Raw genomic sequence first — 57,671 nt, 5'->3', positions numbered from 1 at the left:
CTCGGCCACGGTCCCCGTAGACCAAGCCACCGCTGCAATTGCCGTAGATGAGCTACTACGCAGCACCAGCAGCACATGGGCCAACATAGCAGCGGAGGCAAAGACCGAAGCCTTTGCCTCCTACGCTCTACGGCTCAGCGCCCCCGCCTCCGCCGGAGCCGGAGCCTAGAATTCTTAGCCGCGGATCAACCGCAAGACCTCGTCCTTTGCGTCTTGAGCGGCTACTTCGAGAGTTTCGCCATCGCGGCGGCGCACCTCAATGATGCCGTCTTTGAAGGAGCGGCCAAGCACCACGGTGATTGGCATGCCCAGCAGCTCGGCGTCTTTGAACTTCACGCCTGGGGATACCTTTGGGCGATCGTCAAAGAGCACTTCAACGCCCGCGGCGTCGAGTTCGGCCACGATTGCGTCGCCGGCGTCGAGGGCCTCTTGGTCCTTGTTGGCCACTACGACGTGCACCTGGTACGGCGCCACGCTGAGTGGCCAGTTCAGGCCCTTTTCGTCGTGGCGCTGCTCGGCGAGCACTGCCATGAGGCGGGAGACGCCGATGCCGTAGGAACCCATTGTGGGCACGGCACGCTTGCCGTTTTCATCCAAAATTTGCACGTCCATGGCCTCGGTGTATTTGCGGCCGAGTTGGAAGATGTGGCCAACCTCAATGCCACGGGCAAGGGTGAGCACGCCTTGACCCTGCGGTGCGGGGTCGCCTTCTTTGATTTCGGCTGCCTCGATGAAGCCGTCCACCTCGAAGTCGCGCCCGGCCACCAGACCCACCACGTGGCGTTGCTTGGCGTCTGCACCGGTGATCCACGCGGTGCCCTTGGCAACGCGTGGATCCGCGAGCACCTTCACGCCGTTGGCAATGAGGCCGCGGGGTCCCACGTAGCCTTTGACCAGGAAGGAGGAGTTCTTGAAATCCTCGTCGCTAGCCAGCTCCACGCTGGCTGGTTCCAGTGAAGCCTCCAGGCGCTTCATATCTACCTCGCGGTCACCTGGCACCAAGATGCCGGTGAGCTCCGGCTCCTCAGCGCCTGGTTCCTGAACCTTCACCACGATGCATTTCAGGGTGTCAGAAGCCTCCACTTCGCGCCCGTCAATCTGGATGCCCTCATTTCGAGCCCATTCCACCAGGGTGGCGATGGTCTCTGAAGCAGGGGTGTCGTACTCCTTGGCTTCCGGCTGGCCCTCCAAAGGCAGTTCGGTGCCCGGCTGGGTAACCACAGCCTCCACGTTGGCCGCGTAGTCCCCTTCGGTGGCGCGAACAAAGGTGTCCTCACCGTTCTCGCTCACTGCCAAAAACTCTTCGGAAGCCGAGCCGCCCATCGCACCGGAGGTGGCGGCACAGATCACGTACTCCACGCCAAGGCGATCCAGAATCCGCTGGTACGCCTCCCGGTGGCGTAGGTAGGACTCACCCAGCCCCTCATCGGTCATATCAAAGGAGTAGGAGTCCTTCATCACGAACTCGCGGCCGCGCAAGATGCCGGCGCGTGGGCGCTCTTCATCGCGGTACTTGGTTTGAATCTGGTACAGCGTCACCGGGAAGTCCTTGTATGAGGAGTAGAGATCCTTCACCGCATTGGTGAACATTTCCTCATGAGTGGGGCCCAGCAGGTAGTCCGCGCCTTTGCGGTCCTTAAGGCGGAACAGCGCGTCACCGTACTCAGTCCAGCGGTTGGTGGCCTCGTATGGCTCGCGTGGCAGCAGGGCCGGGAACAGCAGTTCCTGGGCGCCGATGCCGTCCATTTCCTCACGGACTACGGCCTCAATTTTGCGCAGGGTCCTCAGGCCCAGTGGTAGCCAGGTGTACACACCGGGGGCGGTGCGTCGGATGTAGCCTGCTCGCACGAGCAGCTTGTGGCTTGGTACTTCTGCGTCTGCGGGGTCCTCGCGCAGTGTGCGCAAAAAGAGGGTGGAAAGGCGAGTAATCATAACTGCGCAGTTTACACACCGTGGGTGCACCGGCTCCACATGGGAGCCGTGGGAAACGGTAAGGTGAACCACCATGTTGATCATCCTGCCCCCGAGTGAAACCAAGGCAGCAGGCGGCAACGGCCCCGCGTTGGATCTTGGCTCCCTCTCCTTCCCCCAGCTCACCGAAACGCGCCGGGAAATCTTAGAGGACCTGCGCGCGTTGGACGTCGGAACGGCGCTCGGTGTGCTTGGAATTTCGGAGTCGCTGCGCGGCGAGGCGGAGGCGAATCTGGAGGTGCTGAGTTCCCCCACCATGCCGGCGCTGCACAGGTTCACGGGGGTGCTTTTCGACGCCCTCAACGCCACTTCCCTCCCGCAGGAGGCATGGGGGCACCTGGCTGTGGGGGATGCGTTGTTCGGGGTGGTGATGGCGCAGGATTTGATCCCCAAGTACCGCCTCTCCGGCGGGACCAAGCTGCCAGACGCCAAGGGAAACACCCCCACCATGAAGGCGCGTTGGGGCACGCAGATCAGCCGGGCACTCGAAGCGGTAGACGGGCTCGTGGTGGACTTGCGTTCGGGCACCTACCAGCAGCTCGGAAAACGAAAAGGTGCGGTGACGGTGCGTGTGGAAACCGAGGCTCCCGACGGCACCCGCAAGGTAGTGAGCCACTTCAACAAGCACTACAAAGGTTTACTCGCACGCGACCTCGCGCTCGCCGGAGGAGCAGGAGCAGCCACACCAGCCACAGCCGAAGATGTGGCGGAAATCGCCCGCGCAGCCGGCCACCGGATTGAGCTCGATGAGGGAAGTTCGCAGCTCACGATGGTGGTGAGCTAGGTGCCCAGTCCGGCTACCTCACCGATTACGTACACGGCCGGCGGGTGGACGTCGTGCTCGCTCATGCTGTGCGCGAGTGTTCCCAGCGTGCAGTGGTAGGAGCGCTGTTGTTCGGTGCTGCCTTCCTGGATAACCACGGCCGGGGTGTTGGGGTCCATGCCGGCATCCATGAGGGCTTGGGTGATGTGCGGGGCGTTTTTCACGCCCATGATGACCGCGAGCGTGCCGCCGGTGTGGGCGAGTGCGCGGAAGTCGTTGAGGGAGCTTGGGTGCCCCGGGGGAACGTGCCCGGAAATCACGGTGAAGCTGTGCACCACCCCACGTTGGGTGATGGGGATGCCAGCCAACGCTGGGACAGAAATTGCGCTTGTCACGCCGGGAATCACCTCGCAGGCAATGCCGCGTTTCGCGAGTGCCTGCAGCTCTTCGAACCCTCGCCCGAATACATAGGGATCGCCGCCTTTGAGCCGTGCCACTTTCTTGCCGGCGAGCGCGTGCTCGATGAGCAGCTCGTTGATTTTCTCCTGAGCCACCTGCTTGCCGTAGGGCAGCTTGGACACGTCAATGAGTTCTTTGTTGCTGGTGTCGCACAGCTTGTCCAGTTCCACGGTGGGTCCGAGGTGGTCGCACAGAATAACCTCCGCCTCTTGCAGGCGGTGCATGCCGCGCACCGTGATGAGGTCCCAGGCGCCGGGGCCACCGCCGATGAGTGCAACGGGGTGCGCGTGGGACTGGAGGTGGTGTTGGTTGCTTGGCTCGTGCGAACTCATAGTTGCATAGCTTAGCCCTGCTGCTCGCGGATAAGCACCTTGGGGCAAGCAGGTAAGGTGGGGCCATGGTTGAGCGCAGGTTTGAGCCCCAGTTTGAGCCCACAACGTTCCAGCGTGACCTCCCCGAGTTGTGCGCCGAGGTCCGGGTAGCACCCTTCCCCAAGCTTGAGGTGGCCGCCTTCAATGAAGATCTCGGGGCACAGCTCGGGATCAGTGCCACCGAGCTCCTGGAGGCCGTGGAAGGTGCCCAGGGCGTCGCGGCGGCATACGCAGGCCACCAGTTTGGCCAGCTTGTCCCTTCCCTAGGCGATGGCCGAGCGCTCACCCTGGGTCAAATCCCGCAAGGTCTCAACGGCCAGCCCGCGGAAGTGGGCCTGAAAGGCAGCGGCCGCACCCCGTTTTCTCGCGGCGGCGACGGCCTGGCAACACTTGGCCCCATGCTGCGCGAGTACCTGGTCTCAGAAGCCATGCACGCCCTTGGTATCCCCACCACCCGTTCCCTTGCGGTACTCACCACCGGCCAGAAGGTGCAGCGCAGGAAGGTGGAGCCCGGCGCGGTGTTGGTGCGGGTGGCGGCATCTCAGGTCCGAGTGGGCACCTTTGAGTTTGTGGCTATGCGCTCGCATGAGGTGCTCCAGCGGCTGCTGGGCCACACGTATTCCCTCCTGAGTGGTGCTCCGGGTGAGGCTCCGCATGATGTTTCCCCAGCCGAGCAGGCAGGTTTTGTGTTTGATCAGGTGGTTCGGCGTCAGGCGGCGTTGGTTGCCCAGTGGATGAAGGTGGGCTTTGTGCATGGGGTGATGAACACGGATAACGTGCAACTGTTCGGTCAGACCATCGATTATGGCCCCTGTGCCTTCCTTGATTCCTACGATCCCGATGCGAAGTTCAGCTCCATCGACACCACGCGGCGCTACCGCTTCTCCGCACAGCCCGAGGTGATGGCTTTCAACCTGGCGCGCTTTGCCGAATGCTTGTTGCCCTTCGCCGGCGAGCAGGTGCTGGTGGAGCAGCTTGGCACGTTCCAGCAGCACTTCGATCAGGCGTACCGACGCGCCACCGCCTCCACGTTCGGCGTCTCCGACGGCGCCCTGGCCCAAGAGTTTTTGGACTTCATGCAGGCCGGCGCGTTGGATTACACGGCCACGGTGCGCGGGCTTGCTGAAGGCATCGTGCCCTCTGGGGTTGAGCAGTGGGAGCAGCGTTGGCGTTGCCTGGAACCGGACTTCGCGGCGATGCGCCGCTCCAACCCGGTGTATATCCCCCGCAACCACGTGGTGGAAGAGGTGCTCAAGGATGCCGAGCGCGGCGACTTTGCCCCCTTTGAGCAGGTGTTTGCCAAAGTGACCAACCCCTTTGAGGCGATCACCGAGGCTGCGGCGTTGGACCCGCTGGCAGTGGGGCCGGGGCCGGATGCCCCAGAGATCATCACCTACTGCGGCACCTAGCGCCCCACTGGCCCTTCACCAGCTGCGTGGCAGGCCTGGACAAAGCGCCGGACCGCCTGCGGCGTGGAGGCCGGGTGGACGTGCAGGTAGCTGGCGTGCACGTTGCCCTGGATGAACCCTTCTTGCTTGTTACTGCCGTCGAAGGCGCGCCAGCCCCAGGCCGGGGCAAAGCCTTCCAACTGTTGCGCTTCAAGTGCGGTGTGGTGGAATTCGTGGCCCAGGATGCGCTCGCCTTGTTGGTAGAGCAGGGAATCGTGCAGTGCCACGGCCTCGCGGTAACCGAGGGTGAGCCTGCGTCCCATGGCTGCGCTGGTGGGGATGACGCCCAGCATTTCGTGGCCGTCGAGCGCCTCGAGCAGCCACAGCAGGCCCGCGCATTCCGCGTGGACCGGCATGCCTTCTGCGATGCGTGCGCGCACCTGTTCCCGCAGTAGGGTGTTGGCGGCCAATTGTGCGCAGTGTTCCTCGGGGAATCCACCGGGGATGATTAGCCCGGAACATTCGGGCAGCGGTTCGCTTAGGGGGTCAAAGTCGATCACCTCGGCGCCCGCCGCGCGCAGCAGTTCCACGTGTTCTGCATAGGTAAAGGAAAATGCCGGACCGCCGGCCATGGCAATGCGCACACTCCCCTGCGGCAGCGCATCGCCCACCTCCGCCTTGGGGTCCCAGGCGGGCACCTGCACATCACTGCGTGCGAGTGCCACCAGCGCATCCAGGTCCACGTGCTGGGAAACCATCTGCGCCATGGAGTCCACGGTGTCGGTTACCCCGCCGAGCTCCCCCGTGGTTACCAACCCAAGGTGGCGGGAGGGCACCTCGGCGTCATCCACCCTGGGGATCGCGCCGAGCACGGGAATCCCGTAAGCCTCCACTGCTTGCGTGCACACCTCGGCGTGCCGAGGTGTGCCCACCTTGTTCAAAATCACGCCGGCCACCTGCACTTGGTCGCTGTGGCTGGCAAAGCCATGCACCACGGCACCCACAGACTGGCTCATGCCTCGAACATCCACCACCAGCACCACCGGCAGCCCCAACAGCGCTGCAATTTCTGCGGTGGAGCCTTGAGCTAAGCCCACCTGGTGCTGGCCTTGGGCGGGGATGCGGCCGTCGAAAAGCCCCATCACACCCTCCACAACCGCAATGTCCGCGCCCTGCGCACCGTGTGCATACATCGGCGCCATGCGTTGCGCGCCGCACATCACGGAGTCCAGGTTGCGGCCCACACCACCGGCGGCGAGGCCGTGGTAACCAGGGTCGATGTAGTCCGGGCCCACCTTAAACGGCGCCACCTTCATGGTGGCGGAAAGCGCCCGGATTAAGCCCGTTGCAATTGTGGTTTTCCCTGACCCGGAGCTGGTTGCTGCGATCACTACACCGGCGGCAGGGGCCGGCGCGCCTACCACTCGATGCCCTTTTGCCCCTTGCGCCCCTGGTCCATTGGGTGCTTGATTTTTGTCATTTCCGTGACCAGATCCGCCACCTCAATGAGTTTGGGGTCTGCGTTTCGGCCGGTAATTACCACATGCTGAGTACCGGGACGGTTGCGCAGGGTGTCCACTACATCATCCACGTCGACCCAGCCCCACTTGATCGGGTAGGTGAATTCGTCGAGCACATAGAAGTCATGGGCCTCATCAGCCAGGCGGCGCTTAATTTCCTCCCAGCCTTCACTGGCATCGCGGGCGTGGTCTTCCTCGGTGCCGGCTTTCTTGGACCAACTCCAGCCCTCGCCCATTTTGTGCCACTCAACGGCGCCGCCCTCGCCGGTCTGTTCGTGCAGCTCACCGAGGCGCTTGAACACGCTTTCCTCCCCCACGCGCCACTTGGCGGACTTCACAAACTGGAATACCCCCACGTTCATGCCCTGGTTCCAAGCGCGCATGGCCATCCCGAACGCGGCGGTGGACTTCCCCTTTCCCTCACCCGTATGCACTGCGGTGATGGGCAGCAGGCGGCGCTGCCTGGTGGTGAGCCCGTCGTTTGGGATGTTTGCCGGATCAACCTTACCTTGAGGCACGCTGCCACTACCTTCCTGTTCTACCGAAGCTCTCGCACAAATACGGTACCAGCGGCCGGCACTAGAGCGCGCGCACCACATCGGCCACCGCGTCCGCGGAAAGCTCCTCCAAACGCACGCACGGCGCCCCGAGCTGCACCGCAAGCTCCCTGGCAAGTCCCAGGCGGACCCTACCTTGGGCTTCGCAGTCAATCACGACGCTGCCAAGGTCTGCTTCTCCCGCAAGTCTCCTCGCGGCCTCGCGCGCCCCTGCCATTCCGGCTCCTGCGGTGGCGCGGCCGTCGGAAAGCAGCACCATGATTCCCCTGCGGCCGGGTTCTTTGCGCGCTTGGCGGGTGAACACCTGATGTGCCATCACTAGCCCCTCGGCAAGCGGGGTGCGCCCGCCGGTGGCTACTTCTTTCAGGCGTTTCACCGCTACGTCCACGGAGCCGGTGGGCGGGAGAATGAGTTCCGGGGCTGCGCCGCGGACGCTGATCACCGCCACTTTGTCGCGGCGCTGGTAGGCATCCTGCAGGAGACTCAGCACCGCTCCGGTGACAGTTGCGAGGCGATCTTTCGCCGCCATGGACCCCGATGAGTCCACCACGAACACGATGAGGTTCGATTCCCGCCCTGCGCGCAGTGCCCCACGCAGATCCTGAGGTGCGAGTTGGAGCATACCCTGGTCAATCGCGGCCCCGCGCTCGGCGGCGGCGAGCACACTACCCACCAGGTGTATGCCGTGGCCCTGGGTGACGGCGCGAACGTTGGCGCCGTGGGAGGAGTAGGCCTTGGAGCGCCTACCTGGTACTCCCTGCTGGCCCATTCCCGCGCGGCGCAGCGGGCGCAGTGCGAAAGGGGGCGCCGAGCTCGGCGCGACCCCCTTGACCATCAGACTGCCCATCAGACTGCCCATCAAACTGCGTCTGGGGTGGCTCCGGTGCTTGGTCTTCCCCGTTGGTTTCCGGTGCCGTCTCTGGATCGGTGTCAGAATCGGGGCCAGAATCGGGGATCTCGCGCTGCGCTTGGTCCAGGGTGTCTTCGAGCTGTTGTTGGTCAAGACCCGGCTCATCAAAGGGATCGCGGCGGCGACGGTGCGGCAGCGCGAGTTCGGCTGCCACCTTGATGTCCTGGTCCTCCACTGCGTCAGCACCGCGCCATGCGGCGTGGGCGATGGCGGTGCGGGCGATCACCAGGTCTGCACGCATGCCGTCCACGTCAAAAGCGGCGCAGATGTGCGCGATGCGCATAAGGCTGGTGTCACTCAGCACAACATTTTCTACCTGGGCTTTTGCCTGGCGGATCTGCTGCGCAATCTGCTCCGTTTGTTCCGCGTAGCTGTGCGCGAAGGCGTTCGGATCTGCTTCAAAGGCGAGTCTCCTGCGGATGATCTCTGCCCGGACCTGCACGTCTTTGCTGCCTGCCACGTCCACGGCCAAGCCGAAGCGGTCCAACAACTGCGGGCGTAGCTCGCCTTCCTCAGGGTTCATGGTGCCCACCAGCACAAAGCTCGCGGGGGTGGTGTGGGAGATGCCGTCGCGTTCCACGGTGACCTGGCCGGTGGCCGCTGCGTCCAGGAGAGCATCCACCAGGTGGTCGGCGAGCAGGTTCACCTCATCAACGTAGAGCACACCGCCGTCTGCCTGGGACAGGAGACCTGGGTTAAAGGTCGCCTTGCCGGTGGTGAGCACCGTTTCCATGTCGATACTGCCCACCACACGGTCCTCGGTTGCACCGATGGGCAGGTTCACTAGAGGTGCGCCGTCCAGGAGCGCTGCGAAGGCACGGACCGTGGTGGTTTTGGCCGTGCCCTTTTCCCCACGAATCACCACGCCCCCGATCCCTGGGGTGATGGCGTTGAGGATCAGCGCCAACTGAAGCTGATCCTGACCAACCACCGCCGGAAATGGGAACGAGGGCTTGGTGCGTGAGGCTCCGGCTGTGGGCGTACTCAACTCGGCTCAACTCCTAGGTGCATTGGATTCCTTTAAGTGGCAACAAGTGCCGAACAATGCACCCTAGGGTACTACTTCTCCAACTCGAGGGTCTTTTGGGTGTACTCCCACATTTCCTCAAACAGCTTCTTGTTGGTTGCCAACTTGATGCCGTAGGAGGGGACCATTTCCTTGATCTTGTCGCCCCACACCACCATGTGGTCGCCGAAGCAACGCTCCAGTAGCTCCACCATTGCCGCTGGTGCAATGGAGGCACCTGGGGATGCACCCAGCAGACCTGCGATGGTGCCGTCTGCAGAGTTGATGAGCGAGGTACCAAAGGCCAACGTGGAGAAGCTTGGGCCGGCCACTGGCTGGATCGCCTGGACGCGCTGACCAGCAACCACAAGCTCCCAGTCCTCATCCTTGGCGTTTGGCATGTACTCGCGCAGGGTCTCCATACGGGCCGCCTGGTCCTTGACCACCTCAGTGATGAGGTACTTGGTCAAGCCCATTTCCTGTACACCCACGCCGACGTAGGACAGGAGGTTGGATGGGCGGATGGACTTAAACAGGTCAAAGTAGGTGCCGGTCTTGAGGAACTTCGGAGTCCACCCAGCGTAAGGGCCGAACAGCAGGCCCTTCTTGCCGTCGATCACGCGGGTATCTAGGTGTGGCACGGACATTGGTGGAGCATCCACAGATGCCTGCCCGTACACCTTTGCCGCGTGGCGCTCAATGATCTCCTCATTGGTGCAGCGCAGCCACATGCCGGAAACCGGGAAGCCACCCCAGCCACGAATTTCTGGGATACCGGATTTCTGCAGCAGTGGGAGCGCCATGCCGCCCGCACCCACGAACACGAACTTTGCGCGCACCACCTGGGTATCTCCGGTGTGTACGTTCTTCACGGTGATCTTCCAACGGGCGCCGTCGCGCTGGAGGTTCTTCACCTCATGGCCATAGCGGATCTCGGTACCCTCGCGCTCAGCAGCCGCCAAGAACTGCTTGGTTTGTGCACCGTAGTTGATGTCCGTACCGGCGTCAGTCCAGGAAGCGGCAACGGGCTCGTGTGGGGAACGCCCTTCCCCCATCAGCGGCAGGAGCTTGGTGAACTCCTCTCGGTCATCGGTGTACTGCATGTTCGGGAACAGCGGGTGGTTCTCCAGGGCCTCAAAGCGCTTCTGGATGTAGGCAACCTGCTGCTCACCGCGGCCAAAGGAAACGTGCGGAACCGGGTTGATCCATTCTCGTGGATTGGGAAGTACGCCTTGGTTCACCTGGTAGGACCAGAACTGGCGCGACATCTGGAACTTCTCATTCACGCCCACGGCCTTGGCAATATCAATCTTGCCGTTGACCTCTGGGGTGTAATTGAGCTCGCAAAGAGCCGAGTGGCCGGTGCCTGCGTTGTTCCATGGGGAGGAAGACTCTTCTGCGGGGGCGTCCAGGCGCTCGAAGACGATCTGCGACCAGTTTGGCTCCAGGGTACGAAGCATCGCTCCCAGGGTGGCGCTCATAATGCCGGCGCCGATGAGGGCAACATCGACCTCATCAATCACGTGCTGCGGTTTCTTGGAATCTGACATGTTCAAACTTCCTTGAATCTTCCGTTTTTTGGTTTTCCCAATGTGCTTTATGAACTGTTTACGTCAATCCGCGGAAGCTGTTCCTGCGGCAGGAGACATGAAAATCCATGGAAAGCATGGTGAAATTCATGCTACGCCGTGCCATCCTGAAAATTGCAACGGCCCACAACAATTTTGTTGATAGGTACGCTTTTCCGAGTTTTGACCCCCATATTGGTGTAAAAACGCGCCCAAGCACCACTTTCACACCAAAACCCCACCGCCGGAAGCTCGGCAGAACCTACACAACACCTACAGAACACAGGCTGCCATGCACCCGATGGGGAGTGACGGGAAAACAAAATTCACAACGGTTCACTTTACGCCGATTTCATTTTCCCAGTACACAGAATTCACCTCCCCTCCCCCAAATACCCAGTATTCCAAGCATTCTCGCGAGCATCCCCACCCCCTACCGCCACCCCCACTTACTGAACTCTCAGGCTGAGATTCCGCACAAGGCTGTGCGCTGGTGCGGTGGACGTCGGACTGCTCCCCTGAAGCCGACTAGCATGTCCTTCATGGACCTCGCTGATCACAACCTCACCTGGAGGCCAGACATCCTGGGTGCAGATTACGCGTGCACCACCTTGGAGCTTCGCACTTCTCCGCAAGACCTTGGACCGCTCACCGAGCCCAGCGCCGCCCGGGCGGTATTGGTTCGCCACCGTCCCGCGGCCCTGGATGCACCTGCAGTGCTGTGGATCCACGGCATGACGGATTACTTCTTCCACACTCACGTTGCCGAGCACCTTCACGCGCTTGGTTACGCCACCTACGGCATTGACCTGCGCCGCTGCGGCCGAGCCCACCGCGAGGGGCAATTGTGGCACTACACCGCGGACGTCGATGTGTACTTTGAGGAGCTCACCCAGGCGCTGGAAATCATCCTCGCCACCCATCCCACCGTGGTACCCATCGGACACTCCACCGGCGGTCTCATTGCTGCCCGCTGGGTGGCGTGGCTGCGCGAACATCGGCCTGAACTCCATGCACACATTCCCTCCTTGGTGCTCAACAGCCCGTGGCTGGACATGCACGGCCCAACCCTCGGCGTGCGTGCCTCCATCCCCGTGGTGCTCTCCGTGGGCAAGCGCAACCCTGGGCGCCTGCTTCCCATTGGCAGGTCAGAGTTTTATGGCCGCTCGCTACACAAAGACCACCAGGGCCAGTGGGAGTATGACCTCACCTTGAAGCCCCTGGGTGGGCATAAGAAGTACTTTGGCTGGCTGCGCAGCGTGATCTTGGCGCAAGAGGGCATTCACCGCGGCGCAGTGGATTGCGAGGTACCGGTACTCACGTTGTGCTCAGACCGCTCCATTGACTCCAAAACCACCAACAGCGCCACCCCGCACACCCACGGTGACGCCGTCTTGGACACCCTGCAAATCCGGTCCCGCAGCCCAATGCTGAGCCACAGCGTCCGCGTAGAGGCAATCCGCAACGCCGGGCACGACGTATTCCTTTCCGATCCCGAGCCGCTACGCCAGGCGTTCGCGCACCTTGACCGCTGGCTAGCAGCTACCGCCCCAGAACCCAACAACCCCCAAAAAGGACTCCCCCAATGAGCGCAGCACCGCATGCAGACAAGCACTTTGACCTCATCATTATCGGCTCGGGCTCCGGCAACTCGATCCCGGGCCCCCACAACCACCACAAGTCCATTGCGATTGTGGAGCCTGGCCGCTTCGGCGGGACCTGCCTGAACGTGGGCTGCATCCCCACAAAGATGTACGTGTACGCCGCTGAGGTTGCGCACATGGTGAAAACTGCCGGTCGCTACGGGGTGCACGCCCAATTCCAGGGTGTGGATTGGCCTTCCATCCGGGAGCGGGTGTTCGACCAGCGCATTGACCTCATCGCCTCCGGCGGCGAGGAGTACCGCCGCGGGCCGAAGACCCCAAACATTGAGGTGTTTGACGCCCCGGCGCGCTTTGTTGCGCAACGCACCATCGCCACCGGCCAGGGCGATCAGGCGATGGTCATCAGTGGGGAACAGATTGTGCTCGCGGCTGGGGCTCGCCCGCACATCCCGGAGGTCATCGCAGACTCTCAGGTGACGTACCACACCAATGAGACCATCATGCGTCTGGATACCCTGCCGAAATCCATGACGGTCCTGGGCGGCGGCTACGTGGCCCTGGAATTCGCGCACGTCTTCGAGGCCTTTGGCACCAAGGTCACGCTGATCAACCGCTCGGATCGCCTCATGCGCACGCTCGACGACGACATCTCCGCGCGCATCACCGAGCTCACCAGCGAAAAGATCACCACACACCTGGGCCGGGTAGTCACCGCCGCCAGCGAGGACGAGCACGGGGTAACGGTCACGCTTGATGACGCCACCACGGTCACATCAGAAGTGCTGCTTGTGGCCACCGGCCGCATCCCAAACGGCGACCAGATGGACCTTGCATTGGGCGGCATTGAGATGCAGGGGCAAGACGTGGTGGTGGACAAGTACGGCCGCACCACTGCCCCAGGCGTGTGGGCGCTCGGCGACATCTCCTCCCCCTACAAGCTCAAGCATGTGGCAAACGCCGAGATGCGCGCAATCCGCCACAACCTTGACGTCACCGACCCCGCGGACCTCCAAGAACTCCCCCACACCTTTGTGCCCGCCGGGGTGTTCACCATCCCTCCGATCGGCTTCGTGGGACTCACCGAGCGCGAGGCACGAGCCCAGGGCTTGGACATCACGGTGAAGATCCAAAACTACGGCGATGTTGCCTACGGCTGGGCAATGGAAGACACCACCGGCTTTGCCAAGATCATCGCGGATCGCAGCACCGGCAAGATTCTGGGCGCACACTACATCGGCCCAGAGGCGCCGTCCTTGGTCCAGCAGATCATCACGGCAATGAATTTTGACATTGGCGCCCAGGAGTTGGCCACCAACCAATATTGGATCCACCCTGCGCTGCCCGAGGTCACGGAAAACGCCCTGTTGGGCCTCGAATTCTAATGCCGCACCACCCCTACCCTTGGCGGGCGGGCACCCTCGGGGTGTCCACCGCCACCTTCATCTGCCTAGCGGTGCTGTGCAACCAGGTGATGCGTAGCGACGCCCCCTACGCCGTCCTCCTCGCCGCGGCAGTGGCGTGCAGCGCCGGCAGTTGCCTGCTGTGGCTGCGCCGTTGGCGCATTTATGACACCCAGCAGCTTCGCGCCCGCGTGGGCCAAGCATCGAGTGCTCTCGGCGGGCTCACAGTGCTTGTGGTGGGGATGATCCTTGCCATCGCCACCCAAAGCTCCGCCCAGGTGGTGCAGGAGACGGCATTGCAGGCGATCACCCAGGCCATGCCTATCGCTGTGGTCTTCAGTTTCTGCGGTGGCCTGCTGTTGCTGCCCAACCGTAGCGCCGCGGCTGTGGTGGGCGTGACCGTGGCCGCCACCCTGGCGGCCACCTGGCTGGCAATCAATCGGCAGCCGAACCTCCTGATGATCGGCGTTGCCGCCACGAGCCTTGCCGGCGCCAGTGTGGCGCTGGTGGCGTCGGTACGCGCTCGGGTGTGGCTCGCCGCGGTCGCCGCGTTCCTGGTGGGGGTGCATGTTGCCGGCTACTTCGTGCTGGCGCTTGGGGTGATTAGCGCCCTGAGTTTGCGGCTGGTGGCGTGGGCGATCCTCATTGCGGCGGTGTGCGCCGCGGTCGCAGGTATTGGGACGGGAGCAACCCACCGCCACAGCTCAAGCGAGGCTAGCAAGCAGAGCGTCTAGGTCCCAGTGCTGCTCAATGGTGTCCGCGATCAAGTCCAGTTGACGCAGGCGCTCGCCGTGGAAGCTGGCATTGGGGCTGGAGCTCGGCTCAAACCCATCAGGGGCGATCTGGCGGAGCCATTGTTTGCGGAAGGCATCGTGCTCAAGTTGCCCGTGACGGTGGGTGCCAAAGAACACCCCGCGCTGGCTGCCTTCATCACCGATCCAGGGCTGCTCTCGGTGATCTACCACCTGCCCGTGGTGTACTTCATAGGCGCCATTGCTGTGGCGGATGAGTGTTTTCTCCTCCTGGAACTCAATGCGAGCATCGAAAATCCCTAGCCCCAGAACTGGCTCCGAACTGGGCGCTTCCACACCTTGCGGGTCCACAATCTCCCGGCACATCATTTGGTAGCCGCCGCAAATGCCCAGCGTGGGCAGTGTCCGGGAGACAATCACCTGATCTAGGCCGCGGGAACGCAGCCAGGCGAGGTCGCTCACCGTTGCCTTGCTGCCGGGAAGCACCACCAGGTCCGCGTTCATCAGGTCGTTGGGATTGTCCGTCCAACGCACATGCACTCCAGGTTCGCAGGCCAACGCCTCAACGTCGGTAGCGTTGGACACCCTGGGCAGGCGCACCGCGGCAACACTCAAGCCCCGCCGAGCAACCGGCGCCATACCCGGTCCCGACGGCCCCACTGTTGCCCCTACGCTGCTTTGCAGCGAGTCTTCAGCATCTACCCACAGGCCCTCGATGAACGGCAGCACCGCGAGCGTTTCCACACCGGTCCGGCGGGCGAGGTCTTCCAGCCCTGGCTGCAAAATGGAGGCATCGCCGCGGAACTTGTTCACCACAAATCCCTTGATCCGCGCTCGGTCCTCGGCGCTGACAATCTGATGCGTGCCGTAGAAATGCGCGAGCACTCCCCCGCGGTCGATGTCACCCACCAAATACACGGGCAGGTCAGCAGCCTGCGCCAACCCAAAATTCGCGACGTCCGTCTCCCGCAGGTTTATTTCCGCAGGCGAGCCCGCACCCTCGCAGATCACAAGGTCAAATTCCCGACGCAAACCGGCCAACGCCTCAGCAGCAACCTCGCGCAAATGCGCTCGGTGCTCAATGTAGTTCCTGGCGCTCACGTTTCCGGTGGCCTTGCCATGTACCACGAGCTGCGAGGTTCTGTCCGAACCGGGCTTAAGCAGAATTGGGTTGAACCTGGTGCTTGGCTCCAGCCCGCAGGCCAGGGCCTGCAGTGCTTGGGCGCGCCCGATTTCCCCACCATCCGGGGTCACCACAGAGTTGTTGGACATGTTTTGCGCCTTGAACGGCGCCACCTTGACCCCGCGGCGCGCGAACGCCCGGCACAAACCTGCCACGACTACGGACTTGCCGGCGTCGGAAGTGCACCCGGCTACAAGAAACGCGTTCATCGCCTGGCCTTTGATGTTAGATGCCCTCGTCCGGGATGGTGAGGATCTCGTTGCCGTCCTCGGTGATCACAATGGTGTGCTCGAACTGCGCAGAGAAGCTGAAGTCGGTGTTTTGCACGGTCCAGCCGTCGTCCCAGATAGTGTAATCCAGGCCGCCGAGGTTGAGCATCGGCTCCACGGTCAGGGTCATGCCGGGTTCCAGGACATCCGTGTAGGTGTTGGAATCGTAGTGCAGCACCACCAGTCCGTTGTGGAAGGTGGTGCCAATGCCATGGCCGGTGAAGTCAGTGACCACGGAGTAGCCGAAGCGCTTGGCGTAGCTTTCGATCACGCGCCCAATCACGTTGATTTCACGCCCCGGCTTGGCGGCGCGAATCCCACGCATCGTAGCTTCCTTGGTGCGCTCCACCAGCAGGCGGTGTTCTTCGGAGACCGCGCCCGCGAGGAAGGTGGCGTTCGTGTCACCGTGGACGCCGTTTTTGTAGGCGGTGACGTCGATGTTCACAATGTCGCCGTCCTGAATCACCGTGGTGTCCGGGATGCCATGGCACACGATTTCGTTGAGGCTGGTGCACACAGACTTTGGGTAACCGCGATACCCAAGGCAGGAAGGGTAGGCGCCGTGGTCGAGCATGTACTCGTGCGCGATCCGGTCCAACTCATCGGTGGTCACACCGGGGGCCACAGCGCGGCCGGCCTCAGCCAGGGCATTCGCGGCGATCTTGCTGGCTTCACGCATCGCCTCGATCGTCTCCGGGGTCTGCACGAACGGCTCCCCCATTGCCTCATGCACCACTTTTTTCCACGCGTATTCCGGCCGAGGAATGCTCTCCGGCACGGTACGAATGGGGGTTGGGGTTCCAGGAACCAAAGGCTTGCGCTTGCTGCTCTTGCTGCTTCCGCTGTGTTCAGGCATGAGCACTATGGTAGCGCTTCAGTTGCCCCCACGGCCAAGGGCGCTAATTAAGCTGGATCAGCGCCTGGGTTGGGGTTGGGGTTGGCCCGCAGTTCGTCCAAGCGTAGGAAGAAGCGGTCCGTGATGGCTACGGCGTGTTCGGAGCCCCCACCGAGCACCACGAGGGTGGCAAAGGCGATGTCATCCTCGCGGTATCCGGTGAACCAGGCGTGCGAGCCCTGGTTGATTTCGGCCTCACCCGTCTTGCCGCGGATCACCCCGGCTGCCTGCATGCCTCCCGCGGTGCCGCCGGGGCCGGTCACTGCCTCCATGAGGGAGCGCAACTGCTCGATGGTGCGTGGGTCCGGGGTCTTGGGGGTGGTGTTCGCCTTGGTCTCGTGGCCGGAAACCAACGTTGGAAGCGGTGTTTTCCCAGCGGCTGCAGTTGCGGAAACCAGCGCCATGCCAAAAGGAGATACCAGCACTTCACCCTGGCCGTAGCCGGCCTCAGTCTTTGCCAGCGGCGTTTCCCCTTCCGGGATCTGGCCGGTGATGGTGTTCAGCCCCGGGACCTCGTAGTCCACGCCGATCCCGAACTCGCTGCCAATCTCCTTGAGCTGTCCCAACTCCAGTTGGGTGGAAATGTCCGCAAACGTGGTGTTGCAGGAACGCGCGAAGGCCTGCTGCAAGGAGGTGTTGCCTAAAGAAAATCCGTTGTCGTTGGTGACCACGCGCCCAAAAATGTTCATCGTGCCGGGGCACGGAACAATGGATGAAGAGTCCAGACCCTGGTCTTGGATACCTGCCGCGGCGGTAATGATCTTGAACGTGGAGCCCGGAGGGTACAGGCCCTGCAGGCCAATATCGCCCTGGGCATCGGCCTTCTTTGTCTGCGCCACCGCCAAGATATCCCCGTTAGAGGGGCGGATGGCCACGAGCACCGCTTCCATCTCTGGGCGGGTGTTCACGGCCTCCTCCGCAGCGCGCTGCACGTTGTAGTCCAAGCTCACGCGCACCGCGGGCGCCACCTGTGCCGCGTGGTATTCCAGGTCATCAATCGCGGCCCCGTCTGGGGTCACGGCTGAAATGCGCCAACCGTTTTGGCCCTCCAGGTCTTCTCCCACCAGGGTGGCGATTCTCGAGGTGATGTCCGGCGCGAAGTCGGGGTTCGGGGTGACCATCGCTGCTTCTTCGTTGAACACCACCTCCGCTACCTGGGCGAACTGCTCCTGCAGCACCTGGGCCGCCTGCTGGTCCACCGTGGCAACCGAGTACCTGCCCTGTGCCTGCTCCAGGTTGTCCGCAAGCTGGGCCGCATCAATCGCGGTGACGCCCTCTCGCTCAGCCCGAGCCGCATTGATTGCCCCCGCGAGCTGCGTGGCAAGCTGCCGGGGATCCCCCATCTTCTCGGTATCCACGAGCACGCGCGTGACTGTGCCGGGGCTCAAGATCTCCGCGCCATCGGAACTCACCACCGACGCTTTGGCCGCCGGCACCGAACGCAATTCCATGTGTTGATTCGCACCCAGTTTGGGGTGCAGGGCGCTGGGCTGCCAACGGATGAGCCACTCCCCGTTGATCCGGTTCAATGTCATCTGCGCCTGGTAGGCAAAGCTGCGTTCACGCGGAAGATCCCAGGAAAGATCGTAGGTTGCCGTAGCAATCGACTCCCTCGTTTCCACCTCACGCAGCTCAGCGCGCAGCCCCTCTGCCTGCAAGGAACCCCATATGGTCTCCAAAAGTGACGCCACACTCGAGGCCTGATCCGTAAGCTCCGCCGCCCCCGAAAAGTCCTGCTCGGCGACTTGCTGCAGGAAGGCCTCCACCACGGGCTCTACCGACGCCGGCTTGGGCGTGCAGGCAACCAAGGCGGAAGCGCCGAATGCGGCCGCCAGGATCACGGCTTGGGAGGCTCTCATGCACCACAGGCTAACACCTAGCTCACAGGGAACTGCGCACACAACGCCGGGCCATGCGCCTATTTGGTGACCTTTACCGTTGGGCCAGCGCCCTCTTTGATCTCGAGGCCCTGCTCCTCAGCCAGGCGCATTGCCTCCTCGATGAGGGTTTCCACGATCTGGGATTCCGGCACGGTCTTGATGACCTCACCTTTCACAAAGATCTGCCCCTTGCCGTTGCCGGAGGCCACACCGAGGTCAGCATCGCGCGCCTCGCCTGGACCATTGACCACACAACCCATCACAGCCACGCGCAACGGCACATCCATGCCCTCCAGCGCGGCGGTAACTTCCTCCGCCAGGGTGTACACATCCACCTGCGCGCGGCCGCAGGATGGGCAGCTCACAATTTCCAGGCCGCGCTCACGCAGATTCAGCGACTGCAAAATCTGGTCACCTACCTTGACTTCCTCTTTGGGGTCTGCGGAGAGTGAGACGCGGATGGTATCGCCGATACCTTCTGCAAGCAGCGCTCCGAAGGCCACGGAGGACTTAATGGTGCCCTGGAAAGCGGGACCAGCCTCGGTAACGCCCAGGTGCAGCGGGTAGTCCGTCTGAGCGGCCAACTGACGGTAAGCCTCCACCATGATCACGGGGTCATTGTGCTTGACAGAAATCTTGATGTCACCAAAGCCGTGCTCCTCAAAGAGGGAAGCCTCCCACATCGCGGACTCCACCAGGGCCTCCGGGGTGGCCTTGCCGTACTTCTCCATGATGCGGCGGTCCAGCGAGCCGGCGTTCACGCCGATGCGGATTGGGATACCGGCATCACCCGCGGCCTTGGCCACCTCTTTCACGCGGCCGTCGAACTCCTTGATATTGCCGGGATTCACGCGCACTGCGGCACAGCCGGCGTCAATCGCGGCAAAGATGTATTTGGGCTGGAAGTGAATGTCCGCGATCACGGGGATGGGCGACTTCTTCGCGATCATCGGCAGCGCTTCCGCGTCCACGGTCTTAGGGCACGCCACGCGCACGATGTCACAGCCAGCGGCGGTGAGTTGCGCGATCTGCTGAAGCGTTGCGTTCACATCGTGGGTCTTGGTGGTGGTCATGGATTGCACAGACACCGGGAAGTCAGATCCCACGCCCACATTGCCCACCATGAGCTGGCGAGTCTTGCGCCGCGGGGCCAAGGTTGGAAGCGGTGCCTCTGGCATTCCCAAACCGATCTGTTGCGTCACTGTAGGAGCACTCCTGTTCAAACTCGCATACATGCGTAAGTAGGTGGCGTAATGCTGAGAGTCTATCACCCAAATAGGCGGATCGGATTGACCACGTCTGCCACGATCACGAGCACACCCACCGCCAGCAACACGCCGGCTACCGCCATGGTGAGCGGGGTGAGTTTGGTGTAATCCGCAGGCCCAGCAGGTCCCAGCCCGCGCAGGCGCCGCAGGGCGTCGCGAAGCTTCTCATAGAGCACCACCGCGATGTGCCCGCCGTCCAGCGGCGGCAATGGGATCAGGTTGAACAGCGCCAGGAACAAGTTGAGGCTTGCCAGCATGAGGAAGAACATCGGCCACATGCTGCGCTCCACGAGCTCACCACCCACGCGGGAGGCGCCGACCACACTCATCGGGCCCTGTTCATCGCGCTCACCGCCGATGATGGACTGCACTACGCCAGGAAGCATCGCTGGGAATTGGACGAGCCCTTGGACCGTTGCCGCGGTCATGTCTTTGGCAAAGTTCAGGGTGCCGCCAACTGCGGTGAGCGCGTTGTATTCCAGGTACACGTCTTGCAGCGGGGCCTGGGTCACACCAATTGCACCAACCTGCACGGGCGCACCGGTGGCGTCGAGGCGCTCCACTTGGGCCACCTCAACGGGGATCTGCATCTGGGTGCCATTGCGCTCCACGGTGAGTTCCACCGTCTGGCCCGGTTTAGTCCACACGTAGTCTCGGAGTTCCACGAAGCTGGCAAGCGGGGTGGCGTCGGCAGCCAGAATCCGGTCCCCCACCTGGATGCCTGCTCGCTGCGCCGGACCTTGCCCCTCACAGGTGCTCAAGGTTTGTGCGTCGATCTGGCGCGCCGGTGTGCAGGCCATTTCCCCGACCACCGCTGTGGTGTCCACGTTGTTATTGGGCAGCCCCCAGGCAATTGCGGAGCCGTACAGCACCACGAGCGCTACCAGCACGTTCATCACCACACCGCCGAGCAGCACCACAATCCGCTGCCAGGCGGGCTTCTTCCACATGGCCACGGGTTCTTCTTCCGGGGTGAGCGGGTCTTGGGCGGTCATGCCCGCAATGTCACAGAACCCGCCCAGCGGGACGGCTTTCAGGCCATACTCAATGCCATTCTTGCGCCAAGAAAACACCGTGGGGCCAAAGCCTACGAAGAACCTGCGCACCTTCATCCCGCAGGCGCGCGCGGCAGAATAGTGGCCCCATTCATGCAGCCCAATGGTCAGCGCGATACCCAACGCAAACAGGGCTACGCCCAACAAATATGAAAGCAAAACGAACCATCCGAACTGGAGCTACAACACAAACTTCTCGAACTACCGGCGCAGCGCGGCAAGCAACGCATCCGCGGTGGCACGCGCACGCTGCTCGTGCTCAAGCACCTCTTCGATGCTGGACACTACACCAGCAAACTGTGAAGCCTGCTCAAGGGTCTGCTCCACCACATCCACGATCCGCGGGAAGTGAATCTGGCGCGCGAGGAATGCCTCCGCTGCCTGCTCATTTGCCGCATTGTAGACCGCAGGGAACGTTCCACCGGCTTGAGCCACCTGCCGCGCCAGGCGCACCGCGGGGAAGGCCACATCGTCCAGGGGCTCAAACTCCCAGGTGGAGGCGGTACTAAAGTCCAGCGCAGGCTGCGCGCCAGGCACGCGGTTTGGCCAATCCAGCGCCAGGGAAATCGGCAGTTTCATGGATGGCGGGGATGCTTGCGCGATGGTGCAGCCGTCGTTGAAGGTCACCATGGAATGCACGATCGACTGCGGATGGACCACCACGTCAATATCCTCAGCCGGGACATCGAACAACAGGCTCGCCTCGATGAGCTCCAGCCCCTTGTTCACGAGCGTCGCCGAGTTCAAGGTGTTCATCTGCCCCATGGACCACGTCGGGTGTGCCGCCGCTTGCTCCGGCGTGACATCCCACATCTTTTGCCGGTCCCAGCCTCGGAACGGCCCGCCGGAGGCCGTGAGAACGAACCGCGCCACCTCGCCGCGCTGCCCGGCCAGCAAACATTGCGCCATCGCCGAGTGCTCGGAATCCACCGGCACAAGCTGCCCCGAGCGCGCCGCCTGAGTGACCAGCCGACCACCTGCAACCAGGGACTCCTTGTTCGCCAGCGCCAGCGTGGCACCAGTCTCCAGTGCTGCCATGGTGGCACCAAGCCCCATAGACCCCACGAGGGCGTTGAGCACAACGTCTGCCTCAACTTCACGCACCAACGCCGCGGCATCGCGCAGCACCGCGCCCCCCAAAGCATTGCCGACGAAGCCCGCCGCCTCAGCACTCGCCACCGCCACGGCCCCGGCGGGCAGGCCCAGGGCTTGGGCTTGCTGCACAATCAGCTCCGGGTTGGCGCCGCCTGCGGCGATGCCAACCACGGTAAACGTTTCCGGATTGTCGGCGATCACCTCCAGTGCCTGGGTGCCAATGCTGCCGGTGCTGCCGAGGAGAAGGATGCGCTTGTTCACCGCTCCATTATGCGCCACGCAACCGGACCATTTGCATTCGCACGCTACCCCCGAGCGTGTACCAACTTTCGTTTGAACATTTGGCCCTTATACCCCTGAAACGCCATTGAGGTTGGCAGATGGTGAATAAAGTCACGCGCTCCAGGCGTGACCTGCTCGCTTCACGCTGCTGATTATGCAAAAATATAGGACGACTCTGAACTTGTTTTGCGCCCTCCCCGTGGCGCACGTCCTGAATGAAGGAGAACATCGTGGCCGGTTCCCACGCAATCGCACCTGAGGTCCACAATGGCGTGTCCACCCTTGACGAGCCCTCGGCTGCATGGGGCTGGCACGACATCGGACAGCACGCCATCCAGATTGCTGGTTGGATTTCCGTTGCGTTCCTGCTTGCCTACAACTTTGGCAACCACCAGGGCCACGTTGAGACCATCTACCTGTTCACCTTCGCAGCGCTGATTGCCCTTGGCCTGCTCGTGCAACTGTTCAAGCCGCAGGGCAAGCAGGTTCGCACCGTGACCGCCCACAACAAGCCAATGGGCCACAAGGAACCAGACTGGACCTACCTGCAGGCAACCGCAACCGGCCCATACGCAGAGCTTTCCGACTCCCAACTGCGCGCCCTGAACATCGAGCCCCAGCGCGTAGCACACCTGCGCAACCTCGAGGCATAACGCTTCAACATACGCTCAAAGCCGCGGCACCTGATGAGAAAATCGGTGCCGCGGCTTTTGCATTTCCTAGTGTGAAGTCCACCCCTTAACACCTCAGCACCGCGAGGTTACTGCTCCTCAGCGGCGAGCTGACCGCAAGCCGCTGCGATCTCCTGGCCCTTGGTATCGCGAACCGTGCAGGGAACGCCCTGGGCGATGACCCGGCGAACAAACTCGTCCTGCTGGGGCTTTGGCGATGCATCCCACTTGGAACCCGGGGTCGGGTTGAGCGGAATGAGGTTCACGTGGACGCGTGAGCCAAGTGCCTTGTGCAGCTTCTTGCCCAACATGTCAGCGCGCCAGCCGTGGTCATTCACATCCCGGATGAGGGCGTACTCGATGCTCACTCGGCGCCCGGAGCGGTCGGCGTAGTACGCGGCGGCATCGAGCACCTCGGCCACGGACCAGCGATTGTTGACGGGCACCAGCGTGTCACGCAACTCATCATCTGGGGTATGGAGGGAAACCGCGAGGGTCACTGAGAGGTCTTCGTCGGCAAGCTTCCTGATCGCCGGCGCCAAACCCACCGTGGACACGGTGACGTTGCGCTGCGAGATACCAAAACCCTCCGGGATCGGCTGGGTGATCTGCCGGACGGCGCTGACCACGCGCTTGTAGTTGGCCAGCGGCTCCCCCATGCCCATGAACACGATGTTGGAAAGCCTGCCGCCTTCCGCGGCCATGGTTGCGGAGGCCTCGCGCACCTGATCCACAATTTCCGCGGTGGAGAGGTTGCGGTCCAATCCGCCCTGGCCGGTGGCGCAGAATGGGCAGGCCATGCCGCAGCCCGCCTGGGAGGAAATACACAGCGTTGCGCGGTTGGGGTAACGCATGAGGACGGATTCCAGCAGGGTGCCGTCGTGTAGGCGCCACAGTGTCTTTTGTGTTTCGCCTTCGTCCGTTTCCACCGTGCGCACCGGGGTCATCAGGGTTGGAAACAGCGCCTGCTTCACACTTTCGCGCGCGTCAGCCGGGAGGTCCGTCATGGTGCTTGGATCGGCTTCCAAACGGCCGTATTAGTGGCGGGCAACTTGGTTCGCACGGAATTTGGGCAGACCCAGCTCAGCGAGGGCTTCGATGCGCGCGTTTTGGTCGAGGTCCGCGAAGTGCGTGGGCGGCATCGCCTTGCGCGGGGAGGAAAAGTTCAGGGTAACGGGAGTAGCCATAATATCTGTATCTTTTCACGTTTTTGCCAAAATAGGCCACAATGGTTGCTATGACAAACAATCAGAACGCTGATTTTGCAGACCAGACCCACCCAGACTTCCAGGCCTCAACCGTTCCGGCAGTCCAGGAGCCCGCCGTTCCCGCTGCTTCAACCGAGCCGAAAGTGAAGTCCAGTTTTGCCGGCGGCACGTGGGTTGCCCTGATTGTGGGCGCACTGCTGCTCATCGCTTTGCTGGTGTTCATTTTGCAGAACCAGCAGCAGGTGGAACTCACCTTGTTTGCGTGGGCCTTTACAGTTCCAGCCGGTGTGGGTTTCTTGCTCGCCGCGATTTTGGGCGCGCTCATCATGGCGATGGTGGGCATTGTGCGCATGTACCAGTTGCGCCGCCAGATTAAGAAGGCGAACAAGCGCTAGAGCGCTAGAGGTTCATCACTAGAGGTTCATCACAGAGCTGAGCAGCAGCCAGGTCACCATCGCGGCGGGCAGCATGCCGTCGAGGCGGTCCATGAGGCCGCCGTGGCCTGGCAGGATGTTGGACATATCCTTGATGCCAAGCTCACGCTTGAATTGGGATTCCACGAGGTCTCCCAATGTTGCGCACACCACGAGGCACAGCCCGAGCAGTGCGCCGATCCACCAGTGGATTCCCAGCAGGAAGGTTACGGCGATCGAGCCGGTAAGCATGCCAAAAAAGACGCTGCCGGCGAAGCCTTCCCAGCTCTTTTTGGGGCTCACAGCGGGTGCCAAAGGGCGCTTGCCAAACATCACCCCGGCAATATAGCCGCCCGTATCTGAGGCAATCACGCACAGCATGAAGGTGATGATGAACATTGCCGGCGAGGCGGATTCCGTTTCCAGCCGGGAGAGCATGGCGGCAAAGCTGCCGAACAGGGGGATCCAAGTGAGTACGAAGATGCTCACCGCGGTGTCTCGAAGGTAGTTCTTCGGCGGGGTATTCCGCCCGTGGTGGAACAGCCTGCCGAACATGGTCACGAGCACCGCAACCACATACGCCGAAACCAGGCCTTTGGTCTGGAAGGGCCAGCTCATCCACAGCATTGCTTGGCCTGCGATGATGAGGAGCCAGCGCTGCACAAGGTAGCCTTTTTCATTGAGCCTGGCGTGTACTTCCCAGGTGGCTACCGCGATTGCGCAGGCGACGATCAGGTACCAGCCGATGGGGAGGGTGAACACGGCGAGCAACACCAGTGCGCCGAGGATCAGGCCTGTGGTGATTGCAGCTTTGAGGTCACGGCCAGCACTATTGCGTGGTTTCGGTAAGTGGTGACTTTTTTGGTGCTGCTCCATGTGAGGGGCTCCTTGTGGACAACGTAATTGCAGGGCACCTGCTTCCAGCTCGCGGGTGCCCTGATACAGCGATGTGTGAGGAAGGTGTGGGTTACACCTCCATCAATTCGCCTTCCTTCTTGGAGACGACCTCATCGACCATCGCAACGTATTTCGCGGTGACCTTGTCCAGTTCCTTTTCGGCTGCCTGCACCTCGTCCTCGCCGGCGTCGCCGTCCTTTTGGATCTTCTTCAGGCCTTCCATGCCCTTGCGGCGCACGTTGCGGATGGCGATCTTGCCTTCCTCGCCCTTCGCCTTGGCAACCTTCACCAGTTCCTTGCGGCGCTCCTCGGTGAGCTGCGGGATGGTGACGCGCAGCACCTGGCCGTCGTTGGTGGGGTTCACACCGAGGTCGGAATTGCGAATGGCGTTTTCAATTTCACCCATCATGGACTGCTCGTAGGGCTTGATGAGCAACATGCGCGCCTCGGGCACGGAAATGGTTGCCATCTGGGTGATGGGGGTTGGCACACCGTAGTAGTCAGCGATCACGCCGTTGAACATGGCGGGGTTGGCTCGTCCGGTACGAATGTTCACCAGTTCCTCGCGGGTGCGTTCCACGGAGGTGTTCATGTGGTCTTCGGACTCGAGCAGGATCTCGTCAATCACAGCAGGCTACTTTCTGATCTCAGTGTTTTCAGGGTGATTTTGGGGTGGTATTAGGGTATCAGGATTGCACAAGGGTTCCGATACGCTCACCGGCAACCGCGCGGGCAATGTTGCCTTCGGTGAGCAGATTGAACACCAGGATTGGCATGGAGTTGTCCATGCAGAGGCTGAACGCGGTGGCGTCTGCAACCTTGAGGCCGCGCTCGATAACCTCCCGCGGGGTGATCTCTGCAAACAGCTCGGCGTCTGGGTTGGTGCGTGGATCATCGGAGTACACACCGTCCACGGCCTTCGCCATGAGCAGCACCTCACAATCAATTTCCAGGGCGCGCTGCGCTGCGGTGGTGTCAGTGGAGAAGTAAGGCATGCCCATGCCGGCACCAAAGATAACAACGCGGCCCTTTTCCAGGTGACGCTTTGCCCGAAGCGGCAGATATGGTTCCGCAACCTGCGCCATGTTGATCGCGGTTTGCACGCGGGAATCAATGCCTTCCTGCTCCAAGAAGTCTTGGAGTGCCAGGCAGTTCATCACCGTGCCGAGCATGCCCATGTAGTCCGAGCGGTTGCGGTCCAGGCCACGCTGTTGAAGCTGGGCGCCGCGGAAGAAGTTACCGCCACCGATCACCACTGCGATCTCAGCTCCCGTGCGCGCCACGGAGGCAATTTGGCGAGCCACGTTTTGCACCACGTCCGGATCAATGCCAACGGATCCACCGCCGAACATTTCACCTCCGAGCTTGAGCATCACTCGTTTGTATGCGGTGCGTGCCATTATGGTGTTCCTTCCTCGGTATGAAGACCGTACATATCCGGTGTGCTGCGGTAACTCCCTGGCACTTCTCTAGCAACTCTCTAGCAATTCTGTACTCATCAAGTGCCTGTGCCGGTTCCGCCTGTACCGCTTTTGTGGCGCGGCACAATCCCTGCCATTCTACCGCACCGCGCTCACACACTTTGCATGTGCCCCGCCGGGTCCGGCTAGAAGGCATACAAAAAGGCGCCCAGGGTGTACATTTCCCTTGGGCGCCTTGTGAGCCAAGCACGGTATTAGTGCTGGCCAACCTCGAAGCGGGAGAAGCCGGTGATGGTGATGCCGGCCTCGTCAGCGAGCTGCTTGACGGTCTTCTTGGAGTCTGCAACGGATGCCTGCTCGAGGAGCACAACGTCCTTGTAGAAGCCCTGGAGACGGCCTTCCACGATCTTGGGGATAGCCTGCTCTGGCTTGCCCTCTTCGCGGGTGATCTGCTCTGCGATCTCGCGCTCCTTGGCAACGATCTCTGCAGGAACGTCCTCGCGGGTCAGGTATGCAGCCTTGAGTGCGGCAACCTGCATAGCGGCAGCGTGTGCTGCAGCCTCAGCGGCTTCACCGGTGCCGGTGTATGCAACGAGCACGCCCACTGCTGGTGGCAGGTCGGCGGAGCGCTGGTGCAGGTACACGGAGAGGTTCTCACCCTCCAGGGTCACTGCGCGGCGCAGCTCGAGCTTCTCACCGATCTTGGCGGAGAGCTCCTGGATTGCCTCAGCGGCTGGCTTGCCGTCAACGTCAGCAGCGGCGAGCTCTTCAGCGGAGTTGGCCTTCACAGCAGCGGCTGCGTCGGCAACCTTCTGTGCGAAGTCCTTGAACTCTGCATTCTTTGCCACGAAGTCGGTCTCGGAGTTGATCTCCACCATGGTGTTGCCGGAAACGGCAATCAGACCCTCGGTTGCGTTGCGCTCTGCGCGCTTGCCCACGTCCTTGGCACCCTTGATGCGCAGTACCTCAACGGCCTTGTCAAAGTCGCCGCCGGTCTCCTCGAGAGCCTTCTTGCAGTCCAGCATGCCGGAGCCGGTGACTTCGCGCAGCTTCTTGACGTCTGCAGCGGTGTAGTTCGCCATGTTGATCCTTAAAATCTAGTGTTGGTTCGTTGCGTGATGCTTCGAGAGCAGTTTAAGCCTGCTCTGCAGGTGCCTCAACCTTTGCGGCAACCTCAGCATTCTCAGCGGCTTCCTCTGCAGGAGCCTCAACCTTGGCTGCTACCTCAGCGGTCTCCTTGTTGGCGTCGCCAGCAGCTTCCTTCGCAGCGGCGAGTGCGCGCTCTTCGCGGGCCTTCTTGCCCTCGATGACTGCGGAGGAGATCACGCGGGTGAGCACGTCGATGGAGCGGATTGCGTCATCGTTGCCTGGAACTGGGAAGTTCACAACGTCTGGGTCGCAGTTGGTGTCCAGGATGGCAACCACTGGGATGTTCAGCTTGTGCGCCTCAGCAACAGCGATGTGCTCCTTGTTGGTGTCCACGATCCACAGAGCGGAAGGAACCTTGCTCATCTCGGAGATGCCACCGAGAACGCGCTCGAGCTTGGTGCGCTCGCGGTTGAGCAGGAGGATTTCCTTCTTGGTGCGGCCTTCGTAGCCGTTCTCTGCTTCCTCCATTGCCTGGAGTTCCTTCAGGCGGTGCAGACGCTTGGAAACGGTCTGGAAGTTGGTGAGCATGCCGCCGAGCCAACGGTGGTTCACGTAAGGCATGCCAACGCGCTGAGCTTCGGTTGCAACTGCTTCCTGAGCCTGCTTCTTGGTGCCAACGTAGAGGATGGAGCCGCCGTGAGCAACGGTCTCCTTAACGAACTCGTATGCCTCATCGATGTAGGTCAGGGTCTGCTGAAGATCGATGATGTAGATGCCGTTGCGGTCGGTCAAGATGAAACGACGCATCTTTGGGTTCCAACGGCGGGTCTGGTGGCCAAAGTGCACACCAGAGTCGAGAAGCTCGCGCATGGTAACAACTGCCATGAGGTGCTCCCTTTCTGTACTTGTAGTTTCGGTTGATGTTCATGCCCAGGTTTTCCCTGTGCCCTAGCTGCCGCATATCTTGGCAAAACACCCGCATAGTGCCACCTTTCAAGCAAGGTGACGCGGGACCATGTCTTGCACCAAGTGCCTTCAAAAACCCAAGCTAGACCGAGGTTTTTGCAAAGGCGATGCGACCGCGCGAAGTCAGCACCTCACATGCAACACACGCATGGAGCCACTGCCAGCGAAAAATGCTATCACAAAGCCGCCCCCGAAACCGAATCCAAAACTCGGTGCGAGCTGGCACGAAGCGGAAAGGGAACCGACGTCACCGCCACCGCAGTCTAAGCAGGTATGAACTCTTCTCTCCCCCGGCGTCCCGCACGCCTGCTCCTTGTGTTGCTATGCATCATCCTCACCCTCCTCACATCAATCCCCGCCGCACGGGCCTACGTTCATCCAATCTCCATCAGCGAGCGGGTGCATGGGGTGTTGAGGGCGTACGACGCCCCCACGCCGAACTGGCTTCCGGGGCACAGGGGCGTGGACTTACTGGCCGCGGTTGGGGCGCCGATTTTTGCCGCAAAGGAGGGCGTGGTCGCGTTTGCTGGTGTTGTGGCTGGCACGCCAGTGGTGTCTATTGATCACCCTGATGGGCTTCGCACCACCTACCAACCGGTGCACGCACGTGTGGCCGCCGGCGAGGAAGTAACGCAAGGCCAGCTCATTGGCACATTGGGGCACTCCACCGATGGCTACCCTGGGCTGCACTGGGGCGTGCGCGACGGCCCCGATTCCTACCGCAATCCATTGGGGTTGCTGAAACCCCCGATCATCCGCCTCAAACCACTGCACACATAACGCTGCCACAGGCCTACGCGCGCGGATGCGCCTGCTTGTATGCCTCCGTGAGCCCAGCGATGCTCACATGCGTGTAGATCTGCGTGGTCTGCAGCGAGGAGTGCCCGAGCAGTTCCTGAACCACACGCAGGTCCGCTCCCCCGTCGAGCATGTGGGTGGCCGCGCTGTGGCGCAGCCCGTGCGGCCCGAGCGTTTCGACGCCGTGCAGGTCCCCTGCTTCCGCAACAATCTTGCGGACTTGCCGCGGTCCGATGCGGCCACCGCGCACCCCGCAGAACACAGGCTCCTCCGGTCCCGCGGCAGCGGGACGCGATTGAAGCAGGGTTTGAAGGGCGCGCGCAGCAGGTTCACCGAAAGGAACAACCCGCTGTTTGTTGCCCTTACCACGCACCCGCACGGTATTGCGCTTGAGGTCCAGGTCCGCGACATTGATGCCACAAAGCTCAGACACTCGGATGCCTGTTGCGTACAAGAGTTCAAGGATTGCCCGATCCCGGACAAAGGTTTCCTCAGTGCGTGAGGCTGGGGAATCAATCACCTCAGCCATCTGGCTTTGTGCCACCACCTTAGGGAGCGGCCTTCCCACCTTGGGTGCCGCCAGGCGCGCGGCCGGGTTGACCTCCAAGTAGCCCTGCGCCACCAACCAGGCGCCGAACCCTTTTGCCGCAGCGATCCTGCGGGCCATCGTGGTGCGCGCCGCCCCGGCGCGCACTTGCTCGCCCAGCCATGCGCGAAGATTGCCCAGCTCGAATTCGCCGAGGGTGGGATACTCCTGGGCAAAGAGCTGGAGATCCGATGAGTAGGAGCGAATGGTTGCCTCGGAGCGGCCAAGCACGAGCCTCAGGTGCTCGGCATAGTCTGCGATGAGTTCCTCCGTGCGCGCCAAAGGCGAGCCACACACTGTGCGGCCCGCCTTTGCGTCTAACTCACCCATAGTGCACACCCTAGTATGTGTGGAGTACCTGTGGTGAAGCGCGGCTCCAGCCCGAACCGCTTTATCCACCGAAAGCCACTCTACTAAGGCTTGCCTCACCTACTTTAGGTGGCTGGGTGGCAATGGCGCAATGCCAGCGCGCAATCTGTCAGCTCCGGCTCCTGAGCCAATTACTTCGGTCCCGCCGCACCAGGCCCTCCCGCTCGAGGTCAAGCAGGATTTTCACACACAGTCCCACTGGTAACCCGGCTTCTTTTGCGATCGCATCCGTGGGCATTGGGGCGTAATCCACAGAGTCAAACACCCGCAATTCCCGGTAGTTGAGCTTTTGGGTAGCGGTGGGCGCGAGGTCCAGCTCCAATTGCGCGGCTTCAGAGCCAACACGTTCACCCTGTTGCCCCACTCCCATGTGTCCAATCAGCTCATCTACGTGCCCAGCATTGCTCACGAGGTGCGCCTCCCCGGCCCGGATTCTTTCGTGGACCCCCAGCGAGTTGGGGACGTCGATAGGCCCCGGCACCCCCATTGCCTGCCGCCCCAGCGCCGCCGCCCAGCTCAGCGTGTTTAGCGCTCCGGATCGATACGGCGCCTCGGTGACCACCACCCCTTGGCTCAGCGCTGCGACCAAACGATTCCTTGCTAAGAAGCGGTGCCTGTGCGGCGTTGCTCCCGGAGGATACTCGGAGATCACCGCGCCTTGTTCCACCACCTTCCTAAACAACCCAGCATTTGCAGCCGGATAGGCGGCGTCCACGCCTCGGGCGAGCAGCACCGCGGTGATACCTTGAGCATCCAGCGCCGCTTGGTGTGCGTGGGTGTCCACCCCCAGCGCGCCGCCGGAAATGATCGCATACCCCTGCTGAGCCAAGCCAGTGGCGAGGGTGCGGGTAGCCCGAGCCCCGTAGCTACTCACCGCACGGGTCCCCACGATGGCTACGGCTTTTGCCGCGATCACATCCAGTTGCATCCCCCGCACCCACAAGCAGTGGGGCTCCACCGCCTCGGCCTCGTAACGGGAGACGTGCTGAAAGTCGTTGAGCTCGGCGTATGCGAATCCTTGGGCAAATTGAAACGTGGGCCACTCTGGGGATTCCACCGTGACGAGTCTTCCGCCGAGCTTCTCCATGAGCGCAAGGTCTTCCTTAGCTCGGTTGTCCTGGTAGCGGCTTCGGGTGAGGTGCAGGATCTCCCCGAGCCAGGGCTCGCGGTGCTGGATACCGTGGGCGATCTTTTCCACGTCCTCGCCCTGCTGCAACAACGCCTGCAAGTGCCTGCTCGGCCCTTCAAACACCCGGGCAAGGTACGCCCAGGCCAACATCCGGGAATCCTTTGTTGAGGGAGTGTCAGACATGTTCACGCAGCTCCAATGCCCTCGCTACCTCATCGAGCCCCGGGCGCTTAGCAGACTCCAGATCGGCGATTGTCCACGCCACCTTCAACGCACGATCCACGCCACGTTGGGTCACAATGTCTTCCTCAAGGTAGCTTTGCAGCAGTGCCATCCCCGCCTCATCAGCCGGGAACTGTCTGCGCAGCACATGGGGGTCCATGTGCGCATTGGGCACGCCGAATCGTCGGAGCATCCGCCCCCTTGCCGCAGCAACCCTACTGGCGATCTGCGCGCTGGACACCGGGGTTCGCTCCCGCACCTGCTGTCCCTTGGAATACGTGCGTACAAACAAATCCAAACGATCACGCAATGGACCAGAGACATTGCGCAAATACCGTGCCCGGTGCACAGCACTACACCGGCAATCTTGGGGCTCCTCCGCACCACATCTACACGGATTCGCCGCCAAAATCAGTTGGAAGCGAGCCGGGAAACGCAACTCTGTGTGGTTGCGCACCATCCGGACCTGCCCCTCCTCCAGCGGCACCCGCAAGCTATCCAAGACGCTCGCGGCCATCTCACTGACCTCGTCCAAGAACAGCACACCGTGGTGCGCCAAACTCACCGCGCCGGGCAGCGGCCTTCCGGAGCCGCCGCCAAGCAGGCCGGCAATGCTTACCCCGTGGTGCGGGGCTACGATCGGCACTCCAGCCACTGGCGGCTGCCCAAGCACGGACCGGATTGCCTGCACCTCCAGCCTTTGAGCGTTATCCAGCTCCGTCATGATGCTGGGCATCCGCATGGCGATCATGGATTTACCACTTCCAGGCGGACCGACGATGAACATGTTGTGGCCACCTGCGGCTGCCACCTCGGCTGCCCACTTGGCTTCGGGCTGGCCCACAACGTCCGCCATGTCCGCCATATCGGATTCGTTGGCCGCCTCCGGGTGGGCGTCGGAACGCTCCCCCACACCAGATTCCTGCGCCGTTTTCAGCAGCGGGATACCCTGCAGCCACTGCCACACATGATCCGCCTGCTGCGCTAGGTACACCTCAACACCCTCTACTTGCAGGGCCTCGCTGAGGTTTGCGTGCGGCACCACGGCCTGGGTGATGCCATGTTCCCGCGCCATGAGTAGGGCAGGCAGCACGCCCGGCACGCCCAGTACCTCACCTTTCAGGCTCACTTCACCCATGATGAGGACGTCGCCGCGTTGGCGGGGCTGGCCTGCGGTGAGGATTGCCATCATCATTGGGAGGTCAAAGTGGGAGCCGTGCTTGCGCAAGCTGGCGGGCGAAAGCCCCACCACGACCTTGGTTTTCGGCCATTGCAAGCCCAAGTTGCTGGCGGCTGTTTTCATTCGGTCTCGGGCTTCGGCGATGGAGGCGTCGGCGAGGCCCACGATGTATGTTCCGGGAAGCCCCTGCCCCACGTTTGCCTCAACCTGGACGAGCTGCGCCTCAACTCCTACGAGTGCCGCGCTGAAAGTGGTTGCCATCGCCATCATTCAACCCCCTGGTAGTAATCCACTTTGAGGTCCTGATGCCGGCCCATTTGGATGATCAAGGCGTCAAAGCGAATTGATTGGCAGGGGTTTTCCTTCAGCCACAGTGCCGCGGCTTTGCGCAGCCGGTGCATCTTGGCGCGGGTGATCGATTCCACGGACCCAAATGCTGTGGTTGAGCGTGTTTTGACCTCCACGAAGACCGTGTTGCCCTGAGGGTCGGAGGTGATGATGTCAATCTCGCCCACCGGGTAGCGCACATTCCGGGCCAGGAGCGTGTGCCCGCGCGCCGCGAGCCAGCGTGCAGCGATGTTCTCCCCCTTTTTCCCCAATACGTCCCGCTGGTGCTGATCGAGTTGGGCCTTTCCTTGTTGCATTGTTTCCCCCTTGAGTGTTGACAAAAGTTGAGGTGAAAACCTCTCAACACTATTGGTCTGTTTTCACCCCCCTTTTGGTTCCCTCACACCCCCAACCCCCTTGCCACACCTGCTTGCCGCGCCGGAGCTTTTCCCCCTCGCTGGTGTTTTCTTTGCAACCGGCAACATCATCAAGCTCCACGGCTATCTTGCTTGGCTTCATTTTTATCCCACCCCAGCCCACTCAACCGCTACTGCTCAGGCACAATGAAGTCTGGCTTGTCCAGCTCTTCGATGTTCACATCCTTGTAGGTAATCACGCGCACATAGCGCACAAAGCGCGCTGAGCGGTACATGTCCCATACCCATGCGTCCGACATGCGGACTTCGTAGTACACCTCCGGACCCTGGGTGTGCGGGATCACCTCTACGGCGTTGGCCAGGTAAAAGCGACGCTCGGTCTCCACAACGTAGGAAAATTGGCTGACGACGTCGCGGTATTCGCGGTAGAGGCTCAGCTCAACTTCGGCCTCGTAGTTGTCGAGTTCTTCAGCGCTCATATTGTTCCCTTGTGTCTAGCGTGTGTGTCTAGCGTGCACCCTCGAGTTCGAGTGCGCGGGCGATGTTGGCATAACTATAACGATGTTCATCCGTTGCCCCGTTCAGGCGCACCGCATCCATGTGTGCCTTTGTGCCATATCCCTTGTGAAGCGCGAACCCGTACTCCGGATATTGTGCATCCAGTGAGCTCATGAGGGTATCACGGGCATGTTTAGCCAACACGCTCGCAGCGGCGATGCAGCGGGCAGTTGCGTCCCCACCGATCACGGGTAGGTACGGCATGGGCATACCAGGGACTTTCAGTGCGTCGGTGAGCACATACCGTGGTTGCACATCCAACCTGGCCACGGCGCGGCGCATCCCCTCCACGTTCGCGTGTTGCACACCAAAGCGATCGATCTCCCGCGCAGGCACATGCACCAGTGACCACGCCAGGCTGTGCCGCTGAATCAGTGGAAATAATTTGGCCCGGGTGGCCTCCGTGAGCTGCTTGGAATCAGTAAGCCCCTCCAGTGCAGGAATGATCCGCTCCGGCAAGATGCAGGCTGCAATGGTCATGGGCCCCGCGCAGGCGCCTCGCCCGGCTTCGTCCACACCTGCCACCGGCCCCAAGCCGTGCTTGTGCAGCGCAACTTCCATTGTGCGCAACTGGCGGAGGCGGCGCACGGCTAGCTAATCGTCCCGATCCGGGTCAGCGGGAAGAGGATGAACGACGCTTTCCCCTTGATGTTTTCCACCGGGATGGTTCCCTGGAACTCGTCGCCGATGTGGAAGCGGGAGTCCGCGGAATTCGTGCGGTTATCCCCCATCACGAACACATTGCCCTCTGGCACGGTAATCGGTCCAAAATAGTCACCGCCGCACTCTGGCACCGCAGGGGTGTATTCGGGCGGGTTGAGGGTGTAGGAACTGTCAATCACGGTGCCGTCGACAGTGATCCCCTCATCCCCCGGCAAGCATTGAATTGTTTGCCCGCCCGTGGCAACGATGCGCTTGACCAAGTCATTCTCATCGGGTGCGACCACGCCCACAAAGCTCCCCACGTTTTGGATGCCTCGGATCACCGGGTTCTGGCTGCGCTGGGAAACAAAGGCAGTGTTCCAAGATTCGGTGCCTTTGAACACCACAACGTCGCCCTGCGCGGGCTCATCAAAGTAGTAGCTGACCTTCTCCACAAAGATGCGGTCGCCGGCGCATCCCGTACAGCCGTGCAGCGTGGGCTCCATGGACTGCGAGGGAATCATGTAGACCCTGCCGATGAACGTCTGCATCGCGATGATCAACGCCATCGTGCAGAGGATCACAAGCGGGATCTCGAAGTACCACGGCAGTGGCTTCTTTTCTTTGGCGGTGCGGCGCACACGCCCGTGTTCTTGGTCGCTCACGAGCATCGAGCTTACTGCACCGCGCGTACCGACGCCCCCAAGGCAGGCCGCAGCCCACTCATTGCTTGGGGGTGCGGGTGTCTGCGGCAACCCCGTAACGCCATGTGAGGTAGCCGCCATCAAGGTTGGCTGCATCAATGCCATAGCCACGCAGCAGGCTCGCCGCAATGTGGCCGCGCAAACCCACCTGGCAGTGCACCACAACGTCCTTCCCTTTCCGCTCCTGCCAGCGTTGGCGCAGGTCATCGAGGGAATAGTTCACTGCCCCGGGGATCGAACCGGCGGCATGCTCACCTGGGGTGCGCACGTCCACCAAGATTGCACCCTCTGAGATGGTGCGATCGAGTTCATGCCACTGAATCGTGCGTTCGCCGTGTACGGCGTTGTCGTTGATAAAGCCCACCATATTGATTGGGTCTTTCGCGGAGCCGAACTGTGGGGCGTAGGCAAGTTCCAGATCGGCAAGTTCGCTAGCCTTCATACCTGCGCGCATGGCCACCGCGAGGACGTCGATACGCTTGTCCACGCCATCCTTGCCAATCACCTGCGCACCAAGCAGGGTGTCCGTGTCCACGTCCACGATTACCTTGATGTGAAGCTGGCTCGCACCCGGGTAGTAGCCGGCGTGGTTGGCGGGATGCAGGTGGATCACGCGCAGGTTCTTGCCAGCCGCCCGTGCGCGGCGTTCATTCCAGCCAACACTCGCGGCCGCCATCCCAAACAGTCCGATGATCGCGGTGCCCAGCACAGGGCGCGAGGCCACGGACTTGCCAGCGATCTCATCCGCGACGAGGCGCCCATGGCGGTTGGCGGTCTGTGCAAGCGGCACAAGGACATCTTCCCCACTGATCGCATCGCGTTTCGCGGCGGCGTCCCCGAGGGCATAAATGGTGGGGTCGCTGGTGCGTTGCTGCTCATCCACCAAAATCGCGCCTTCGGGGCTGAGTTCAAGGCCAGCGTTGCGTGCCAGCTCGGAGTTGGGGATCACGCCGGCTGCGGAAATTACCAGGTCCGCGGCAAGGCGGGTGCCGTCGGAAAGCAGTACCTCATCCGGGGTGATCTCCTGAGCCCTGGCACCCACGAGCACCTTTACGCCATGCTTTTCGATGTGTTGGGTGAGCACCTCGGCCATTTCGGGGTCGAGGCCACCCATGATGTGCGGCGCGGCCTGGACTACCGTTGTGCGAACGCCGAGGTGGGTGAAGTTTTCTGCGAGTTCGAGGCCGATGAAGCCCCCGCCCAGAATCACGGCGCTTTTTGCGCTCGCGGCAGCTTTGGTGATGGCGTCCATGTCTTCCACCAAGCGCAGGGAGAGCGCGCGCTCTTCACCTGGAATGTTGAGCGCCCTAGGGGTAGCGCCTGGGGAAAGGACGAGCTCATCGTATGCAATGGTTTCGCCGGTCTCGGTTGTGACTGTGCGGGCGGCGCGGTCGATGCTCACTACCCGGCCCCGGGTGCCTACGCGCACGTCGATGTTGAAGCGCGCTTTGAGGCTTTCCGGGGTTTGCAGCAGCAGGGCGCTACGCTCCTCAATCACCCCGCCCACATGGTAGGGCAGCCCGCAGTTGGCAAAGGATACATAGTCCGAGGCTTCCAGAACGATGATCTCGCGGTTTTCACAATTCCTGCGCAGCCTGGTGGCGGTAGACATGCCCCCTGCCACGCCGCCCACAATGACGGTGGTTGCCATGTGCTGCACTATCCAAACAGGGAGCCCAGCAGCCCCCGACGTTTTGTAGTGGGCTCTGTGGCCTCTTCTGCGCCGCATGTGCACCATTGCCCAGGCGCAACACTTGCCTTCACTTGTTCAACGTGCTGGCCGCAGCCAGCCCAGGTTGTTTTCCCACAGCTCTTGCAGGGGACGGGACGGCACATCTTGCCACTTCCTTTCTGTTTCACTTCCTGGAAGTCTATACCCCCTGGGGTATGTCCGCAAGGGGTGCGTACCTGTTTCCCACTGCGCTGCACTTGCATACATTCTTGAAGGCACCCTAAACCCTTAAGGTGACGGAGCCGCAGGCAAGGCCGGACTCTGCGGAAAGTGTGCGAAAAGTGGGCATAATGAGGAAAAGCCCCCAACCAAGTGGGCATTTCCACTGGTTGGGGGCATTGTGCACAGAAGCACTAGCGCGTAATCGCGAGTATTAGCGCTTTTCCTTGATCTTGGCTGCCTTGCCGCGAAGTTCGCGCAGGTAGTACAGCTTTGCACGGCGAACTGCACCGCGGGTAACCACATCGATGTGGTCAATGTTTGGGGAGTGCACTGGGAAGGTGCGCTCCACACCGATGCCGAAGGAAACCTTGCGGACGGTGAAGGTCTCGCGGATGCCGGAGCCCTGGCGACGAATCACGACGCCCTTGAACACCTGCACACGGGACTTCTGGCCTTCGATCACCTTGACGTGCACGTCAAGGGTGTCGCCTGGGCGGAAGTCAGGGATATCGTTGCGCAGGGACGCTGCATCAACCTTGTCAAGAATGTTCATTGAAACAATCCTTTTTCTTTTTGAGGAAAGAGGACCCTAGCGGCACTTCCCCATTGGGGCGCTCGGCCGGTTCATATCCACTACAAATTCAAGCGCAGCCAGCCCCAACAAGAAAGTTGAGGCAGACAACCTGAACATTATTGCATAAGCCCCACGCCAGCGCCAACATCAACACGAACAGGTACAAGCGCCCGAACCCCTAGCGCCCGAACCCCTAGCGCCCGAACCCGGCGTTGCGCAGGGCGTCGGCCATCGATCCGCCAGCAGCAGAGCCACCAGAACCGCCGGCACCGCCCCGCGCGCGGCCACGTTCCGCACCCGGTCGCTTGCCTCTATCGCGGGCACTCCCCTTCTCCTTCGGCTCGTCTTCAAGCCGCATGCTGAGGCTAATCCGCTTCCTCGGCACGTCCACTTCGAGGACCTTGACTTTCACCACTTGCCCGGATCGAACCACTTCATGAGGGTTTGCAACGTAGCGGTTTGCCAGGGCGCTGACGTGCACCAATCCGTCTTGGTGCACGCCCACATCCACGAAGGCTCCGAAGGCCGCAACGTTGGTCACGGTGCCTTCCAGGATCATGCCTTCCTTGAGGTCAGAGATCTTTTCCACGCCCTCCTTGAAGGTGGCGGTTTTGAATTCAGGGCGTGGGTCTCTGCCGGGTTTGTCCAGCTCGCTCAGGATGTCGGTGACGGTGGGGATGCCAAAGGTGTCGTCGGCAAAGTCAGCAGCCTTCAACCCTGAAATCACACGCGTATTCCCAATGAGTTCATCCACACCGAGCCCGGTGGCCTGGGAAATGCGGTGCACCACCGGGTAGGCCTCGGGGTGGACTGCGGAAGCATCCAGGGGGTCATTGCCGCCGCGGATCCTTAAGAAGCCGGCACATTGCTGGAAAGCTTTGGGGCCCAGCCGAGGGACCTTCTTCAAGCCGGCGCGGGAGGAAAATGCTCCGTGTTCATCGCGGTAGCGCACAATGTTTTCCGCGATGGTGGTGTTCACGCCGGCCACGCGGGCAAGAAGTGCCACGCTGGCAGTGTTGAGGTCCACGCCCACCGCGTTCACGGCGTCTTCCACAACGGCGTCGAGGGTGCGAGCAAGGTTCGTCTGATTGACGTCGTGTTGGTACTGCCCCACGCCGATCGCCTTCGGGTCGATCTTCACCAGTTCGGCCAGTGGGTCCTGGAGGCGGCGGGCAATGGAAACCGCCCCACGCAGGGAAACATCCATCTCGGGGAATTCAGCCGCCGCGATTTCGGAGGCCGAGTACACGGAGGCACCAGACTCAGAAACCACCACCGCTTGAGGCGCTTTCCCGCCGGCCTGCTTGATGAGGGCCGCCACCTCACCGGCAAGCTTTTCCGTTTCCCTAGAAGCGGTACCATTGCCAACCGCCAGCAATTCCACCCCGTGTGTGGCACAGGCACCGGCGAGCGACTGCACAGCCTCCGCCCACCGGTTCTGAGGCTGGTGCGGATACACGATGAGCGTATCCAGCACCTTGCCCGTTGAGTCCACCACCGCGCACTTCACGCCGTTGCGGTACCCCGGGTCCAGCCCCAATGTGGCGCGTTGCCCGGCAGGTGCGGCGAGCAAAACGTCCCGCAAGTTGTTGGCAAACACCTCATACGCGGTTGCTTCCGCCTGCTCTTTGAGGCGCATGCGCACGTCCAGGCTGGCGGACACCACGAGTTTCGTGCGCCACGCCCACCCAATCGCCTTGGCAATCCACGGCTGGGAGGTATCCAGGTTGTGTTGGGTGGCAATCATTGTCTCATACAGCGCCTGGTCTCCCTCATCAAAGGTGAGCTGCAGCACGCCCTCATGCTCACCGCGCAGCAGCGCGAGCACCCGGTGGCTGGGCAGCGTGTGGAATGCCTCGCTAAACGCAAAGTAATCCCGGAACTTCGCCCCCTCTTCCTCTTTGCCAGCAACCACTTCAGAGCGCAGGGTGCCGTGAGCAAACATGTGCTCGCGAACATTTCCGACGAGTTCCGCATCCGTTGCTAAGCGGTCCACAAAAATAGCCCGTGCTCCTTCGAGCGCCGCTTTCGTATCCGGGTAATCCTTGCTGGTGAAGCTGGCCGCAATATCATTGGGATCCTGGCTGGGCTGGGCGAGGATGGCGTCGAGAAGCTTCTCCAAACCTGCTTCCCTGGCTGCGTCCGCTTTGGTTTTGCGGCGCACCTTGTACGGGAGGTAGAGGTCTTCGAGGCGGGCTTTGGTGTCACATTCTTCAATGAGCGCGCGCAGTTGCTCAGTGAGTTTTCCCTGCTCTTCGATGGCGGCGAGGATCGTCTGCTTTCGCTGCTCGAGTTCGCTGAGGTAGGCGTGGCGCTCGGTGATGAGGCGCAGTTGGGAGTCATCGAGCCCGCCGGTTGCTTCCTTGCGGTAGCGGGCGATGAACGGCACGGTGTTGCCTTCTTTGAGAAGTTCCAGTGCGGCATGCACCTTGTGGGGTGCTACCTGGAGTTCTTCTGCGATTGTTGCTGCAATGTTGGCACTCATTCCGGCCATTTTAGCCGCGGGCGGGCCGCTAGCGCGAAGACCCGTACCAGTACGCCCCTTGCGGCAGCGCCTCCACAATCACACCAGTGCCCAAAGCAGCATCAGCTCCGTCTAACTCAATGCGATACAGTGATTCCGCGATCGGCGGGCGCCCCTCACGCTGCTGAAATTCGTTGACCAGCATGTTGTCCGGCTCACAGGCCATAGCCATTTGAGTGAACTTCGCCTGGGGCAGCAGCTCCTGGGCGCGCTGCGCATCCTTCTGTGTGAGCAGTGCGAATACCTCCACGCTCGTTGCCGTCATTGCTGTTCCTCCTCATATTGCTCAAGAAAAGCCCGATCCGCCTTGCTGAGTTCCACCTGCTCCAAAAGCTCAGGGCGCCGTTGCAGGGTGCGCAGCAAGGACTGCTGCCTGCGCCACTGCTCCACCAGGGCGTGGTTGCCGCTGAACAGCACCTCGGGTACTTCCAGCCCGCGCCAAACCCGCGGCTTGGTGTAGCTCGGGCCTTCCAGCAATCCATCGGAGAAGCTGTCCTCAAGGTGGCTGCGGCTGTTGCCCAGCACACCGGGGATGAGGCGAACCACGGCCTCGGCGATCACGAGTACCGCCACCTCCCCACCGATGAGCACATAATCGCCAATGGAGACTTCGCGCACCCGGTAGCGTTTGGCGGCGTCCTCCACCACGCGCTGGTCAATGCCTTCGTAGCGCCCGCAGGCGAACACGATGTGGTCCTCGTTACTCCACGCTTGCGCGTCCGCCTGGGTAAAGGGCTTGCCCGCCGGCGTGGGCACAATCAACAGGGGCAGCGAGCTGTCCTCACCAACTTCCGCGGCCATGTACCCCTGTTGTGTGATGCCCTGGAGCTCGTCGTGACGCGGCTTGTGCACGTGTGGCACCGCGGAGTGAAGCTGCGCACCCGACGCTTCACCGCTGGCTACGGCGTCGAGTGCCTGCCCCCAGACCTCCGGCTTCATCACCATGCCGGGGCCGCCGCCGAAGGGTGAGTCGTCTACGGACTTGTGGATATCACTCGCCCAATCGCGCAGGTCATGCACGCCTACCTGGAGGATGCCCTTTTCAATGGCCTTGCCCAACAGCGCGTGGCGAAGCGGGTCGAGGTACTCCGGGAAGATGGTGATGACGTCGAGTTGCACCTTCCTCACAGCTCCAGCAACCCCTCTGGCGGGGTGATCTCCACGACGCCTCGCGCCAAGTCCACCTCCGGGACGATCGCGTGGACGAAGGGCACCAGCGCCTCCTTGCCGCTGGTGAGCCTCACCTCCAAAATCTCCCCGGCTGGACCGTGCATCACGCCGGTGACCTCCCCGATCTCCTCGCCCTGTTTGAGGACCTTCAGCCCTTCAAGTTCGTGATCGTAGAAGCCTTCCTCATCCTCGGGCGTTTCCAGGGGCTCCGCCATGAACTTGGTGCCGCGCAGCGAATCCGCCTGCGTGCGATCCGGGATCTCCTCAAATTTGATCAGCAGACGCCCCTGGTGAACCCGCGCAGTTTGGATGGTAAGCCGGTGCTCCTTTTTCCCCTGCACGCCCTTGAGCACCTCACCCAGCGCGAAGCGGATCTCCGGCTCATCAGTAGTGACCTCCACGGCAACTTCACCTTTAATACCGTGCGACTTCACCACACGCCCGATCATCAATTCCATAGGCACCACTCTAGCAACCGCCGCTAGCATGGATTCATGGACACCAACTCACCGGACACTTTCGGCGCCCCGCAGCGCAGCGCCGGCACGTTCACGCTTTTCGACGCCGCCAGCGCCGCTCCCGAGCCACGCCCGGAGCGCCCCGCACCATCCGCAGCCCGCTACCTGGAGGGTGACGGAGCAAACCTTATCCTGTTCACCTTCGCCCCAGGCCAACGCCTGCTTGAGCACAAAGCCGCGCACCCCATCACCCTGCAGTGCATCGAGGGCGAACTGCTCCTGCAGTGCCAGGGCGAAACCCACTTGTTGCGCCCCGGAATGGTGGCGCACCTCACCGAGCTCCTCCCCCATGCCGTGACCTGCGAGGAATCCTCTTCCGGCGCAAAGCTCCTGCTCACCATGCTCACCGGGGAGCGGCACCAGTAGGTGCTGGGCACAAAAAATCCCGCAGGATAGACCTGCGGGAAGAATTGTTGATTGGGAGATTTACTCCTCAGAAGCAGCCTCTTCGGTTGCCTCAGCCTCAGCCTCAGCAGCAGGCTCCTCAGCAGCAGCCTCAGCGGCCTCAGCCTTCGCTGCAGCCTCAGCCTCAGCAGCGGCCTTGACCTCTGCCTCTTCCTTGGCCTTGCGGCGCTTCTCGGTGATTGCCTCGGCGGTTGGGCCTTCGTTGGCCTCAGCAAGTGCCTGGTTGAACAGCTCGAGCTTGGAGGTCTTTTCCTCGGCAACCTTCAGGGTGCCCTCTGCGCCCTCGAGGCCCTTGAACTTCTGCCAGTCGCCGGTGACCTTGAGCAGTGCGAGCACAGGCTCGGTTGGCTGTGCGCCAACGCCCAGCCAGTACTGTGCGCGCTCGGAATCGATGCGGATGAGGGAAGGCTCCTGCTTTGGCTGGTAGATGCCGATGTTCTCGATTACCTTGCCGTCACGGCGGGTGCGTGCGTCTGCAATCACCACGCGGTACTGAGGGTTACGGATCTTACCCATGCGCTGCAGTTTGATCTTGACTGCCATGTGAAACTCTTTTCTATGTGGTCACTGGGAAGTGCATACCGTAAGCAACACGCCAAAATGGTCCAGCAATGTTGGTGACCTTACGAGGTTCATCCCATTTGTTTGTCCTGCATGTGACGTTGTTGCCGGCCGACCGTAGACGGACTCAGCGTAATGCAGGAATGAACAGTGGTGCCTGGAACTCCAGACAGCCTCAATAACTTTACAGGAGACAGCCGCGGGAACCAACTTCCCGCGAACTCTTATCCCTTTTTCCCTTGGCCGAAGTCCAAGTTATTGAGGTCAATGTTCTCAAAGCCCTTCGGCAGGCCCTGCCCGCCAAGTTGCCCGCCAAGCTGTTTCTGCAGCTCAGCCAAATCTCCCATGCCGCCCATACCCGGCATCTGCGGCATGCCCGGCATTCCCGGCATCTGCGGTGCTTGAGGCCTGTTCTTGGCTGGCTTGCGCTTGCCGTTCTTGCCCTTGCGGCCCTTGGGCTTCTTTTTGGTCGCGCTGCGCCCCATCGGCCCCATGCCGAATTGGCTGGTCATCTGCCCCATCATCTTCTTGGCTTCAAAGAAGCGATCTACCAACTGGTTGACGTCGGCAACGCTCACTCCGGAACCGTTTGCGATTCGCTTGCGCCTGGAAGCGTTGAGGATTTTGGGGTTTTCGCGCTCGGCGGGGGTCATGCCGCGGATGATGGCTTGGATGCGGTCGAGTTGCTTCTCGTCCACCATGTCCGCCATCTGCTGCATCTGCTTGCCGCCGGGCAGCATTTTCAGGATGTTGCCGATTGGGCCCATCTTGCGAACCATGAGCATTTGGTTGAGGAAGTCGTCCAGGGTGAGTTCACCTGAGTGGAGCTTCGCCGCGGTTTGCAGTGCCTGTTCTTGGTCGAGTGTCTTTTCGGCCTGCTCGATGAGGGTGAGGACGTCGCCCATGCCCAAAATACGGCTTGCCATGCGCTCGGGGTGGAAAACGTCAAAGTCTTCCAACTTCTCGCCCGTGGAAGCGAACATGATGGGCTTGCCGGTGACTTCGCGGATGGAAAGGGCCGCACCACCGCGTGCGTCGCCGTCGAGCTTGGTGAGCACCACGCCGGTGAAGTCCACGCCGTCGCGGAATGCCTCCGCGGTGTTCACGGCGTCCTGGCCGATCATCGCGTCGATCACGAAGAGCACTTCGTCTGGGTTCACGGCGTCGCGGATGTTGCGGGCTTGAGCCATCAGCTCTTCGTCGATACCCAAGCGGCCGGCGGTGTCCACGATCACCACGTCATGCTGCGTGCGCCGCGCCTCTTCAATACCAGCCTGCGCCACTGCCACTGGATCACCGTGGGAGGTGCCCATCTCGTGATCATTGGAGTCAAGAGAGGTGCCTGGATCAGGGGCGAAGGTGGGCACACCTGCGCGCTCACCGACGATCTGAAGCTGCTGCACGGCGCCCGGGCGCTGCAGGTCACAGGCCACCAGCATTGGGGTGTGCCCCTGCTCGGCCAAGTGCTTGGCGAGCTTACCGGCGAGCGTGGTCTTACCGGCACCCTGGAGGCCGGCGAGCATGATGACCGTCGGAGGGGTCTTGGCAAGGTTGATGCGACGGGTTTCGCCGCCGAGGATGCCCGTGAGCTCCTCATTCACAATCTTGATGACCTGCTCAGCAGGGTTGAGCGCCTTGGAAACGTCCGCTCCCAGCGCGCGCTCCTTCACCCTGGAGATGAATCCGCGCACAACGGGAAGGGAGACGTCTGCCTCCAGCAGCGCCAGGCGAATTTCGCGTGATACGGCGTTGATGTCCGCTTCCGTGACTTTCCCTTTGCCTCGCAGGCCCCCGAGGGCACTGTTCAGGCGATCAGACAAAGACTCAAACACGCGTTCACGCTCCTAAAAATTTCCCTGTGGTTACCCGTTGCTGGCGCGGGTCAAACATTTCCATGCTATCCGATCAGCGCTGTTTCGGCGAAAGCGCTCGCGCCACCGCGCGCTCCACTTCCGCACGTTGGAAGCCCTCTTCAAGTTCGCAGACCATAATCATCGTGGCACCCGGCGTACTTGAGCGCAGCCAGCGCAGCGGCGGCAAGGCCTTCAGCAACGTGCCAAAGGCCCCCATTCGGTCTTGGGTACGCACCTCCAAAATGGGGCCGTTCCAGAACGTGGCAAACAACCCCGGCGCGCCCGCTGGAACCGTCGTGTGCACCTTGGAGGCCAGAATCTGCAGGAAGCGCTGCTCGTCAAAGCCTTTGCCCAGCAGGTTGTAGACCTCAAGGCGGGCGCGCACGCTGCCGGAGAAATCCATCTCCACCTTCTCGATGTTCCATTCCATCGCGGCGATCACGGCAAGCAGGCAGTCAAAGTCGGCAAGGTTGCTGCCATGGAAGGTGATCTCGGCGGAGGTGTTCGACGCGGCCAAGAGCCGCACCCCTAAAGGCATGCTCGCGGGGAGCTGGGGTGGCTGTGGCGGGGCTTGATGGAGCTTGCTGCCGGCACCTGCACAGAGTGTGGCGGTGCCGTATTGCAGGTTTCGCGACCACACTCCGGGGCCTGTGCCTTGGGCGTCTGCGCGCACGAGCACTTCGAGGAGGTCGAGTGTCAGTGGGTCGTAGTTGAGGGCGTCCAGCAACACTTCGGCTACGGCTTCGCTTTGGTAATCCGTGGTGCTCACCAGTTGCGGGATGAGGGTGTGCTGGGCAACCAGTGTGCGGACCACGGCGGTATCTTGCACGGAGAGGTTGAGTTTCTCTGCCATGCCTGCAACCATCTCTGCCCCCACTTCTTCGTGGGGTCGGTCTCGGCCTTTGCCGATGTCATGAAATAGTGCCGCGAGCATCAGCAAATCTGGGCGGGCCACATGCACGCTGTCCTGGGCGCACAGGTTGAGCACCACCAGACTGTGCTGGTCGATTGTGTGGATGTGGATTGGTTCGCGCGGCATCCTTCCGCGGATGTGCTCCCACTCAGGCACGAGCGGCGCCCACAGGCCGTGTTCGTCGAGCTGGCTAATCACCTCTGGGGAACTCAGCAGCGCAAAGAAATCATTGGCCACCACTTCCGGCCACGGTGCACTCAGGGGCGGCAGTTGGCTCAGACGCGCCCAGGTTGGCGCGGAGATAGGCAGGCCCGTGCGTGCGCTTGCTGCGGCCACGCGCAGCAGCAACCCTGGGTCCTCCAAATTGGGGTTGCGCGCCAGCTCAAGCTGGCCTTGGGATTCCACCACATCCACATCCACTGGACGGCGCACCTTTGCGCGTAAAAACGTCCGCTTGGGCAGCACCCCGCGTGCGGTTTCCAAAGCCTGGTTGAGGGCTTGGTCTACAGTGCGTGCCGCCTGCGCAAGCGCCCGCGATAGCTCGTAGCGATCCTTGAACCCGAGGTCTATCGCCACATCGACAGCGAACTCGGGGTCGAGGACGTCGCGCGCGCGTCCCGCGTGGAGGTGGAGCTGCCTGCGCACGTCGAGAAGCAGCTTTCTCTGTTCGCTGAGATCCGGTTGATCCGCGAGGTTTCCCAAGGCCAGCGCCCTGATGAGTTCGATGTCGCGCAGTCCCCCGCGCCCATGTTTGAGGTCGGGGTGGGTCATGGCCACCATGGATCCGCTGCGACGCCAGCGGGCGATCGCGAGGTCTACCACCTGGTCAAAGTTGGCGGCGAGTTGCCTGCGCCACGCTTTGAGCACTTCTTCGCGGGTGGTGCGCGCAAGTTCCTCGTTGCCTGCGATGAAGCGCATGTCCAGCAGTGCGAGTGCGGCGGTGGAGTCTTGGCGCATGATTTCCACGCATTCCAAGGGGGTGCGCACCGCGTAATCCAGGCGGAGTTTGGCGTCCCACACGGGGTACCAGATGTTGGGGTCGATCTCGGTGCCGGGTTCGTGGAGGAGGATGAGGTCTACGTCGGAGTGTTCGGTCATCTCGCCGCGGGCGAGCGATCCGGTGGCAACGAGGCTGGTTCCAATAGGCAAAGCGAGCGCCTGCAACACTGCAAGCGCCCGCGTTTGTGGGTCGGTGGTCACTAGATTGCGGCCTCGCCACGCTCACCCGTGCGGACTCGGACGAGCTCCTCGACGGGGGTAACCCATACCTTGCCGTCGCCGATTTTGCCGGTTTGCGCGGCACGGACTACGGCGTCTACTACGTCGTTCACGGCGGCGTCGGAGACCACTACTTCAACTTTGACCTTGGGGACGAAGTCCACGGCGTACTCAGCGCCACGGTAGACCTCGGTGTGGCCTTTTTGCTGACCAAAGCCCTGGATTTCGGAGACGGTCATGCCATGCACCCCGGCCTGCTCCAGTGCATCCTTCACGTCGGTCAAGGTAAACGGCTTCACAATGGCGGTTACCAGTTTCATGTTCTCATCCCTTCCTGTTGGCTTGTTGGCCCTATTTTCAAAATCTTATAGCGCTGATGCGGCATCGTCATACGCGGACTCACCGTGCTCTGCGGCGTCGATGCCGCCGAACTCGGCCTCGTCATCCACGCGCCAGCCCATGGTGGCCTTCAAGATTGCCGCCAGCACCCAGGAGACGAGGCCCGCGAACAGCATTGCCACAACCGCGATCACGATCTGGACGATGAACAACTTGAAGCCATCCGCACCGCCACCGGTAAGCGCGCCGGCATCCGTGGCCAGCAGGCCCACGCCGACGGTGCCCCACAAACCAGCAACCAGGTGCACGCCCACAACGTCCAGGGAGTCATCAAATCCGAAGCGGTATTTCAGGCCCACACCGAATGCTGCGAGCGCACCGCCGATGGCTCCGAGGATGAGGGAGGTGACTGGGGTGAGCGCACCCGCCGCTGGGGTGATTGCCACGAGTCCGGCGACGATGCCGGAGGCCGCACCGAGGGAGGTTGCGTGGCCGTCGCGGATCTTTTCCACTACCAACCAGCCGAGCATTGCTGCCGCGGTGGCCGCGGTGGTGTTCAACCATGCCAGGCCTGCCAGGCCATCTGCGGCGAAAGCGGAACCACCGTTGAAGCCAAACCAGCCGAACCACAACAGCGCTGCACCGAGCATCACGAATGGCAGGTTGTGCGGGCGCTGTGGAACTTTCATGAAATTGCGGCGCTTACCCACGAGCAGTGCTAGCACCAGGGCGGTGGTACCTGCGGAGATGTGCACCACGGTGCCGCCTGCGAAGTCGATTGGGCTGACCGCCGCCTCGCCGTCCACCAGGCCAAACATCATGCCGGCGAGCGAGATCTCACTGTGGGAGAGCAGGCCGCCGCCCCAAACCATGTGTGCCAGTGGGAAGTACACGAAGGTTACCCAAAGGCCGGAGAACACCAGCCAGGTGCTGAACTTCACGCGCTCTGCCAATGCACCGGAGATCAGCGCAGTGGAGATGACAGCGAAGGTGAGCTGGAATCCAATGTCAATGATGTTGGCGTACCCTGCCGCGCCTTCAATGTACGCGCCGGAGGAATCCACGATGGAGTCCTTCAGCCCGAAGAACTCGAATGGGTTTGCAAACAGGCCTGCCACGGTTTGCGAGCCGTAGGACATCGACCATCCCCACAGAACGTAAATGACTGAAACCACGCCCAATGCGCCGAAGCTCATCATCATCATGTTCAGCACGGACTTCTGCCGTGACATGCCGCCGTAGAAAAATGCCAGCGCCGGCGTCATGAGCAGCACCAACGACGCAGACATCAGCATCCACGCCGCGTTGCCCGAGGACATCAACATCGCTTCATCAGTCATCGCGATCCTCCTAGAGTTCGTTTCCACAAGATCTGTACGCGGATAACTATAGGCCTATAGGAAAGAGTTTCTATAGTTCACTAGATTTGCCATTACCCCCATGAAAGAAAACACCTGTAGAGCTATAGAAAATGGGGGCAGAAAAATACCCCCGCGCACACACGCGGGGGCACCGTCAACGGCGCGAGGCGCTAGCCAAGCAGCGCATCCACAAAGCCTTCCACCTCAAACGGGGCCAGGTCATCTGCACCCTCGCCCAGACCCACGAGCTTCACGGGCACACCGAGCTCCTCTTGGACACGGAACACGATGCCCCCCTTGGCTGTGCCGTCGAGCTTCGTGAGTACCACGCCCGTAATGTCCACAACATCAGCGAAGGTCTTTGCCTGGAGCATGCCGTTTTGGCCAGTGGTGGCGTCGAGCACCAGCAGCACCTCATCCACCTTGGCCTTCTTCTCCACTACTCGCTTCACCTTGCCGAGCTGGTCCATTAGGTTGGTGGAATTGTGCAGGCGGCCCGCGGTGTCCACCAGGACCACGTCGGCACCCCGCTCAACACCTTGCGCCACGGCATCGAAAGCGACGGAGGCGGGATCGGCCCCCTCAGCGCCACGCACGGTGTGCGCGCCTACCCTGCGGCCCCAGGTTTCCAGTTGGTCGGCGGCAGCGGCACGGAAGGTGTCTGCCGCACCGAGCACCACCGAATGCCCCAAAGAGACGAGCACTCGTGCCAACTTGCCGGTGGTGGTGGTCTTACCGGTGCCGTTCACACCCACAACCAGCACCACCGCGGGCTTGCCCTCGTTCGGCATGGCCTTCACTGCACGATCCAGCTCGGGGTGGCAAGCCTGCACGAGCACCTCACGCAGCATCTGGCGGGCTTGCTCTTCACTTGCAACACCTCGCTCGGCGATCGTCTCTCGAAGCTGCGTGACCACCTTGTCCGTGATCTGCACACCGAGGTCGGCCTGCAGCAACATCGCCTCGATGTCCTCCCAAGCTTCCTCATCGAGGTCACCCGCGCTGAGGATTCCCAGCACGGACTTACCGAACACATTCTGTGAGCGCGAAAGACGCCCACGCAGCTTCCCAATCCGCCCCGTCGCAGGCGCGATCTCCTCAACGACTGGTTCTGGCTCTGGTGCGGTTTCAGGTTCCGACGCCACCACGTCTGCCACCTCTGCCTCGGGTTCAGGCTCCACCACTTGTGGCGGGATGACCACTGGTGGCGCAACAACCGGCGGCACCTCCGCGGCCTTTGGCTCCCCAGCAGGCTTGATCTCCTCAGTTACGGGAACAGCCTCTGGGGCTTCGGCTTTTTGGAACTGGAATCCGCCTTGCGCTTGGTAATTTCCAGACTTTTCAGCTTGGGTGAGCTCTTTGGTGGGTTCTGTTTTTTCAAAGCTCACCGTGTTCTTCTTGCGCCGGTTCAGGCCCCAGAAAAGGAGGACAATGAGGATGCCTACAACGACGAGCAGTGCGATGAGCAGCACGAGTGTGGAATTCATGCACATAATCATGCCAAATTCCCTGGCACCTTGCCCCTTTTACCTCCTCATCGCTATGCGATGCCGGGTTTCTTCAATGCCAACACGATGGCCTCGCTGGCTACGAGGTCGCTGGTCACAAGGTCGGGCACGAGGTCCGCAAGCCGCGCCCAGCCGGGGGTTGCCGCCTCCAAAGTCTTGTTGGAGGAAATCAGCCCGTGGGCGTGCAGGCGCGCCACGAGTGCGAAGATTAACGAGACCACAGGAGCCAGGGCCCAGAGGTTTTCCTTCGCGTCGGTGTCCACACCGTCGAGCTTGTCAAAGCGGACCCTTGCCAGCGCGTAGAGCACCCGGTCGGTGGAACGCAGTGTGCGCAGCATGGTCACCGCAGCAGCGATGAGGGCGTTTTCCTGGAACAACTCCACCAGATCTTCGCGCTTGGTGAACGCCTCAAAAACCGCGAGCAAGCGCGAGCCATCATCCATGAGCGCACCCGGCACGATGTTGCTTTGCGCAAAGAACATCTCCAACAAGGCTTCCTGCTGGGCGGAGTCCATCGCCGCAATGGCCACCGTGGAGGAGTCAATGCAGGCGGTGTCCAAGGTGTCGTCGCGGCCCGTGCGCAACGTCTTGAGTAGGTTTGCGCCGGCCACTTGTTCCAGGTGCTCCAACAAAGGCTGGCGTTGCTTACGCAGGTCAGCATCAAGTTGTTCGGGGTCTGCCACCAATTCGTCGAGCTGCCCCAGCAGCGCCAGGGCCGCAACCCATCCGCTGCCGTGCACCGCGCTGCTGCCAAAGCTCGCGCGGACCAACCCCGATTCCACTACCCTGCCGGGCTGTCGCGTGGAGGGAACGAGGGAATCCGCAAGCCCTGCAAGCGCCTGCGCCGGGGCGTTCAGGAAGACCTTGCGCACCGCCTTGACGGCGTCGGCATGCAATGTGCCCGCGCCGATCATGTCCCACAGCAGGGGCATTGCCGCGCCATTGTCAGGCACCTGCTCGCTTTCCCCGGCAAGGAAGGCGGCTAGGCCCGCGAGTGCTGGGTCACTGCCGGCAAAATACCCCGGCTGCTCGAGCGTGACGGCATTCGCCGCCGGTGCCACTGGGGTGACCTGTGTGGCAAAAGGATCCGCCAAGAACGGCTGCACGATGAGCGGCCCGGCATCGCGAAGATCTTCGGGCAACGCCACCTGTCCTTCTGCCGCCGCGAGCGCCCGAGCAGGTTCCCACGGCGCTGTGGCCGGCCACACCCACAAGCTGTACTGCCCCGGCAGACGAATGGCACCGTCCACCAAGCTCAACGTGGGCTCGGGCCCTACCTGCAGGTCAGCGAGCGCAACGGACACTCTCTTGTGAGAGCTGGGATCCGTCCACTGGATGTCCAGGCGGCCAGTGGGCAGGTTCCCGCTTTGACCCACCAGTTTGGCAATCGGCGTGTGATAGGTGGCCATCTGATCCGCCTGTACCTGGTCAGCCTGCTGAAGCCGGGCGCTCGCAAGCGGTGAGCCATGCTGGTTGCAGATCGTGATGAGGGCGTCCTTGAGCTCCCCATAGCCACGCACCCGCAGCGTACCTTCCAGATCAATGTCCCTGGGGCGTAGCGCGAGCCTGCTGGCGCGCCACATCCTTGGTTCGTGCAGCGCTGGCAGCTCGAACACCAGCCGTGGCGGGGTGAACCGAAGTGGCAGTTGGTCGCCTTCGTGCGTGGACACCACAAAGTTGGTGGCAGCTTCCTGCGGACCCACCTTGGCCTCAGTCGCTTCGAAAGGCTTGTCCCCGCTCGCCACCTCCAGGCTGACCTCGCTCAACCCACCCGAAGTGGGGATGCGGAAGGCCTTGTTGGCGCCCTGGATCACCACCTGGGTGCGCATGCCCTCCACAATCGCGTACTCATGCCGGAAGGACTCGCCACGCGGCCCGCGGAGACGGACATGGTATTCGCCCACCCACGGAGCGTCGTAAAGCGTGGGGTCAAACACCTGAAACGCGCCACCTGTGGCGGGAATCTCCAGTTGTTCGGCGGGGACCACTTCCTCGCCCTCGGCGCCGAGCCCACCGTAGGCGGAGATGGTCAGTTGCCACGTCTCCGCTGCCCCGGATGGCGTGGGCGGGAACTCCGCCACCAGCGATTCCGTATGCACTCGCAAACCCGCGAGCGTGCGCACAAAAGGCACCGGCTGCCCAGGATGATGGAAAGTCACACGAGCGCGGGTATCCACGCTGCGCATCCCCACGGCGCCGGCGTGCTCCGCACCCACGCTTTCCGACGCAGCCAAGGCCGCAGCCTCCCGCAAATCCACGCGCCGCAGGGTCCAGCCGGGGAATCCCTCCAGGTCTCCGAGCTCTTCGATGGGTAGTGCGATGCCGCGGACGGGGTCGTGAAGCTGCGTGTCTGCCGGGCAGAGCGCCACCACGCTTGGGTAATGCAGCGAAGCCTTGTCCGTGATGTTCATTCCCCGCTCAGTGAACAGCAACAGGGGGGCCTGGTGATCAATCACAGGCACGGTCCAAGTGATTTGGTGGGTCACGTCTTGGACGATGAGCTCACGCACCGGGGACTCGATGTTGAGGTCCAGCGCCTCGGCAAAACCGGACTCACTGCCCCAGGCAACACCCGTGCGATACACCTTGGTGCTGCCCTCCACATTGACTCGCCAGCTCACCTCGCCGGCAGCCCCGGCCACCTCCTGCTCGGGCAACCGCAGGTACAGCTTGCGCTTCTGCAGATCCAACAGCACGCGGGGACGCAGTTCGCGAGCCGCCACGCCCACGGCGCTCAGACGGTCTGGGGTGTGTGCCGGGCGTTCACGCAACTCCGCGGCAACTGCCTCCACGATGGATCCGCGGAACTGCTCACGGTGGCGGTCGAACCAGCTCTTGGGGTGCGCCAAGCTCAGATCACGAACACCCGTGACCTGTCCCAACACGTTTTGCGCGGCCTCCGGCAACGCGCGCTGGAGTTCCGCGAACATGCTCGGCAGGGTGCTGCGCTGCTCATCCAGATACTCCAGAAGTGGTGCTACCTCGGCGTTGATGAGCCCCGCGTGCAGGCACAGGAGCGTGACCAAATCCAGGCCCTCTTGGCCCGCAAAACCAACCCCTACGGTGCCGAGCAACTCCACCACCAGCTCGGCGTTGAGGCCCTCAGCCAACGCTTCCTGGTGTTCCATTTGCAGACCGGCGGCGTACTCCGCGGCGAAGTTGCGCGGGTCCACCACATCGGCCGCGCGGCTCACCAGGGTAATCAGGGTGAGCGCCGGGCTGATCGTGGCGATGTTTGCAAAGCTCGCCCCCGCTGTGATCTGCCTGTCCAGGAAGATGCCGAAGAAGCGCTCGATCCGCTCAAGTTCATCGCTGCGCAACCCGAGCTCATGGACAAGCTCCAATCCCTTGAGTTGCTGCGCAAGGGTGAGCTCATGTTGAGAAGCCCATCCCAGGAGGGAGTCACTTGGGTCAGCGATGTGGTGCACGTGCACTTCCTTAGTTCGGCTTGGGGGTCATTCGTTGGCTGATCACTCTGGTCACGCCGTCGCCACGCATTGTCACACCATAGAGCACATTGGCTACGTCCATAGTGGGCTTCTGGTGGGTGATCACAATGAGCTGGGAATCTTCGCGCAACTGTTCAAACAGGGCGATGAGGCGGCGCAGGTTGACGTCGTCCAAAGCCGCCTCAACCTCATCCATCACATAAAACGGCGAGGGCCGCGCGCGGAAGATCGCCACCAGCATAGCCAAAGCTGTCAAAGACTTCTCACCGCCGGAGAGCAGGGAAAGCCTCTTTACCTTCTTCCCAGGTGGGCGCGCCTCCACCTCAATGCCCGTGGTGAGCATGGAGTCCGGTTCGGTGAGCACCAGCTTGCCTTCACCGCCGGGAAACAGCGTGTCAAACACCTTCGGGAACTCAGCCGCCACATCGTGCCAGGCGTCCGTAAACAATTGCAGGATCTTAGCGTCTACGTCGGTAATCACATCGGTAAGGTCCCGGCGCGCCTGCTCCACGTCCGCCAGTTGGGTACTCAAGAACTCGTAGCGTTGTTCCAGGGCCTTGAACTCCTCCAGAGCCAGTGGATTGACCTTGCCCAGGGCGTTGAGGTCCTTTTCCGCTTGGCGCAGGCGGGCGCGCTCGAGCTCCACGTCGAAAAGACCCTGCGGGGCGTAATCGCGCAGTACCTCTTGCGCCGGCACGCCAAGTTGCTCGGTGATTTTGGCGTGGACTTCCTCCCGCCTGGTCTGCACCTCGCCCAGCCGCAGTTGGCGGGCATGCGCGGTGTCCTTGCTTGAGCCAAGGTGCGCCTGGAGAGTCTTTGCTCGGTCCTTGGCCGTGGAAAGCTGGCTGGTGACCTGCTGTTTCCGGGCGCTGGTCTCCTGCTTAGCGGCTGTTGCCCGCTCGAGCGCGCTGGCAACCCTGCGTCCCACCGCTTCGGACTGCTCGGCAACCACCTGTGCCAGGCGCGCCTGCTTCATCCGGTGCTCCATCGCCGCCAGGTGGCGTGCTTTCGCTTGGCGTTCGGATTGTGCCTGCCTCCGCAGCCCCTCAGCGCGGCCTTTTGCCTGTTCAGCTTTGTCCTGTGCGCTGCGCAGCGCGAGTTTTGCCTCCATCTCCATAGCGCTTGCCTGCCGGAGGGCCGCCGCGGCTTCGTCGCGCGCCAGGGTGGATGGCTCTTGTGCGCTCGGTTGTTCCTCAACTCGCGCGAGCCGATCTGCGGTGTCCTCCAGCAACTCTTGTGCAGCGGCCAGGCGTGTGCGCGCTTGTTCGAGCCGCTCGGCCGACTTACGCTGGCCTGCCTGGCCGTGCTGCGCCTGCTGCTCCAAACGGCGCAGTTCCCGCTCAAGGCCCCCGATCGCCTGCGTATGTTCCCTATGCGTGGCTGTGGTCTGGGCAACGGCCACGCGAGCCTCCGCCGCCGCCTGTTTTGCTCCCTCGAGCGTGCCCGAAATCTCCAGCAACTGCGCGCGCACCTCCTCCAGCTCGGTGCTCGCCTGGGCGACCAAGCTGGCAACCTCTACGCCGGAAGCAACGGTGGAACCAAAGCTCACCCAGCCTTGCCCCACCAGCACACCCTGTTTGGTCACCGCGCGCAGCCTGGGGTCCGCCTCAACCAACGCCCGAGCCTGCTGCGTGTCCTCTGCGCACACAACGTCCACAAGCACGCGGTTCACGGCCGCTTGAATCTGCGGCGCTACTTCCACGACGTCCAATAGCCAGCGCACATCCTCCTGCACCATGCGCCAGGGCTCCCCCGCCGTAGGCGCCACCACAGCGGTGCGGCTGACGTTTTCCGCAAGCTCATCGACGACGCCGGCGTCCAGCTCCCCGACGAGTGCATTCGCGAGCTCACCGAGTGCTGCGGCGAGGGCGGATTCATAGCCCGGCTCAACGGTGATGAGCTGAGCTAGGGGCGAAAGCTCAAGTTCTGGTTGGTTGCCCAAGTCCGCTTTCGGCGCTTGCACCTCCAGTGTCTCAATACGCGATTCCAGCCTGGAGACCTGCTGCTGTAACCCAACGTGGCTCGCACGAAGCTGCTCCAAGCGGGCCTCTGCGGCCTCTGCCTCCGACTGCGCCTGTTCCGCCGCCTCCTTCAGCGGTGCCGCTGCGTGCTGCGCCTGCCTCAGCTCGGTTGTTGCGCGTTCCAGTTGCTGCTTCGCCCTCTGGTACGCCTCTTCCGATTCAGCCCAAGCCGCCTGAAGGTGGGCAATTTCCTGTTCTGCCTGCACCACGGCGTTACTGTGGGTTTCCCGGGCGGCGAGCAGGCGCACCACGCCCTCCCGGCGGTCCGCGATGGCACGAACCGCCTTGAGGTGTTCCTCATCAGCCAGTTGGGCCTGTTCACGGCACTGCTCAACCTGCTCACTCACCGCCTCCAGGCGGGCCTGGAGCACTTCTACATGTTCGTGAAGTTCTTCTAGGTGCTCCTGTGCCGCCTCGGCTTTGGCATCGAGCTCGTCAGGATCCGCCCCGCTGTAGGGCACCGCGGTGGAGTTGCGGGCCCGGTCATGGGCAATGCGGGTGGTCGCCGCCACGCGCTCGGCCAATGCGGAGAGCTCAAACCACAGGGACTGCGCTGCCTCGGCCTCAGCGGTGCACTGTTCGAGCTCTTCCTCCAGGGTGACCTGTACTTCCAGAGCCTCCTCCGTAGCGCCGGTGAGTTCCTCAAGTTTTTCCAGCTCGGTGCGCAGGGCGGCGTTGGCCTGGGCCAACTGCTGTTCCAAGTCATCGAGTTCAAATCCCGCCACCTTCAGGCGGGCGTCACGCAGCGTTGCCTGCACCGTGGCGGCTCGCTTTGCTGCTTCTGCTTGGCGGGCCAACGGCTTGAGTTGGCGGCGCAGCTCCTCCGTGAGGTCCGTAAGCCTATCCAGGTTGGCCTGCATCCCCACCAGCTTGCGCTGTGCCTTTTCCTTCCGCCTGCGGTGCTTCAGCACACCCGCGGCTTCCTCAATGAAGGCGCGGCGGTCTTCCGGGCGGGACTCCAAAATTTGTGCGAGGCGCCCCTGCCCCACGATCACATGCATTTCCCGGCCAATACCGGAATCCGAGAGCAATTCTTGGATATCCATGAGGCGAGCGCGTGAGCCATTGATCTCGTACTCGCTGGCACCGTCGCGGAACATCCGCCTGGTTACCGAGACTTCGCGGTACTCGATCGGCAAGGCGCCATCGGAATTATCAATGGTAAGCGTGACCTCCGCGCGGCCGAGCGGCTTGCGCTCGCCGGCGCCAGCAAAAATCACGTCCTCCATTTTGCCGCCGCGCAGCGTCTTTGCCCCCTGCTCGCCCATCACCCAGGCGAGCGCGTCCACCACGTTTGACTTGCCGGAGCCGTTGGGCCCCACCACAGCGCAGATGCCGGGCTCAAACTTCAGGGTGGTTGCAGACGCAAAGGACTTAAACCCCTTGAGCGTCAGCGACTTCAAATACACGAGGAACCATTCTAGCGCTCCACAAACCCTTGCACACCGCGCGCCGCGCCCCACTGCACCGCCAGGAAATCTACGTGCCCTGGGCGTCGGTACGCCCTGGATTCCTCCCCCAATTCAGCCTCCGGGGCGAGCCGCCGGGCAAGCTCTTCGCAGGCCTGCCGCGGGCCCTCCGCGGTGACGCACACGCGGCCGTCGGGCATG

Annotated in this window: 51 protein-coding genes and 1 pseudogene (2 of these 52 cut by a window edge); 10 read left to right on the top strand and 42 right to left on the bottom strand. The window is 62.2% G+C overall.

Annotated features, from left to right (window positions below):
• Positions 1-169: the final stretch of a hypothetical protein gene (locus NQ018_RS01270; protein ID WP_257057696.1), read on the top strand. 677 nt of this gene lie to the left of the window's left edge; 169 of the gene's 846 nt are visible here — the last part of the coding sequence; its start codon lies off the left edge, out of view; it ends in the stop codon at positions 167-169.
• A 5-nt stretch (positions 170-174) separates the two neighbouring features.
• Here NQ018_RS01270 and NQ018_RS01265 read toward each other — a convergent pair whose 3' ends face one another.
• Positions 175-1,932 (bottom strand): proline--tRNA ligase, encoded by a 1,758-nt coding sequence (locus tag NQ018_RS01265; protein ID WP_257057695.1) that lies wholly within the window; start codon positions 1,930-1,932, stop codon positions 175-177.
• 73 nt (positions 1,933-2,005) lie between these two features.
• Here NQ018_RS01265 and yaaA point away from each other — a divergent pair, with 73 nt between their 5' ends.
• Positions 2,006-2,755, top strand: coding sequence for a peroxide stress protein YaaA (gene yaaA, locus NQ018_RS01260; protein ID WP_257057694.1), 750 nt, complete (start codon positions 2,006-2,008; stop codon positions 2,753-2,755).
• On the opposite strand, the gene cobA is transcribed toward yaaA, so the two are convergent.
• Entirely contained in the window at positions 2,752-3,525 is a 774-nt protein-coding gene (gene cobA, locus NQ018_RS01255) for a uroporphyrinogen-III C-methyltransferase (RefSeq protein WP_257057693.1), read from the bottom strand. The two genes, yaaA and cobA, sit on opposite strands and share 4 nt — an antisense overlap.
• A gap of 65 nt (positions 3,526-3,590) precedes the next feature.
• Here cobA and NQ018_RS01250 point away from each other — a divergent pair, with 65 nt between their 5' ends.
• Positions 3,591-4,973, top strand: a complete 1,383-nt coding sequence (locus NQ018_RS01250) for a protein adenylyltransferase SelO family protein (protein ID WP_257057692.1) — start codon at positions 3,591-3,593, stop codon at positions 4,971-4,973.
• Here NQ018_RS01250 and NQ018_RS01245 read toward each other — a convergent pair.
• The 5 genes from NQ018_RS01245 to mqo form a co-directional block, all read right to left on the bottom strand.
• Positions 4,970-6,376, bottom strand: a complete 1,407-nt coding sequence (locus tag NQ018_RS01245) for a cobyrinic acid a,c-diamide synthase CobB (protein ID WP_257057690.1) — start codon at positions 6,374-6,376, stop codon at positions 4,970-4,972. The two genes, NQ018_RS01250 and NQ018_RS01245, sit on opposite strands and share 4 nt — an antisense overlap.
• A complete protein-coding gene (gene cobO, locus NQ018_RS01240; protein WP_257057689.1) occupies positions 6,370-6,990 on the bottom strand; it encodes a cob(I)yrinic acid a,c-diamide adenosyltransferase in 621 nt (206 codons plus the stop codon). The genes NQ018_RS01245 and cobO overlap by 7 nt, the downstream gene beginning before the upstream one ends.
• 61 nt (positions 6,991-7,051) lie before the next feature.
• A complete protein-coding gene (locus NQ018_RS01235; protein ID WP_257057687.1) occupies positions 7,052-7,798 on the bottom strand; it encodes a vWA domain-containing protein in 747 nt (248 codons plus the stop codon).
• On the bottom strand, positions 7,773-8,927 hold the full coding sequence (locus NQ018_RS01230) for a magnesium chelatase ATPase subunit I (protein ID WP_257057685.1): 1,155 nt from the start codon (positions 8,925-8,927) through the stop codon (positions 7,773-7,775). The genes NQ018_RS01235 and NQ018_RS01230 overlap by 26 nt, the downstream gene beginning before the upstream one ends.
• A 71-nt stretch (positions 8,928-8,998) precedes the next feature.
• On the bottom strand, positions 8,999-10,495 hold the full coding sequence (gene mqo / locus NQ018_RS01225; RefSeq protein ID WP_257057684.1) for a malate dehydrogenase (quinone): 1,497 nt from the start codon (positions 10,493-10,495) through the stop codon (positions 8,999-9,001).
• A 560-nt stretch (positions 10,496-11,055) separates the two neighbouring features.
• On the opposite strand from mqo, the gene NQ018_RS01220 reads away from it, so the two are divergent.
• From NQ018_RS01220 to NQ018_RS01210, 3 genes are read left to right on the top strand one after another with little or no spacing between them, the layout of a single operon-like run.
• Entirely contained in the window at positions 11,056-12,102 is a 1,047-nt protein-coding gene (locus tag NQ018_RS01220; RefSeq protein ID WP_257057683.1) for an alpha/beta hydrolase, read from the top strand.
• Positions 12,099-13,499, top strand: a complete 1,401-nt coding sequence (gene mtr, locus NQ018_RS01215; RefSeq protein ID WP_257057682.1) for a mycothione reductase — start codon at positions 12,099-12,101, stop codon at positions 13,497-13,499. The genes NQ018_RS01220 and mtr overlap by 4 nt, the downstream gene beginning before the upstream one ends.
• Positions 13,499-14,251: a hypothetical protein gene (locus tag NQ018_RS01210; protein WP_257057681.1), complete on the top strand. Its 753-nt coding sequence runs from the start codon at positions 13,499-13,501 to the stop codon at positions 14,249-14,251. Before mtr ends, NQ018_RS01210 begins: the two co-directional genes overlap by 1 nt.
• Here NQ018_RS01210 and NQ018_RS01205 read toward each other — a convergent pair.
• Genes NQ018_RS01205 through dxr form a run of 6 tightly spaced genes read right to left on the bottom strand, consistent with a single transcriptional unit; the run spans position 14,222 to position 22,175 of the window.
• Positions 14,222-15,661 (bottom strand): cobyric acid synthase, encoded by a 1,440-nt coding sequence (locus NQ018_RS01205; RefSeq protein ID WP_257057680.1) that lies wholly within the window; start codon positions 15,659-15,661, stop codon positions 14,222-14,224. The genes NQ018_RS01210 and NQ018_RS01205 overlap by 30 nt on opposite strands.
• A 16-nt stretch (positions 15,662-15,677) precedes the next feature.
• On the bottom strand, positions 15,678-16,577 hold the full coding sequence (map, locus tag NQ018_RS01200; RefSeq protein ID WP_257057679.1) for a type I methionyl aminopeptidase: 900 nt from the start codon (positions 16,575-16,577) through the stop codon (positions 15,678-15,680).
• A 47-nt stretch (positions 16,578-16,624) separates the two neighbouring features.
• Complete coding sequence (locus NQ018_RS01195) at positions 16,625-18,475, bottom strand: penicillin-binding transpeptidase domain-containing protein (RefSeq protein WP_257057678.1); 1,851 nt, start codon at positions 18,473-18,475, stop codon at positions 16,625-16,627.
• 59 nt (positions 18,476-18,534) lie between these two features.
• Positions 18,535-19,731 carry a flavodoxin-dependent (E)-4-hydroxy-3-methylbut-2-enyl-diphosphate synthase gene (ispG, locus tag NQ018_RS01190; protein WP_257037264.1) on the bottom strand — a complete coding sequence of 399 codons (1,197 nt, stop codon included), beginning with the start codon at positions 19,729-19,731 and terminating at the stop codon, positions 18,535-18,537.
• Between the two features lie 32 nt (positions 19,732-19,763).
• Complete coding sequence (locus NQ018_RS01185) at positions 19,764-20,978, bottom strand: M50 family metallopeptidase (RefSeq protein WP_257057677.1); 1,215 nt, start codon at positions 20,976-20,978, stop codon at positions 19,764-19,766.
• A gap of 42 nt (positions 20,979-21,020) precedes the next feature.
• Complete coding sequence (dxr, locus tag NQ018_RS01180) at positions 21,021-22,175, bottom strand: 1-deoxy-D-xylulose-5-phosphate reductoisomerase (RefSeq protein ID WP_257037356.1); 1,155 nt, start codon at positions 22,173-22,175, stop codon at positions 21,021-21,023.
• A gap of 248 nt (positions 22,176-22,423) precedes the next feature.
• Here dxr and NQ018_RS01175 point away from each other — a divergent pair, with 248 nt between their 5' ends.
• Positions 22,424-22,849, top strand: a complete 426-nt coding sequence (locus tag NQ018_RS01175) for a DUF2631 domain-containing protein (protein ID WP_257057903.1) — start codon at positions 22,424-22,426, stop codon at positions 22,847-22,849.
• A gap of 107 nt (positions 22,850-22,956) precedes the next feature.
• Here NQ018_RS01175 and rlmN read toward each other — a convergent pair.
• A pseudogene (gene rlmN / locus NQ018_RS01170) lies at positions 22,957-24,054 on the bottom strand (dual-specificity RNA methyltransferase RlmN).
• 50 nt (positions 24,055-24,104) lie between these two features.
• On the opposite strand from rlmN, the gene NQ018_RS01165 reads away from it, so the two are divergent.
• Positions 24,105-24,470 carry a LapA family protein gene (locus NQ018_RS01165; protein WP_373566868.1) on the top strand — a complete coding sequence of 122 codons (366 nt, stop codon included), beginning with the start codon at positions 24,105-24,107 and terminating at the stop codon, positions 24,468-24,470.
• Between the two features lie 18 nt (positions 24,471-24,488).
• On the opposite strand, the gene NQ018_RS01160 is transcribed toward NQ018_RS01165, so the two are convergent.
• The 5 genes from NQ018_RS01160 to rpsB all read right to left on the bottom strand — a co-directional run bounded on the left by NQ018_RS01160 (position 24,489) and on the right by rpsB (position 28,780).
• Positions 24,489-25,364, bottom strand: coding sequence for a phosphatidate cytidylyltransferase (locus NQ018_RS01160; RefSeq protein WP_257057673.1), 876 nt, complete (start codon positions 25,362-25,364; stop codon positions 24,489-24,491).
• 91 nt (positions 25,365-25,455) lie between these two features.
• Positions 25,456-26,013: a ribosome recycling factor gene (frr, locus tag NQ018_RS01155; RefSeq protein WP_257037271.1), complete on the bottom strand. Its 558-nt coding sequence runs from the start codon at positions 26,011-26,013 to the stop codon at positions 25,456-25,458.
• Positions 26,014-26,071: 58 nt separating this feature from the next.
• Positions 26,072-26,785 carry a UMP kinase gene (gene pyrH, locus NQ018_RS01150; protein ID WP_257037272.1) on the bottom strand — a complete coding sequence of 238 codons (714 nt, stop codon included), beginning with the start codon at positions 26,783-26,785 and terminating at the stop codon, positions 26,072-26,074.
• A 275-nt stretch (positions 26,786-27,060) separates the two neighbouring features.
• Positions 27,061-27,888 carry a translation elongation factor Ts gene (gene tsf / locus NQ018_RS01145; RefSeq protein ID WP_257037273.1) on the bottom strand — a complete coding sequence of 276 codons (828 nt, stop codon included), beginning with the start codon at positions 27,886-27,888 and terminating at the stop codon, positions 27,061-27,063.
• A gap of 52 nt (positions 27,889-27,940) precedes the next feature.
• Entirely contained in the window at positions 27,941-28,780 is an 840-nt protein-coding gene (gene rpsB / locus NQ018_RS01140) for a 30S ribosomal protein S2 (RefSeq protein WP_257037274.1), read from the bottom strand.
• A 354-nt stretch (positions 28,781-29,134) separates the two neighbouring features.
• Here rpsB and NQ018_RS01135 point away from each other — a divergent pair, with 354 nt between their 5' ends.
• Positions 29,135-29,641, top strand: a complete 507-nt coding sequence (locus NQ018_RS01135) for a M23 family metallopeptidase (RefSeq protein WP_257057671.1) — start codon at positions 29,135-29,137, stop codon at positions 29,639-29,641.
• A 13-nt stretch (positions 29,642-29,654) separates the two neighbouring features.
• Here NQ018_RS01135 and NQ018_RS01130 read toward each other — a convergent pair whose 3' ends face one another.
• The 14 genes from NQ018_RS01130 to rimM all read right to left on the bottom strand — a co-directional run bounded on the left by NQ018_RS01130 (position 29,655) and on the right by rimM (position 42,373).
• Positions 29,655-30,575: a tyrosine recombinase XerC gene (locus NQ018_RS01130; protein WP_257057669.1), complete on the bottom strand. Its 921-nt coding sequence runs from the start codon at positions 30,573-30,575 to the stop codon at positions 29,655-29,657.
• A gap of 148 nt (positions 30,576-30,723) precedes the next feature.
• Positions 30,724-31,926 (bottom strand): DNA-processing protein DprA, encoded by a 1,203-nt coding sequence (gene dprA / locus NQ018_RS01125; RefSeq protein WP_257057666.1) that lies wholly within the window; start codon positions 31,924-31,926, stop codon positions 30,724-30,726.
• A complete protein-coding gene (locus NQ018_RS01120; protein ID WP_257057901.1) occupies positions 31,919-33,412 on the bottom strand; it encodes a YifB family Mg chelatase-like AAA ATPase in 1,494 nt (497 codons plus the stop codon). Before NQ018_RS01120 ends, dprA begins: the two co-directional genes overlap by 8 nt.
• Positions 33,412-33,789, bottom strand: coding sequence for a YraN family protein (locus NQ018_RS01115; RefSeq protein ID WP_257037279.1), 378 nt, complete (start codon positions 33,787-33,789; stop codon positions 33,412-33,414). Before NQ018_RS01115 ends, NQ018_RS01120 begins: the two co-directional genes overlap by 1 nt.
• Before the next feature lie 230 nt (positions 33,790-34,019).
• The gene (locus NQ018_RS01110) at positions 34,020-34,328 is read right to left on the bottom strand and encodes a DUF2469 domain-containing protein (RefSeq protein WP_257037280.1); all 309 of its coding nucleotides are present in this window, start codon (positions 34,326-34,328) and stop codon (positions 34,020-34,022) included.
• A gap of 28 nt (positions 34,329-34,356) precedes the next feature.
• Entirely contained in the window at positions 34,357-34,995 is a 639-nt protein-coding gene (locus NQ018_RS01105) for a ribonuclease HII (RefSeq protein ID WP_257057664.1), read from the bottom strand.
• Between the two features lie 2 nt (positions 34,996-34,997).
• Positions 34,998-35,720, bottom strand: a complete 723-nt coding sequence (gene lepB, locus NQ018_RS01100; protein WP_373566867.1) for a signal peptidase I — start codon at positions 35,718-35,720, stop codon at positions 34,998-35,000.
• Positions 35,721-35,772: 52 nt separating this feature from the next.
• Positions 35,773-37,404, bottom strand: a complete 1,632-nt coding sequence (locus NQ018_RS01095; RefSeq protein ID WP_257057660.1) for an FAD-dependent oxidoreductase — start codon at positions 37,402-37,404, stop codon at positions 35,773-35,775.
• 8 nt (positions 37,405-37,412) lie between these two features.
• Positions 37,413-37,589 carry a DUF8730 family Cys-rich protein gene (locus NQ018_RS11740; protein WP_507134256.1) on the bottom strand — a complete coding sequence of 59 codons (177 nt, stop codon included), beginning with the start codon at positions 37,587-37,589 and terminating at the stop codon, positions 37,413-37,415.
• A 269-nt stretch (positions 37,590-37,858) separates the two neighbouring features.
• Positions 37,859-38,200, bottom strand: a complete 342-nt coding sequence (gene rplS, locus NQ018_RS01090; protein ID WP_257037285.1) for a 50S ribosomal protein L19 — start codon at positions 38,198-38,200, stop codon at positions 37,859-37,861.
• 214 nt (positions 38,201-38,414) lie between these two features.
• Positions 38,415-40,706 carry a Tex family protein gene (locus NQ018_RS01085; RefSeq protein ID WP_257057658.1) on the bottom strand — a complete coding sequence of 764 codons (2,292 nt, stop codon included), beginning with the start codon at positions 40,704-40,706 and terminating at the stop codon, positions 38,415-38,417.
• A 28-nt stretch (positions 40,707-40,734) separates the two neighbouring features.
• On the bottom strand, positions 40,735-41,010 hold the full coding sequence (locus NQ018_RS01080; RefSeq protein WP_257057656.1) for a hypothetical protein: 276 nt from the start codon (positions 41,008-41,010) through the stop codon (positions 40,735-40,737).
• Positions 41,007-41,864, bottom strand: coding sequence for a tRNA (guanosine(37)-N1)-methyltransferase TrmD (trmD, locus tag NQ018_RS01075; RefSeq protein ID WP_257057898.1), 858 nt, complete (start codon positions 41,862-41,864; stop codon positions 41,007-41,009). Before trmD ends, NQ018_RS01080 begins: the two co-directional genes overlap by 4 nt.
• A gap of 5 nt (positions 41,865-41,869) precedes the next feature.
• Entirely contained in the window at positions 41,870-42,373 is a 504-nt protein-coding gene (gene rimM / locus NQ018_RS01070) for a ribosome maturation factor RimM (protein WP_257057654.1), read from the bottom strand.
• 36 nt (positions 42,374-42,409) lie between these two features.
• Here rimM and NQ018_RS01065 point away from each other — a divergent pair, with 36 nt between their 5' ends.
• Positions 42,410-42,799, top strand: coding sequence for a cupin domain-containing protein (locus NQ018_RS01065; protein WP_257037289.1), 390 nt, complete (start codon positions 42,410-42,412; stop codon positions 42,797-42,799).
• A gap of 60 nt (positions 42,800-42,859) precedes the next feature.
• On the opposite strand, the gene rpsP is transcribed toward NQ018_RS01065, so the two are convergent.
• The 9 genes from rpsP to NQ018_RS01020 all read right to left on the bottom strand — a co-directional run.
• Entirely contained in the window at positions 42,860-43,381 is a 522-nt protein-coding gene (gene rpsP, locus NQ018_RS01060; RefSeq protein WP_257057652.1) for a 30S ribosomal protein S16, read from the bottom strand.
• A 242-nt stretch (positions 43,382-43,623) separates the two neighbouring features.
• Entirely contained in the window at positions 43,624-45,231 is a 1,608-nt protein-coding gene (gene ffh, locus NQ018_RS01055; protein ID WP_257037291.1) for a signal recognition particle protein, read from the bottom strand.
• Positions 45,232-45,304: 73 nt separating this feature from the next.
• Positions 45,305-47,365 carry a [protein-PII] uridylyltransferase gene (locus NQ018_RS01050; RefSeq protein ID WP_257057650.1) on the bottom strand — a complete coding sequence of 687 codons (2,061 nt, stop codon included), beginning with the start codon at positions 47,363-47,365 and terminating at the stop codon, positions 45,305-45,307.
• Positions 47,365-47,703, bottom strand: coding sequence for a P-II family nitrogen regulator (locus NQ018_RS01045; RefSeq protein WP_257037293.1), 339 nt, complete (start codon positions 47,701-47,703; stop codon positions 47,365-47,367). Before NQ018_RS01045 ends, NQ018_RS01050 begins: the two co-directional genes overlap by 1 nt.
• A gap of 45 nt (positions 47,704-47,748) precedes the next feature.
• The gene (locus NQ018_RS01040; RefSeq protein ID WP_257057648.1) at positions 47,749-49,062 is read right to left on the bottom strand and encodes an ammonium transporter; all 1,314 of its coding nucleotides are present in this window, start codon (positions 49,060-49,062) and stop codon (positions 47,749-47,751) included.
• A gap of 191 nt (positions 49,063-49,253) precedes the next feature.
• The gene (gene ftsY, locus NQ018_RS01035) at positions 49,254-50,570 is read right to left on the bottom strand and encodes a signal recognition particle-docking protein FtsY (protein ID WP_257057646.1); all 1,317 of its coding nucleotides are present in this window, start codon (positions 50,568-50,570) and stop codon (positions 49,254-49,256) included.
• A 53-nt stretch (positions 50,571-50,623) separates the two neighbouring features.
• The gene (locus NQ018_RS01030) at positions 50,624-54,019 is read right to left on the bottom strand and encodes a hypothetical protein (RefSeq protein WP_257057645.1); all 3,396 of its coding nucleotides are present in this window, start codon (positions 54,017-54,019) and stop codon (positions 50,624-50,626) included.
• Between the two features lie 10 nt (positions 54,020-54,029).
• Positions 54,030-57,470 (bottom strand): chromosome segregation protein SMC, encoded by a 3,441-nt coding sequence (gene smc / locus NQ018_RS01025; protein ID WP_257057641.1) that lies wholly within the window; start codon positions 57,468-57,470, stop codon positions 54,030-54,032.
• Positions 57,471-57,481: 11 nt separating this feature from the next.
• Positions 57,482-57,671, bottom strand: the 3' portion of a protein-coding gene (locus NQ018_RS01020; RefSeq protein WP_257057639.1) for an acylphosphatase. The gene runs 122 nt beyond the window's last position; only the last 190 of its 312 coding nucleotides appear in the window; its start codon lies beyond the right edge, outside the window — the gene reads right to left on this strand; the stop codon is at positions 57,482-57,484.

This window comes from Corynebacterium kozikiae (genome assembly GCF_024580965.1).
Lineage (GTDB): Bacteria > Actinomycetota > Actinomycetes > Mycobacteriales > Mycobacteriaceae > Corynebacterium > Corynebacterium kozikiae.
This window is presented reverse-complemented; position numbering and strand designations above follow the sequence as displayed.

Excerpts from the sequence above, each read along its gene's own strand:
- NQ018_RS01265 (WP_257057695.1), bottom strand. The coding sequence starts at position 1,932 with ATGATTACTCGCCTTTCCACCCTCTTTTTGCGCACACTGCGCGAGGAC.
- yaaA (WP_257057694.1), top strand. The coding sequence starts at position 2,006 with ATGTTGATCATCCTGCCCCCGAGTGAAACCAAGGCAGCAGGCGGCAAC.
- cobA (WP_257057693.1), bottom strand. The coding sequence starts at position 3,525 with ATGAGTTCGCACGAGCCAAGCAACCAACACCACCTCCAGTCCCACGCG.
- NQ018_RS01250 (WP_257057692.1), top strand. The coding sequence starts at position 3,591 with ATGGTTGAGCGCAGGTTTGAGCCCCAGTTTGAGCCCACAACGTTCCAG.
- NQ018_RS01235 (WP_257057687.1), bottom strand. The coding sequence starts at position 7,798 with ATGGGCCAGCAGGGAGTACCAGGTAGGCGCTCCAAGGCCTACTCCTCC.
- mqo (WP_257057684.1), bottom strand. The coding sequence starts at position 10,495 with ATGTCAGATTCCAAGAAACCGCAGCACGTGATTGATGAGGTCGATGTT.
- NQ018_RS01220 (WP_257057683.1), top strand. The coding sequence starts at position 11,056 with ATGGACCTCGCTGATCACAACCTCACCTGGAGGCCAGACATCCTGGGT.
- mtr (WP_257057682.1), top strand. The coding sequence starts at position 12,099 with ATGAGCGCAGCACCGCATGCAGACAAGCACTTTGACCTCATCATTATC.
- NQ018_RS01210 (WP_257057681.1), top strand. The coding sequence starts at position 13,499 with ATGCCGCACCACCCCTACCCTTGGCGGGCGGGCACCCTCGGGGTGTCC.
- NQ018_RS01205 (WP_257057680.1), bottom strand. The coding sequence starts at position 15,661 with ATGAACGCGTTTCTTGTAGCCGGGTGCACTTCCGACGCCGGCAAGTCC.
- map (WP_257057679.1), bottom strand. The coding sequence starts at position 16,577 with ATGCCTGAACACAGCGGAAGCAGCAAGAGCAGCAAGCGCAAGCCTTTG.
- NQ018_RS01195 (WP_257057678.1), bottom strand. The coding sequence starts at position 18,475 with ATGAGAGCCTCCCAAGCCGTGATCCTGGCGGCCGCATTCGGCGCTTCC.
- ispG (WP_257037264.1), bottom strand. The coding sequence starts at position 19,731 with ATGTATGCGAGTTTGAACAGGAGTGCTCCTACAGTGACGCAACAGATC.
- NQ018_RS01165 (WP_373566868.1), top strand. The coding sequence starts at position 24,105 with ATGACAAACAATCAGAACGCTGATTTTGCAGACCAGACCCACCCAGAC.
- NQ018_RS01160 (WP_257057673.1), bottom strand. The coding sequence starts at position 25,364 with ATGGAGCAGCACCAAAAAAGTCACCACTTACCGAAACCACGCAATAGT.
- pyrH (WP_257037272.1), bottom strand. The coding sequence starts at position 26,785 with ATGGCACGCACCGCATACAAACGAGTGATGCTCAAGCTCGGAGGTGAA.
- tsf (WP_257037273.1), bottom strand. The coding sequence starts at position 27,888 with ATGGCGAACTACACCGCTGCAGACGTCAAGAAGCTGCGCGAAGTCACC.
- rpsB (WP_257037274.1), bottom strand. The coding sequence starts at position 28,780 with ATGGCAGTTGTTACCATGCGCGAGCTTCTCGACTCTGGTGTGCACTTT.
- NQ018_RS01135 (WP_257057671.1), top strand. The coding sequence starts at position 29,135 with ATGAACTCTTCTCTCCCCCGGCGTCCCGCACGCCTGCTCCTTGTGTTG.
- NQ018_RS01130 (WP_257057669.1), bottom strand. The coding sequence starts at position 30,575 with ATGGGTGAGTTAGACGCAAAGGCGGGCCGCACAGTGTGTGGCTCGCCT.
- dprA (WP_257057666.1), bottom strand. The coding sequence starts at position 31,926 with ATGTCTGACACTCCCTCAACAAAGGATTCCCGGATGTTGGCCTGGGCG.
- NQ018_RS01120 (WP_257057901.1), bottom strand. The coding sequence starts at position 33,412 with ATGGCGATGGCAACCACTTTCAGCGCGGCACTCGTAGGAGTTGAGGCG.
- NQ018_RS01115 (WP_257037279.1), bottom strand. The coding sequence starts at position 33,789 with ATGCAACAAGGAAAGGCCCAACTCGATCAGCACCAGCGGGACGTATTG.
- NQ018_RS01110 (WP_257037280.1), bottom strand. The coding sequence starts at position 34,328 with ATGAGCGCTGAAGAACTCGACAACTACGAGGCCGAAGTTGAGCTGAGC.
- lepB (WP_373566867.1), bottom strand. The coding sequence starts at position 35,720 with ATGCTCGTGAGCGACCAAGAACACGGGCGTGTGCGCCGCACCGCCAAA.
- NQ018_RS01095 (WP_257057660.1), bottom strand. The coding sequence starts at position 37,404 with ATGGCAACCACCGTCATTGTGGGCGGCGTGGCAGGGGGCATGTCTACC.
- NQ018_RS11740 (WP_507134256.1), bottom strand. The coding sequence starts at position 37,589 with ATGTGCCGTCCCGTCCCCTGCAAGAGCTGTGGGAAAACAACCTGGGCT.
- rplS (WP_257037285.1), bottom strand. The coding sequence starts at position 38,200 with ATGAACATTCTTGACAAGGTTGATGCAGCGTCCCTGCGCAACGATATC.
- NQ018_RS01085 (WP_257057658.1), bottom strand. The coding sequence starts at position 40,706 with ATGAGTGCCAACATTGCAGCAACAATCGCAGAAGAACTCCAGGTAGCA.
- NQ018_RS01080 (WP_257057656.1), bottom strand. The coding sequence starts at position 41,010 with ATGACGGCAACGAGCGTGGAGGTATTCGCACTGCTCACACAGAAGGAT.
- rimM (WP_257057654.1), bottom strand. The coding sequence starts at position 42,373 with ATGGAATTGATGATCGGGCGTGTGGTGAAGTCGCACGGTATTAAAGGT.
- NQ018_RS01065 (WP_257037289.1), top strand. The coding sequence starts at position 42,410 with ATGGACACCAACTCACCGGACACTTTCGGCGCCCCGCAGCGCAGCGCC.
- rpsP (WP_257057652.1), bottom strand. The coding sequence starts at position 43,381 with ATGGCAGTCAAGATCAAACTGCAGCGCATGGGTAAGATCCGTAACCCT.
- NQ018_RS01045 (WP_257037293.1), bottom strand. The coding sequence starts at position 47,703 with ATGAAACTGGTAACCGCCATTGTGAAGCCGTTTACCTTGACCGACGTG.
- NQ018_RS01040 (WP_257057648.1), bottom strand. The coding sequence starts at position 49,062 with ATGACTGATGAAGCGATGTTGATGTCCTCGGGCAACGCGGCGTGGATG.
- ftsY (WP_257057646.1), bottom strand. The coding sequence starts at position 50,570 with ATGAATTCCACACTCGTGCTGCTCATCGCACTGCTCGTCGTTGTAGGC.